The sequence below is a fragment of the Kribbella sp. NPDC003505 genome (assembly GCF_040610875.1).
GTDB lineage: Bacteria > Actinomycetota > Actinomycetes > Propionibacteriales > Kribbellaceae > Kribbella.
The window spans coordinates 276447-333082 of record NZ_JBEXNA010000005.1; the positions used below are offsets into that span (position 1 = coordinate 276447).

The 56636-nt window shown below is 69.7% G+C and carries 56 protein-coding genes (2 of these 56 cut by a window edge); 20 read left to right on the forward strand and 36 right to left on the reverse strand.

The window, feature by feature from the left end; all coding sequences use genetic code 11:
- From ABZX12_RS19255 to dacB, 16 genes are all read right to left on the reverse strand, one after another.
- Positions 1–319: the 5' end (the start) of an NAD(P)-binding domain-containing protein gene (locus ABZX12_RS19255; RefSeq protein ID WP_355694792.1), read on the reverse strand. The gene continues 377 nt to the left of window position 1, outside the view; the window shows 319 of its 696 coding nt (coding positions 1–319); its start codon is at positions 317–319; its stop codon lies off the left edge, out of view.
- A gap of 6 nt (positions 320–325) precedes the next feature.
- Complete coding sequence (locus ABZX12_RS19260) at positions 326–1111, reverse strand: inositol monophosphatase family protein (RefSeq protein ID WP_355694794.1); 786 nt, start codon at positions 1109–1111, stop codon at positions 326–328.
- A 9-nt stretch (positions 1112–1120) separates the two neighbouring features.
- A complete protein-coding gene (locus tag ABZX12_RS19265) occupies positions 1121–1564 on the reverse strand; it encodes a hypothetical protein (protein ID WP_355694796.1) in 444 nt (147 codons plus the stop codon).
- Positions 1565–1586: 22 nt separating this feature from the next.
- Entirely contained in the window at positions 1587–1943 is a 357-nt protein-coding gene (locus ABZX12_RS19270; RefSeq protein ID WP_355694798.1) for a hypothetical protein, read from the reverse strand.
- 95 nt (positions 1944–2038) lie between these two features.
- On the reverse strand, positions 2039–2557 hold the full coding sequence (locus tag ABZX12_RS19275) for a DUF3180 domain-containing protein (protein WP_355694800.1): 519 nt from the start codon (positions 2555–2557) through the stop codon (positions 2039–2041).
- Positions 2558–2559: 2 nt separating this feature from the next.
- Positions 2560–3117 (reverse strand): 2-amino-4-hydroxy-6-hydroxymethyldihydropteridine diphosphokinase, encoded by a 558-nt coding sequence (gene folK, locus ABZX12_RS19280; RefSeq protein ID WP_355694802.1) that lies wholly within the window; start codon positions 3115–3117, stop codon positions 2560–2562.
- The gene (folB, locus tag ABZX12_RS19285; protein WP_355694804.1) at positions 3114–3506 is read right to left on the reverse strand and encodes a dihydroneopterin aldolase; all 393 of its coding nucleotides are present in this window, start codon (positions 3504–3506) and stop codon (positions 3114–3116) included. Before folB ends, folK begins: the two co-directional genes overlap by 4 nt.
- Positions 3503–3976 (reverse strand): nuclear transport factor 2 family protein, encoded by a 474-nt coding sequence (locus ABZX12_RS19290; RefSeq protein WP_355694806.1) that lies wholly within the window; start codon positions 3974–3976, stop codon positions 3503–3505. Before ABZX12_RS19290 ends, folB begins: the two co-directional genes overlap by 4 nt.
- Complete coding sequence (gene folP, locus ABZX12_RS19295) at positions 3973–4770, reverse strand: dihydropteroate synthase (protein ID WP_355695444.1); 798 nt, start codon at positions 4768–4770, stop codon at positions 3973–3975. Before folP ends, ABZX12_RS19290 begins: the two co-directional genes overlap by 4 nt.
- 219 nt (positions 4771–4989) lie before the next feature.
- Complete coding sequence (locus ABZX12_RS19300; protein ID WP_355694808.1) at positions 4990–6123, reverse strand: S1 family peptidase; 1134 nt, start codon at positions 6121–6123, stop codon at positions 4990–4992.
- 135 nt (positions 6124–6258) lie between these two features.
- Positions 6259–6831 (reverse strand): GTP cyclohydrolase I FolE, encoded by a 573-nt coding sequence (folE, locus tag ABZX12_RS19305; protein WP_355694810.1) that lies wholly within the window; start codon positions 6829–6831, stop codon positions 6259–6261.
- Between the two features lie 79 nt (positions 6832–6910).
- Complete coding sequence (ftsH, locus tag ABZX12_RS19310; protein WP_355694812.1) at positions 6911–8947, reverse strand: ATP-dependent zinc metalloprotease FtsH; 2037 nt, start codon at positions 8945–8947, stop codon at positions 6911–6913.
- A gap of 208 nt (positions 8948–9155) precedes the next feature.
- Complete coding sequence (hpt, locus tag ABZX12_RS19315; protein WP_355481903.1) at positions 9156–9707, reverse strand: hypoxanthine phosphoribosyltransferase; 552 nt, start codon at positions 9705–9707, stop codon at positions 9156–9158.
- 4 nt (positions 9708–9711) lie between these two features.
- Positions 9712–10752, reverse strand: coding sequence for a tRNA lysidine(34) synthetase TilS (gene tilS / locus ABZX12_RS19320; RefSeq protein WP_355694814.1), 1041 nt, complete (start codon positions 10750–10752; stop codon positions 9712–9714).
- A complete protein-coding gene (locus tag ABZX12_RS19325) occupies positions 10724–11818 on the reverse strand; it encodes a zinc-dependent metalloprotease (RefSeq protein WP_355694816.1) in 1095 nt (364 codons plus the stop codon). Before ABZX12_RS19325 ends, tilS begins: the two co-directional genes overlap by 29 nt.
- A gap of 39 nt (positions 11819–11857) precedes the next feature.
- A complete protein-coding gene (dacB, locus tag ABZX12_RS19330) occupies positions 11858–13222 on the reverse strand; it encodes a D-alanyl-D-alanine carboxypeptidase/D-alanyl-D-alanine-endopeptidase (protein WP_355694818.1) in 1365 nt (454 codons plus the stop codon).
- A gap of 50 nt (positions 13223–13272) precedes the next feature.
- Here dacB and ABZX12_RS19335 point away from each other — a divergent pair, with 50 nt between their 5' ends.
- Positions 13273–13761 (forward strand): inorganic diphosphatase, encoded by a 489-nt coding sequence (locus ABZX12_RS19335; RefSeq protein WP_355694820.1) that lies wholly within the window; start codon positions 13273–13275, stop codon positions 13759–13761.
- 172 nt (positions 13762–13933) lie between these two features.
- Here the strand turns inward: ABZX12_RS19335 and ABZX12_RS19340 are convergent, their stop codons facing one another.
- The gene (locus ABZX12_RS19340; RefSeq protein ID WP_355694821.1) at positions 13934–14365 is read right to left on the reverse strand and encodes a MarR family winged helix-turn-helix transcriptional regulator; all 432 of its coding nucleotides are present in this window, start codon (positions 14363–14365) and stop codon (positions 13934–13936) included.
- Positions 14366–14453: 88 nt separating this feature from the next.
- Here ABZX12_RS19340 and ABZX12_RS19345 point away from each other — a divergent pair, with 88 nt between their 5' ends.
- From ABZX12_RS19345 to ABZX12_RS19355, 3 genes are read left to right on the forward strand one after another with little or no spacing between them, the layout of a single operon-like run.
- Complete coding sequence (locus ABZX12_RS19345) at positions 14454–15413, forward strand: zinc-binding dehydrogenase (protein WP_355694823.1); 960 nt, start codon at positions 14454–14456, stop codon at positions 15411–15413.
- A 13-nt stretch (positions 15414–15426) separates the two neighbouring features.
- Complete coding sequence (locus ABZX12_RS19350) at positions 15427–16317, forward strand: LysR substrate-binding domain-containing protein (RefSeq protein ID WP_355694824.1); 891 nt, start codon at positions 15427–15429, stop codon at positions 16315–16317.
- Positions 16318–16366: 49 nt separating this feature from the next.
- The gene (locus ABZX12_RS19355) at positions 16367–17074 is read left to right on the forward strand and encodes an SDR family oxidoreductase (RefSeq protein WP_355694826.1); all 708 of its coding nucleotides are present in this window, start codon (positions 16367–16369) and stop codon (positions 17072–17074) included.
- A 45-nt stretch (positions 17075–17119) separates the two neighbouring features.
- Here the strand turns inward: ABZX12_RS19355 and ABZX12_RS19360 are convergent, their stop codons facing one another.
- The 5 genes from ABZX12_RS19360 to ABZX12_RS19380 all read right to left on the reverse strand — a co-directional run bounded on the left by ABZX12_RS19360 (position 17120) and on the right by ABZX12_RS19380 (position 22951).
- Positions 17120–18553 (reverse strand): C40 family peptidase, encoded by a 1434-nt coding sequence (locus ABZX12_RS19360; protein ID WP_355694827.1) that lies wholly within the window; start codon positions 18551–18553, stop codon positions 17120–17122.
- Between the two features lie 248 nt (positions 18554–18801).
- On the reverse strand, positions 18802–19614 hold the full coding sequence (locus ABZX12_RS19365; RefSeq protein ID WP_355694828.1) for an endonuclease/exonuclease/phosphatase family protein: 813 nt from the start codon (positions 19612–19614) through the stop codon (positions 18802–18804).
- 63 nt (positions 19615–19677) lie between these two features.
- The gene (locus tag ABZX12_RS19370; RefSeq protein WP_355694830.1) at positions 19678–20748 is read right to left on the reverse strand and encodes an oxidoreductase; all 1071 of its coding nucleotides are present in this window, start codon (positions 20746–20748) and stop codon (positions 19678–19680) included.
- A 21-nt stretch (positions 20749–20769) separates the two neighbouring features.
- On the reverse strand, positions 20770–22041 hold the full coding sequence (locus tag ABZX12_RS19375) for a ThuA domain-containing protein (protein ID WP_355694832.1): 1272 nt from the start codon (positions 22039–22041) through the stop codon (positions 20770–20772).
- Positions 22042–22084: 43 nt separating this feature from the next.
- Positions 22085–22951, reverse strand: a complete 867-nt coding sequence (locus ABZX12_RS19380) for a helix-turn-helix transcriptional regulator (RefSeq protein ID WP_355694833.1) — start codon at positions 22949–22951, stop codon at positions 22085–22087.
- A 99-nt stretch (positions 22952–23050) separates the two neighbouring features.
- Between ABZX12_RS19380 and ABZX12_RS19385 the strand changes: the two genes are divergently transcribed.
- Complete coding sequence (locus tag ABZX12_RS19385) at positions 23051–23782, forward strand: SDR family oxidoreductase (RefSeq protein WP_355694835.1); 732 nt, start codon at positions 23051–23053, stop codon at positions 23780–23782.
- Here ABZX12_RS19385 and ABZX12_RS19390 read toward each other — a convergent pair.
- From ABZX12_RS19390 to ABZX12_RS19405, 4 genes are all read right to left on the reverse strand, one after another.
- A complete protein-coding gene (locus tag ABZX12_RS19390) occupies positions 23771–24070 on the reverse strand; it encodes a thiamine-binding protein (protein WP_355694836.1) in 300 nt (99 codons plus the stop codon). The two genes, ABZX12_RS19385 and ABZX12_RS19390, sit on opposite strands and share 12 nt — an antisense overlap.
- Positions 24067–25605 (reverse strand): MDR family MFS transporter, encoded by a 1539-nt coding sequence (locus ABZX12_RS19395; protein ID WP_355694837.1) that lies wholly within the window; start codon positions 25603–25605, stop codon positions 24067–24069. Before ABZX12_RS19395 ends, ABZX12_RS19390 begins: the two co-directional genes overlap by 4 nt.
- Before the next feature lie 29 nt (positions 25606–25634).
- A complete protein-coding gene (locus ABZX12_RS19400; protein WP_355695446.1) occupies positions 25635–26258 on the reverse strand; it encodes a TetR family transcriptional regulator in 624 nt (207 codons plus the stop codon).
- A gap of 82 nt (positions 26259–26340) precedes the next feature.
- Positions 26341–26799 carry an isoprenylcysteine carboxylmethyltransferase family protein gene (locus tag ABZX12_RS19405; protein ID WP_355694838.1) on the reverse strand — a complete coding sequence of 153 codons (459 nt, stop codon included), beginning with the start codon at positions 26797–26799 and terminating at the stop codon, positions 26341–26343.
- Between the two features lie 64 nt (positions 26800–26863).
- Between ABZX12_RS19405 and ABZX12_RS19410 the strand changes: the two genes are divergently transcribed.
- Complete coding sequence (locus ABZX12_RS19410; RefSeq protein WP_355694840.1) at positions 26864–27406, forward strand: hypothetical protein; 543 nt, start codon at positions 26864–26866, stop codon at positions 27404–27406.
- Positions 27407–27434: 28 nt separating this feature from the next.
- Here the strand turns inward: ABZX12_RS19410 and ABZX12_RS19415 are convergent, their stop codons facing one another.
- Positions 27435–28091, reverse strand: coding sequence for a response regulator transcription factor (locus ABZX12_RS19415; protein ID WP_355694842.1), 657 nt, complete (start codon positions 28089–28091; stop codon positions 27435–27437).
- A complete protein-coding gene (locus ABZX12_RS19420) occupies positions 28088–30025 on the reverse strand; it encodes a histidine kinase (RefSeq protein ID WP_355694843.1) in 1938 nt (645 codons plus the stop codon). Before ABZX12_RS19420 ends, ABZX12_RS19415 begins: the two co-directional genes overlap by 4 nt.
- A 136-nt stretch (positions 30026–30161) precedes the next feature.
- Between ABZX12_RS19420 and ABZX12_RS19425 the strand changes: the two genes are divergently transcribed.
- From ABZX12_RS19425 to ABZX12_RS19435, 3 genes are all read left to right on the forward strand, one after another.
- Positions 30162–30557 carry a hypothetical protein gene (locus ABZX12_RS19425; protein WP_355694845.1) on the forward strand — a complete coding sequence of 132 codons (396 nt, stop codon included), beginning with the start codon at positions 30162–30164 and terminating at the stop codon, positions 30555–30557.
- Positions 30558–30596: 39 nt separating this feature from the next.
- Positions 30597–33770, forward strand: a complete 3174-nt coding sequence (locus ABZX12_RS19430; RefSeq protein WP_355694847.1) for a BTAD domain-containing putative transcriptional regulator — start codon at positions 30597–30599, stop codon at positions 33768–33770.
- A gap of 106 nt (positions 33771–33876) precedes the next feature.
- Positions 33877–35283 carry an FAD-binding oxidoreductase gene (locus ABZX12_RS19435; protein WP_355694849.1) on the forward strand — a complete coding sequence of 469 codons (1407 nt, stop codon included), beginning with the start codon at positions 33877–33879 and terminating at the stop codon, positions 35281–35283.
- Here ABZX12_RS19435 and ABZX12_RS19440 read toward each other — a convergent pair.
- Positions 35280–35753: a helix-turn-helix transcriptional regulator gene (locus tag ABZX12_RS19440; RefSeq protein ID WP_355694850.1), complete on the reverse strand. Its 474-nt coding sequence runs from the start codon at positions 35751–35753 to the stop codon at positions 35280–35282. The genes ABZX12_RS19435 and ABZX12_RS19440 overlap by 4 nt on opposite strands.
- Positions 35750–35989: a hypothetical protein gene (locus ABZX12_RS19445; RefSeq protein ID WP_355694852.1), complete on the reverse strand. Its 240-nt coding sequence runs from the start codon at positions 35987–35989 to the stop codon at positions 35750–35752. The genes ABZX12_RS19440 and ABZX12_RS19445 overlap by 4 nt, the downstream gene beginning before the upstream one ends.
- Positions 35990–36413: 424 nt before the next feature.
- Here ABZX12_RS19445 and ABZX12_RS19450 point away from each other — a divergent pair, with 424 nt between their 5' ends.
- The 5 genes from ABZX12_RS19450 (at position 36414) to ABZX12_RS19470 (ending at position 39980) form a co-directional block, all read left to right on the forward strand.
- On the forward strand, positions 36414–37025 hold the full coding sequence (locus ABZX12_RS19450; RefSeq protein ID WP_355694854.1) for a hypothetical protein: 612 nt from the start codon (positions 36414–36416) through the stop codon (positions 37023–37025).
- A 105-nt stretch (positions 37026–37130) separates the two neighbouring features.
- Positions 37131–37577, forward strand: coding sequence for a MarR family transcriptional regulator (locus ABZX12_RS19455; protein WP_355694855.1), 447 nt, complete (start codon positions 37131–37133; stop codon positions 37575–37577).
- Positions 37574–38788: an MFS transporter gene (locus ABZX12_RS19460; RefSeq protein WP_355694857.1), complete on the forward strand. Its 1215-nt coding sequence runs from the start codon at positions 37574–37576 to the stop codon at positions 38786–38788. The genes ABZX12_RS19455 and ABZX12_RS19460 overlap by 4 nt, the downstream gene beginning before the upstream one ends.
- A 150-nt stretch (positions 38789–38938) precedes the next feature.
- Complete coding sequence (locus ABZX12_RS19465; RefSeq protein WP_355694859.1) at positions 38939–39472, forward strand: TetR/AcrR family transcriptional regulator; 534 nt, start codon at positions 38939–38941, stop codon at positions 39470–39472.
- A 10-nt stretch (positions 39473–39482) separates the two neighbouring features.
- Positions 39483–39980, forward strand: coding sequence for a DUF2867 domain-containing protein (locus tag ABZX12_RS19470; RefSeq protein ID WP_355694860.1), 498 nt, complete (start codon positions 39483–39485; stop codon positions 39978–39980).
- On the opposite strand, the gene ABZX12_RS19475 is transcribed toward ABZX12_RS19470, so the two are convergent.
- From ABZX12_RS19475 to ABZX12_RS19490, 4 genes are all read right to left on the reverse strand, one after another.
- Entirely contained in the window at positions 39937–41763 is a 1827-nt protein-coding gene (locus ABZX12_RS19475) for an ABC transporter permease (protein WP_355694861.1), read from the reverse strand. The genes ABZX12_RS19470 and ABZX12_RS19475 overlap by 44 nt on opposite strands.
- A gap of 69 nt (positions 41764–41832) precedes the next feature.
- Positions 41833–42228 carry a hypothetical protein gene (locus ABZX12_RS19480; RefSeq protein ID WP_355694863.1) on the reverse strand — a complete coding sequence of 132 codons (396 nt, stop codon included), beginning with the start codon at positions 42226–42228 and terminating at the stop codon, positions 41833–41835.
- Positions 42228–44534, reverse strand: coding sequence for a CehA/McbA family metallohydrolase (locus tag ABZX12_RS19485; RefSeq protein ID WP_355694865.1), 2307 nt, complete (start codon positions 44532–44534; stop codon positions 42228–42230). Before ABZX12_RS19485 ends, ABZX12_RS19480 begins: the two co-directional genes overlap by 1 nt.
- 50 nt (positions 44535–44584) lie before the next feature.
- On the reverse strand, positions 44585–45139 hold the full coding sequence (locus tag ABZX12_RS19490) for a TetR family transcriptional regulator (RefSeq protein ID WP_355694867.1): 555 nt from the start codon (positions 45137–45139) through the stop codon (positions 44585–44587).
- Between the two features lie 118 nt (positions 45140–45257).
- Between ABZX12_RS19490 and ABZX12_RS19495 the strand changes: the two genes are divergently transcribed.
- A complete protein-coding gene (locus ABZX12_RS19495; RefSeq protein WP_355695448.1) occupies positions 45258–47801 on the forward strand; it encodes a bifunctional FO biosynthesis protein CofGH in 2544 nt (847 codons plus the stop codon).
- A gap of 480 nt (positions 47802–48281) precedes the next feature.
- Here ABZX12_RS19495 and ABZX12_RS19500 read toward each other — a convergent pair whose 3' ends face one another.
- The gene (locus ABZX12_RS19500) at positions 48282–48908 is read right to left on the reverse strand and encodes a hypothetical protein (RefSeq protein ID WP_355694869.1); all 627 of its coding nucleotides are present in this window, start codon (positions 48906–48908) and stop codon (positions 48282–48284) included.
- The gene (locus ABZX12_RS19505; RefSeq protein WP_355694870.1) at positions 48901–50823 is read right to left on the reverse strand and encodes an acyl-CoA dehydrogenase; all 1923 of its coding nucleotides are present in this window, start codon (positions 50821–50823) and stop codon (positions 48901–48903) included. Before ABZX12_RS19505 ends, ABZX12_RS19500 begins: the two co-directional genes overlap by 8 nt.
- Before the next feature lie 100 nt (positions 50824–50923).
- Between ABZX12_RS19505 and ABZX12_RS19510 the strand changes: the two genes are divergently transcribed.
- From ABZX12_RS19510 to lanKC, 5 genes are all read left to right on the forward strand, one after another.
- Positions 50924–51319, forward strand: a complete 396-nt coding sequence (locus tag ABZX12_RS19510; protein WP_355694872.1) for a TOBE domain-containing protein — start codon at positions 50924–50926, stop codon at positions 51317–51319.
- A complete protein-coding gene (gene modA / locus ABZX12_RS19515) occupies positions 51319–52101 on the forward strand; it encodes a molybdate ABC transporter substrate-binding protein (protein ID WP_355694874.1) in 783 nt (260 codons plus the stop codon). The genes ABZX12_RS19510 and modA overlap by 1 nt, the downstream gene beginning before the upstream one ends.
- Positions 52098–52904, forward strand: coding sequence for a molybdate ABC transporter permease subunit (gene modB, locus ABZX12_RS19520; protein WP_355694876.1), 807 nt, complete (start codon positions 52098–52100; stop codon positions 52902–52904). The genes modA and modB overlap by 4 nt, the downstream gene beginning before the upstream one ends.
- Entirely contained in the window at positions 52901–53962 is a 1062-nt protein-coding gene (locus ABZX12_RS19525; RefSeq protein WP_355694878.1) for an ABC transporter ATP-binding protein, read from the forward strand. The genes modB and ABZX12_RS19525 overlap by 4 nt, the downstream gene beginning before the upstream one ends.
- A 234-nt stretch (positions 53963–54196) precedes the next feature.
- On the forward strand, positions 54197–56636 hold the 5' portion of the coding sequence (gene lanKC, locus ABZX12_RS19530; RefSeq protein ID WP_355694880.1) for a class III lanthionine synthetase LanKC. It continues 116 nt past the right edge of the window; the window shows 2440 of its 2556 coding nt (coding positions 1–2440); the start codon lies at positions 54197–54199; its stop codon lies beyond the right edge, outside the window.

The following is a 56636-nucleotide window of genomic DNA, read 5'->3' on the forward strand; positions in this document are numbered from 1 at the left end:
TCACCACCTCGCGGTCGAGCCGGTCGATCCGGCCGTCACGCCGCGGGTAGTAGTTCATCGTGTCCAGCACGACCTTGCCCGCGAACGGCGCCACCGGCAGCTCGGCGTACCGTCCGAGCGGGATGCTCACGAGCACCCAGTCCCCCGCCCGGGCGGCCTCGTCGACGGTCCCGGCCTGGACGCCGAGGGTGCGGGCCTTGTCCGCGAGGCTCTCGGGGCCTCGTGAGTTCGCGATCACCACGTCGAGGCCCGCGTCGACAGCGAGCCAGGCCACCACCGACCCGATGTTCCCGCTGCCGATGATCCCGAGCGTCGCCACGGCGCCTCACTGACCTCGCGGCGCGGCGAGCAGCTCCTGCAGCGGTTCGCGGATGCCGTCGGCGACCGCGAAGACGCCACGGGACTCGGGCGAGTGGCCGGTGCCGTCGAGATCCAGGACGGTGACACCGGCCTCGCGGCAGATCGCCACGCCGGCCATCGTGTCCCACGGCTTGTTGGAGAACATGATCAGCGCGTCGAAGTACCCGTTCGCCGTCCAGGTCAGCGCGGTGGCCGCCGTACCGATCATCCGGAGGCGCTGCACCCGCGGGTACAGCCGCTGGGTGAGGGCGATCCGGTCCGCGTTCACCTGGTCCGCGTTCGGCCCGACGGCATAGTCGCCGACGGCAACCAACGCGTCGGACAGGTCGGTGCACTCGCTGCCCCGGATCGGTTTCCGGTCGCGGGTCGCGCCCAGTCCCTCGGCGGCGGCGTACGTCGTACCGAGCACCGGGTGGTCGATCACGCCCGCGACGGCGCGGCCCTCGTGGATGAGGCCGAGCGAGATCGCCCACAGCGGTACGCCGTGGATGAAGTTCACCGTGCCGTCGACCGGGTCCAGCACCCAGCGCGTGCCGTCGGTGGCGCCGCCCTCCTCCTCGCCCAGCACGCCGATCTCCGGCGTCTCCCGCTCGAGGAAGGCCCGCACCTCCCGCTCGACCGCGAAATCCACCTCGGAGGCCATGTCCCGGTCCCCCTTGACCGTCAGCTCCCCCGGCGCCATCCGCGCGGTCACCTCCCGCCCACGCTCGACCGCAGCCTCGGCAACCTTCAACAACTTCGCAAGATCCACACCAGGAACCTACGTGCAAGCCCCCAGTCCGCGCCCCCAGCGGTCCACCAACCGAGCTCGGGCAAGGCCTAGTTCGCGGCGTCTGCGGCGCCAGGCAGCAGCTGCCGCGACGCTGCCGATTGCCAGTGCGCCGACCGCGGCTGCCTGGCCGATCTTGATCGGGCAGCCGCTGGCGCAGTCGGGGATGGGGTAGGGCTGGCCGGGGTTCAGCTCGTGGGTCTCGTCGGCGGAGACGTACGCCTCGTCGGCCGGGAACGGGAAGCCCTCGGGGTTCAGCAGGCGGTACCAGTACAAGTCGTCCCAGGCCTTGCGCCGGCACGTCACGTTCACCGACGGCGACTCGTACGGCGTCGGCCCCAGCTGGCCGATCGGCAGATGGTCCTCGTTGTAGACCGTGACGTGCCCGTTCGGGTCGTTCATCGTCACAGCGGGATAGCGTGCGTCCAGCCCCATACACCGCAGTATGGGGGCGGACTCAGGACGCGGCCAGGCCTCGGAGCTTGAGGTCCACGACGGTCGGCGCGTCGGCCTGCGAGTGCTTGTCGCCGGCGGCCACGACGGTCGCGACCTCCTGGTCGATCTTGTCCAGCCGCTGGTCGATCTTGTCCAGCCGGCGCTGCATCAGGTCGACGAACTCCGCGTTCTCGACCACGCGCGCGCTGGTGATCCGCGAGTACTCCTGCGCGACCTGTGCGCGCTCGTCGGAGTGGGCCAGCCGCTCGACCAGCAACTGGTGGCGGAACAGGAAGGCAGCAGCGATCGCGACCAGAGCTGCACCGACTGCGGCGGCCCGGAGGATCCAGGCATTCTGCGAGAAGAGCGCGATACTCACGCCCAGGCAGACAACGATCAGAGATGCGTTGGCAACGGTGAGAACTGTGGTCCTGGTTCGACGGCGGCTACCCCTTGACCCCATGGGTCGTCATGTTAAGGGGTCTCGTCGGGGTCCTCGGGAATCCGACACGCGCGTTCGAGCAACAATCCGGCCGTGACGACCAGCACCGAGATCACCGCCGCTGCTCCGGCCATGATCACCCGGTTACGGGGCCCCGAAGAGCCCATCGCTTGCAGGAAGCTTAACGCGAACCCTGCGTACACACCGGTGCACAACGCGCCGACGAACGCGCTTGCCTTGCCGATCATCAACAGGAAGACCGCCCGCGACGGTTCGATCCGCTCCCGGCGCACCTGGATCCGCTGATGCGTGTTGCGCGCGGCGGCGAACAGCAACGCGGCCAGGAACGCCCAGGCGATCAGCGTCAGCCACGACACCGCGGGCGCCACCCCGCCGCCGGACTCGATCGCCTTCACCAGCGTGACGCCGACCGCGACGCCGAGAACGGCGATCGCGACCAGCAGCCGCCGTGACGTCGGCCGCACCGAACCCGGAGGCGGGCCCTGACTGTCGTCCCGGGGCGCCCGGCCGGGCTCGGTACCGCCGGACACCACTACTGCAGCTCGATGTCGAGCTTGGTCACGCCGTCGGTTCCGACCTTGGCGAGCAACTCCGCGACCGGGCCGTGGCCCGGCAGGACGGCGTCCCGCTCGATGTCGAGCCAGGGCGCCAGCACGAACGCGCGCTCGTGCGCCCGCGGGTGCGGGATGGTCAGTTCCTCGGTCTCGATCGTCTTCTGCCCGTAGGTGATCAGGTCGACGTCGAGGGTCCGCGGCGCCCCCGGGACGCTGCGCTCCCGGCCGAACGCCTGCTCGACCGCGTGTGCGCGCTCCAGCAGCAGGTCGACGGCCAGCGTGGTGTCCGCGAGCAGGACGATGTTCAGGTACGGACCGGACTCGTCCGGGCCGCCCACGGGTTCGGTCTCGTACACCGGCGAGACCTCGACCACCACGACGTCCGGGGTGTCCCGCAGCGCGTCGACCGCGCCCTGCAGGTTCGCCTCACGGTCGCCGAGATTGCTGCCGAGCGACAGGATCACCTGGCGGATCGGCTTCAGGCCGCCGCTCAGGGTGTCCGCGTCGATGACGTGGGGACTAGGGGTCTCAGTCACGAGGATTCTCCGGCTCTGCGCTGCACGGTCAGGACAACGTCGTCGAACGGCACCGTGATCGGCGCCGAGGGTTTGTGGATGGTGACCGCCGCCGCTGTCACCCGCTCGTCGGCGAGACAGAGATCGGCGATCCGCTGGGCGAGGGTCTCGATCAGGTCCACCGGGTCGGTCTCGATCGCCTGGTGCACCTGCTCGGCCACCACCCCGTAGTTCACGGTGTCGGCCAGGTCGTCGGAAGCCGCCGCGGGCCGGGTGTCCAGCTCCAGCCGGACGTCCACGACGAACTCCTGTCCGTCGGCCCGCTCGTGGTCGAACACCCCGTGGCGCCCGAAACCGCGGATGCCCCGGATCTCGATCACGTCAGGGGACGGGGATACGGGACCGCTCATTCCGCCTCCTCCTGTGGGCCCCCAGACGACAGTACCGGTGAGGCATGGTGGATCCACAACCGCCAGCCGCTGGAAGTTCTGCGGAAAACGTTGGTCGAGAGCGCCTTCCCGCCCGCGAACCCGTCCTCCGGGGCGCCCTCGCCCGAGGACAGCACGTTCTCCGTGCACGTGACGTACGCCACGTCGCCGTCCACCCGCACCTGCACGTCGGTGAGGAAGAACTGGATGTACGGCGTGTTCGCGAAGATCATCGCCCAGGCCCGCATCATCTCGGCATACCCGGAAATGGCCGCGTTTCCGGGATGGATGCAGACCGGGTCCGGCTCCGGCAGCCAGACGGCCGCCATCAGGTCCAGGTCGCCGGCCTCGAACGCGTTGTAGAAGGCGGTGTTGGCCTGCAGCACGACGTCCTCCACCGTGGCGCCGGCCGGGCCCTTGGGCGCGCCGTCCTGCCGCGGTCCGTCCGTCATACCGTTCCCCATCTCTTCGCCACCCGGACCGCGTCCGCGTTCGGTGCCACCGCGTGGGCCCGGACACACCAGGCACCCGCGGCGGCGGCCAGGGCGGATACGGCCACGCTCGCGTCGTCTCGTCGTACGGCCGGTCTGGGTTCACCGGTGTGCTCGTCGGCGAGCAGCCTACCGAGGAACGTCTTCCGGGACGCACCGATCAGCAACGGTCTTTCCAGGACGGCGAATTCCCGCAACCGGCGAAGAATCTCCCAGTTGTGCTCCGCGTTCTTCGCGAAACCGAGGCCGGGGTCGAGGGCAACCCGGTTCAGGTCGATGCCCGCGCGGCTGATCACGTCGAGGCGTTCGCCCAGCTCGGCGATCACCTCCGCGACCACATCGGCGTACTCGGCCTTGTTCTGCATGTCGATCGAGTGCCCGCGCCAGTGCATGCACAGGTACGGCGTGCGGCGCTCGGCGACCAGCGGGAGCATGTCCGGATCGGCCTGGCCGCCGGACACGTCGTTGATCATCGTGGCGCCGGCGTCGAGGGCCAGCTCGGCGACGTGCGCCCGCATGGTGTCGACCGAGATGATCGCGCCTTCCGCGGCGAGGGTCTCCACGACCGGGATCACCCGGCGGATCTCCTCCTCCGGCGAGGGCCGGACGGCACCCGGGCGGGTGGACTCACCCCCCACGTCCAGCAGGTCGGCGCCCTCGGCCAGCAACTCCCGGCCGTGCTTGATCGCGGCACTCGGCTCGAACCACTCGCCGCCGTCCGAGAACGAGTCCGGTGTCACGTTCACCACACCCATGACGAGGCACCGGTCCAGGACCGGCAACCCGTCGACGTGACCCCACGGCTCAGTTCTCACCCACACACCGTAGTAGCCCCCGCCCCCAACCGGACAACCAGCCGCGTTTCCCCTCCCCGACCCATTTGGCTGGCTACCCAGCCACCTGGTGGGTTCTGCACCCTCATTCCGGGTGACAAACCCCCCATTTCGCTGGGTAGCCAGCGAAATGGGGGTGCGTCAGCCGGCGAGGACCAGGCGGGACTTCGTCGCTTGGAGGACCGGTGCGATGGGTTGTGCGTACGACTCGTTGGTCTGGCCGTACTTCTCCAGGCACTTTCCGTCGATCAGGGCCGCGCCACTGGTGATGCCCTGCGCGTAGTTCCCGGTCATGCTGGCGCCGCCGGAGTCGCCCGCCTCGACGCAGGCGGTGTGCTGGAACAGCCCGCGGACGACGCGGTTGTTGCCGTAGTTGACCGTCACGTTCCGCGCGACGATCCGCCCGCAGGTCCACCCGGTGCTCTTGCCCGACTTGCACAGCGTCGAGCCGACGGTGGCGTCCGCGATCCCCTTGACCGCGACGTTGCCGTTTCCCCAGCCCTCGACGTACCCCTGCTGGTCCCAGCCCTCGATCACGCCGACGGACCCGAAGTCGTGGCCCGGGAAGCTCGAGGTGGAGGTGTTGCCGAGGATGTACCCGTTGCGGGAGAACGACGGCCTGCCGGACGTGCAGTGCCCCGCGGTCAGGAAGATCCGGTTGCCCTTGCGGGTCTTGGCGTTGAACCCGAGCGAGCACACGTACCCGGTGTTCTTGTCGACCTGGACGCCGCCGCGCAGGCTGAAGTCGTCCGCGGTCGGCCGGACCGAGCCGGACACCCGGCGGACCGTGACCCGGTCGCCGTTCGACTCGGCGCGGGCGAGGAAGCGGTTGGTGATCGAGTCGTGCGCGGTCCGCGGCACCGACACCACCACGGTCCCGGAGACCGGATCGACGTACCAGGACCGGACCTTGCCGGCGCTGGACCCGGTGGCGAGCCGGTTCAGCTCGCCCTGGACGGCGTTCAGCTGGCGGGCCGTGTACTTCACCAGGCGCGGGATCGCGCCGATCTGCCGGACCAGCGCGGCCGTCGACAGGTCCGACACCGCGACGACCAGCTCGCCGCCCTCGTCGTAGTAGCTGCCCACGAAGCCCTCGTCGGAGCCGAGCTCGGACTGCAGGGTCTCGGCGACCAGCGGGTCCACGGTCGGCTTCGCGGCCTGATGACCGGCCTTGGCCCGCGTGTCCGCGGTGGCCCAGTTCGCCGCGACCAGTCCGCCTGCCGTCAGGACAGCGACCCCGGCCAATGCGGCGCCGACCCGGAAACGCCCCGACATCCTGTCCTCCTCACACCGGCACCTGGTCCCCGTTGGCCAAGACGCCACTACGGAAAGTAAACGTTCAGCGACAGAATGTCCATAGTGCCGGACTCTCAAACGTCAACGAGGTCACGGGTCCCGGGGCTACGGGCCTCAGCCGACGATCAGGCTCATCGCCTCGGCGCGGGTGACCGGGTTGCGGAGCTGGCCGCGGACGGCCGACGTGATCGTCTTCGCGCCCGGTTTCCGGACGCCGCGCATCGTCATGCACAGGTGCTCGCACTCGATCACCACGATCACGCCGCGCGGCTGCAGGATCTCGACCAGGGATTCGGCGATCTGCGTGGTCAGCCGTTCCTGGACCTGCGGCCGTTTCGCGTACACGTCGACCAGCCGGGCGAGCTTGGACAACCCGGTCACCCGGCCGTCCCGGCTCGGGATGTACCCGACGTGCGCGACGCCGGTGAACGGCACCAGGTGATGCTCGCACAGGCTCCAGACCTCGATGTCCTTCACCAGGATCATCTCGTCGTGCTCGAGCGCGAACGTGGTCGTCAGCACGTCCTCGGCGCCTTGCCCGAGGCCGGCCGTGATCTCGGCGTACGAGCGGGCCACCCGGGCCGGTGTGTCCTGCAGACCCTCGCGGTCCGGGTCCTCGCCGATCGCGATCAGCAGCTCGCGCACGGCCCGCTCCGCCCGCTGGTGGTCGAACTTCGGTGACGTCATCCCTGGAACGCTACCGGCACCCTTAACGGCGAACGCCGCCACCCGGACGGGTGGCGGCGTTCAGCTCACTGCTTGCTGGTCACTTGCTGGACGGCGGGGTCGGGCCGCTGCCGTACTCCGGCGGGCGGATCGCCTCGTCGGGGCCCACCGAACCGCCCGGCAGCACGTCGGACAGCGAACCGTTCTGCTCGGCGTGCGACCCGTTGACCGGCATCACCGGCGGCTGGTCGGACGGCACCCGGGTGGACGAGCCGGTCCAGGCCGGCCGCCGCTCCCGCTTGATCACCGGCTCGAACACGCGGGCGATCTGGTGCTTGTCCAGGGTCTCCTTCTCCAGCAGCTCCTCGACCAGGTGGTCCAGGACCGCCCGGTTCTCGACCAGGATGTCGAACGCCTCCTGGTGCGCGTTCAGGATCAGCTTGCCGACCTCCTCGTCGACCGCGGCCGCGATCTCCTCGGAGTAGTTCCGCTGGCTGCCCAGGTCACGGCCCAGGAACGGCTCGCTGCTGTCCTGGCCGAACTTGATCGCGCCGAGCCGCTCGGTCATGCCGTACTGCGTGACCATCGCCCGGGCCAGCGCGGTGGCCTTCTCGATGTCGTTGCTGGCGCCCGTGGTCGGGTCGTGGAAGACCATCTCCTCGGCCGCCCGGCCGCCGAGCATGTAGGCCAGCTTGTCGAGCATCTCGGAGCGGGTGGTCGAGTACTTGTCCTCGTCCGGCATCACCATCGTGTAGCCGAGCGCGCGGCCGCGCGGCAGGATCGTCACCTTCTGCACCGGGTCGGAGTGCGGCAGCGCCGCGGCGACCAGGGCGTGACCGCCCTCGTGGTACGCGGTGAGCACCTTCTCCTTGTCCGACATCAGGCGGGTCCGGCGCTGCGGGCCGGCGATCACGCGGTCGATGGCCTCGTCCAGCGCGCGGTTGTCGATCATCTGCGCGTTCGAGCGGGCGGTCAGCAGGGCCGCCTCGTTCAGCACGTTGGCCAGGTCGGCGCCGGTCATACCGGGCGTCCGGCGGGCGACCGCGGTGAGGTCGACGTCCTGCGCCATCGGCTTGCCGCGGGCGTGCACCTTGAGGATCTTCTGCCGGCCGGGCAGGTCCGGCGCGTCGACGGCGATCTGCCGGTCGAACCGGCCGGGCCGCAGCAGCGCCGGGTCGAGCACGTCGGGCCGGTTGGTGGCCGCGATCAGGATCACACCGCCGCGGACGTCGAAGCCGTCCATCTCGACCAGCAGCTGGTTCAGCGTCTGCTCGCGCTCGTCGTGACCGCCGCCGAGGCCCGCGCCGCGGTGCCGGCCGACGGCGTCGATCTCGTCGATGAACACGATCGCCGGCGCGTTCGTCTTGGCCTGCTCGAACAGGTCCCGGACCCGGGAGGCGCCGACACCGACGAACATCTCGACGAAGTCCGAACCGGAGATCGAGTAGAACGGCACCCCGGCCTCGCCCGCGACCGCACGGGCCAGCAGGGTCTTACCGGTACCGGGCTGGCCGTAGAGCAGCACGCCCTTCGGGATCTTGGCGCCGACGGCCTGGAACTTGCCCGGCTCCTGCAGGAACTCCTTGATCTCCTGGAGCTCCTCGATCGCCTCGTCGACGCCCGCGACGTCGGCGAACGTGGTCTTCGGGGTGTCCTTGGTGACCAGCTTGGCCTTCGACTTGGCGAAGCTCATCACCCGCGAGCCGCCGCCCTGCATCGAGTTCATCAAGAAGATGAACACGACCGCGATCAGCAGGAACGGGATCAGCGTGGAGAACACCTGGCCGATGAAGCTCGGCTTCGGGTTCTCGACGTCGTACCGCTCGATCTTGCCGTCCTGGAACAGCGTCTGCAGGTCGTTCCCGAGCGAGTTGCCCTGGCCGTCGACCCAGTGCGCCCGGAGCTTGGTGCCGTCGGTCTTCTCGACCCGGATCTCCTGGTCCGGGTCGATCAGCGTCACCGTCTTGATCGTCTTGTCGCTCGACGACTTGGCCTGCTGGATCAGCTGCACGACCTGGCCGGTCGGCTCGGTCTTGTACCCGGTCGAGCCGGTCAGGAGCTGCCCGATCACCAGCACGCCGAGGAAGGCGACGACGATCCAGAACAGGGGTCCGCGGAAGATGCGCTTCACGTCCATGATCGGGGCCCAGGCCCCGTCCCTCCTAGCTCGGCAGGCCCGGGTGTCGCGGGCTTGTGACGGTAATACCAGTCCAAGTGTCTCGTGCCGCACAAGACAACACAGCACGAGGGTCACCAATGGACAGTACGACCCGTTGTACAGGCCGTCACCAAGTCTGCCCGAAGCCTAGACCGGGGCGGTGGAGCGGGGAAGGTATCGGCGGAGCTCAGGAATAGACGTGCGGGGCGAGCGTGCCGACGCACCGCAGGTTCCGGTACTTCTCGGCGTAGTCCAGTCCGTACCCGACGACGAACTCGTCCGGCAACTCCAGGCCGACGTACTTCACCGGGACCCGCATCTTCGCCGCGTCCGGCTTCACGAACGCCGTGCACAGCTCCAGCGAGGCCGGCTTGCGTGACTCCAGGTTGCTGACCAGCCAGCTCAGCGTGAGACCGGTGTCGATGATGTCCTCGACGATCAGCACGTGCCGGTTGGTGATGTCGGTGTCCAGGTCCTTCTGGATCCGCACGACGCCCGACGACTTGGTCCCGGAGCCGTACGACGAGATGGCCATCCAGTCCATCTCCACGTGCCGGCTGAACGACCGGGCCAGGTCGGCCATCACCATCACCGCGCCGCGCAGGACGCCGACCAGCAGCAGGTCCTTACCCTCGTAGTCGGCCTCGATCCGAGCTGCCAGCTCGCGCAGCTTCGCGAGGATCTGCTCCTCGGTGTAATGGATCTTGGTCAGGTCCTTCTCGATGTCCGCCGCATCCACGCGGTCAGCCTGTCACATCCGGGCCGAGGATGATGAATCCGCCCTTGCGGATCGCCCGGACGCCCTGGGGCAGATCGATCCAGCGCTGGCCGCGCCAGTCGGTCACCAGCGCGTCGACCGACGCCACGTGGCCGGCGGTCAGGTCGGTGGCGCGGCAACCGGCTTCGAGCGCGGCCTGCCGCAGGACCCGCGTCCGGATCGCGGCGGGTTGGTCCTCGAGTACGCCGACGTCGCTGCGGACCTGTCCCTCGGCGCGGCTCAGCGCGGTCTCGGCCACGTCCGCGGCGAGCTGATCGAGCGCGTCCGCGTCCGCCCGGAGCAGTCCCGCCGTACGGGCCAGGGCCTCGACCACGCCGGGCCCCAGCGCCTCCTCCAGCACGGGCAGCACCTCGTGACGCACCCGGACCCGCGTGTACTGCGGGTCGTCGTTGTGCGGATCGTGCCACGGCCGCAGCCCCGACGCGATACACGCAGCCGCCGTAGTGGCCCGCGGCACCTCCAGGAACGGCCGCCGCAGCAACCCCATCGCCGGGGCCATCCCCGCCAGGGACCGCGCCCCTGACCCGCGGCCCAGCCCGAGCAGCACGGTCTCGGCCTGATCGTCACGCGTGTGGGCCAGCAGCACCACATCCGCGGCCAGCTCGTCCGCCACATCCCGCAGTGCGTCGTACCGAGCCGTGCGAGCAGCGCCCTCCGGGCCGCCCTCGGTACCCACCTCGACCTCACGGACGAGAACAGGGTCGAGCCCGAGCCCACGGCACTGCTCAGCGGCCGTCTCAGCGACATGCGACGAGTCCGGCTGCAGGCCGTGGTCCACGATGACCGCACCGGCCCGCAGACCGAGCTTGGGTGCCTCGAAGGCGGTAGCGGCCGCCAGAGCGAGCGAGTCCGTCCCACCGGAGCAGGCGACCAGGACCGTCGTGCCTTGCGGCAGCTCGGCCAGCGTGGCGCGGACGGCCTCCCTGGTACGGGCGACGGCCGGGTGCAGTTTCCCCCGCCGCTGCTCGACCAGGTGCTCAGCCGTGAAGTCGGGCGACCCAGGCATCGGGGTTCGCGATCTCGTTCTTGGTCGGCAACGTGTTCGGGCCGGTCCAGACCCGGTTGAAGCCCTCCATCCCGACCCGGTCGACCACCCGGCGGACGAACGCGGCGCCGTCCTTGTACTGCCGCAGCTTCGCGTCCAACCCGAGCAGCCGCTTCAGCAGCTGGTCCACCGGGTTGCCGCTCGCGCGCCGCGACGAGAACTTGGACCGGATGGTGTCCACGGTCGGAATGACCGACGGCCCCACCCCGTCCATCACGAAGTCGGCGTGGCCCTCGAGCAACGACATGACCGCGGTCAGCCGGTCGAGCACGGCGCGCTGCTCCGGCGACTGCATCAGGTCCACCAGGCTGAGCTCGGCCTCACCACGCACCGACCTGCCCAGGCGCTGCACCGCCTCCCGGAACATGGCGGCGTACGCCGAGGCGTCCAGCTCGGCCTGGTCCAGGAACAGGGCGATCTCCGAGCGCAGGTGGTCCCGCAGCCACGGCACTGCCGTGAACTGCACCCGGTGCGTCTCCTCGTGCAGACACACCCACAGCCGGAAGTCCCGCGGTACGACGCCTAGCTCGGACTCCACGTGCATCACGTTCGGCGCCACCAGCAGCAGCCGACCGGTCAGACCCGGACGGTCCGGGTCGGGCTGCGCCGGGTAGAAGGGATCGAACTGGCCGAGCACCCGCGACGACAGGAAGGCCAGCAGCGCGCCGGCCTCGATCCCCGTCACCCGGGAACCGACCGCGGACGACAGGCCGGGAGTCCGGTCCGCCTTCTCGCGCAACTTGTCCGCGAGCGGCTGCAGCACGGTCCGGAAACCGTCCGCATTCGCCTGCACCCAGCCGGGCCGGTCGACGATCATCACCGGGGCCGTGGCCGAGGTGGCCTGCAGCCCGGTGAACTCGCGGACGTGGCCCTCGGACTCGGTCGCGAACTGACGCAGCTCGGCGACCACCTGGTCCGCCTCCGCGCGGCTGACCGCCGGGCCTGGGCGCAGCAACTTCCGCGCCACGCCGGTCGCCAGCTGCCAGTCGACCATCTCGGCCGTGGTCCCGCCTTCCGCCGTACTCATACAAAGACCCTAGTGGTATGTCCCAACATGCGCCCCCGATCAGCAGCCGCAATTGGCCAGCGCGGCGGTTGCACGGTCCAGCGCGGCGCGCGCGTCCAGCGTCTTCGGGACCGGCACGCTGTCACTGGCGATCGCGAACACCAAGAGCGTGCCGGAGCGGTCACGGGCGTACCCAGCCAGACTGTGGACCCCGGTGAGCGTTCCTGTCTTCGCGCGGACCATACCGGTCCCAGTGCCCGTCCCTGCGGTGGTGAATCGCTCCCGGAGGCTCCCGTTGAAGCCGGCCACCGGCAGGCCGGACAGGAGGTGCCGCAGCTCCGGATGGTCCTTGGACACGGCTACCCGGACCGCACCGGCAAGCAGGTCGAGCGGGACCTTGTTGGCGCGCGTCAGCCCGCTGCCGTCGTAGATCCGGGCCTTACTGACGTCCAGACCGAGCTTGGTCAGCGTGGCGCGGAGGCCCTGGACACCGCCGGCGTACGAGCCGCCGTTGCCGGTCGCGATGCCGACCTGCCGTAGCAGGACCTCGGCGCCGTCGTTGTCGCTGTGGAGGTTCACGTACTCGACGATCTGGCCGAGCGTGGGCGACTTGACTTGTGCGAGCGGCTTGGCAGCGGTGGGCGCCTTCGTAGCCCTGATGGTCGCCGCGACCTTGATGCCGTACTGCTGCAGGAGCTTCTGGAACGACGTGGCGGCGGTCTGCGCCGGGGAGGTCGACCGCTTGGCCATGCCCGGCGACAGGCGTCCCTCGTTGACCCACAGCGCGGAGGTCGGGGCGGCGATGCCCTCGGGGACGTAGTTCGCCTCCCAGTTCGCGTTGATCGCCGGCCCGGAGAACAGCGACGCGTCGTACCCGAGAGTCACCGAGGCGACGCCCTGAGCCTTCAGGGCCTTGGCGGTGCTCGCGGCCAGTGCTTGGAGGGTGGCTCGGGCCGGGAAGCCGTCACTCGCGGAGGGCTTCGCCGCCAGCAGCGGGTCGCCGCCGCCGACCAGGACGATCGAGCCCTGGCCGGCGCTCACCACCTTGGTCGCGAAGGTGTGCTCCGGTCCGAGGTTCGCCAGCGCCGAGACCGTGGTCAGCAGCTTGAGCGTGGAGGCCGGTGTGTACGGCGTGGCGGCCCCGATCGAGAACACCGGCTTGGCGCGCGACGCGTCGTACACGTAGATGCCGTGGTGCGGGCCGAGCGACGGGTCCTTGAGGACCGCCGCGAGCGCCTTGCCGACGCCGGCCGCGGTCGGTGCGGCGCCTTCGGTGGTTGCCGGCGCCAGAACGGCCGGTGCCTGCGCTGCGGCCTGCCGCGTGGTCTGCGCTGATCCGGGGACGGCGCGCGCGCTGCTCACCAGGCCGGCGCAGAGCGCCGTGGCGAGGAGCGTGACGAATGCCGCACGGGCAGGTCGGGCCACCGGGCTGCTCCTGTCATTCGGTCGGTCGGAACCGTGACAGTATCTGCCGTATGGAGTTCGACGTCTTCATCGAGATCCCCAAGGGCACCCGCAACAAGTACGAGCTGGACCACAAGACGAACCGTCTGCGGCTGGACCGGACGCTGTTCACCGCGACCCAGTATCCGTCCGACTACGGGTTCATCGAGGACACCCTCGGCCAGGACGGCGACCCGCTCGACGCCCTCGTCCTGCTCCCCGAGCCGACCTTCCCGGGCTGCCTGATCCGCTCCCGCGCGATCGGCATGTTCCGGATGACCGACGAGAAGGGCCCGGACGACAAGGTCCTCTGCGTCCCGGCCGGCGACCCGCGCCAGGAGCACCTGCGCGACATCCACCACGTGCCGGAGTTCGACCGCCTGGAGATCCAGCACTTCTTCGAGGTCTACAAGGACCTCGAGCCCGGCAAGTCCGTCGAAGGCGCCACCTGGGTCGGCCGCGCCGACGCCGAGGCCGAGATCACCGCCTCCTTCGAGCGCCTGAAGACCCAAGGACACTAGGCTCTGTCTGGTAATTCAGCGCCGTCGCGAGGAGGTGCTCGGTGCGGTGCATCGGCGTGCGGGGGCGAAGGTCTCGATGCGGAGCATCGTGGCCTTTGCACCCGTGCGGCGAGGTGCCGTGCCGAGTGCCCCGCAGTAGGCGCTGGATTACCAGACAGGGCCTAGGCGTTTCTCAGTCGCCTGACACGCGGCGGAGCAGGCTGAGCAGCGTCCTGCGCTCCGCCGCGGTGAGCGGCTTCAGCAGGTCCGTCTCGGCGGCGTGGATGAGCTCGTCCATCGTGGTGAGCTGCCGCTCGCCCGCCGCGGTGATCGCGACGATCTTGCGTCGCCGGTCGGCGGGGTCGACCCGCCGCGCCAGGAACTCCAGCTCCTCGAGCTCGTCGAGCAGCGTGACCAGATCGCTGCGGTCCAGCCCGATCCGGTCCGCGAGCGTCGCCTGCGCGGCCTCCCCGTCGTCGGCCAGGCTCGCCAGCACGTGGTAGTGCTGCGTCCGGACGCCGGCCTCCGTCATGTGCTGCCGGACCAGCCGCTGCGCGTGCTGACTCGCCCGCCCCAACGCCCAGAGCGCGTGGTCGGACAGCCGGTGGTTCGGCGACTTCTTCACCGCACCAACTCTATTGGCACCGGCCGCCTGCGGCGTTATCGTGGGAATCTCCCATTATTTATAACTCCCACGATATGGAGTACCCACCATGCGCGCAGTGCGCTTCCACCGTCACGGCGGTCCCGACGTCCTGCAACTCGACGAGGTCGCCGTCCCCGAGCCCGCCGCGGGCCAGGTGCTGATCCAGGCCGAGGCGATCGGGGCGAACGCGATCGACACCGTGCTCCGCCGCGGCAACTCCCCCTGGGACCGCCCGCTCCCCGGCATGTTGACCGGCGATGTCGTCGGCCGCGTCGTCAAGCTCGGCCCCGGCACGCCGCCCGCCCTTCTCGGCCAACGGGTCAGCGCCTTGTCGGAGGACGCGTTCGGCGACTACGCGGCTGCCGACGCCGCGTTCCTCGCACCGATCCCCGACGACGCCGACGCGGGTGCGGCGACGATGATGTCGATGACCGCCCCGCTCGCCCTCCGGCTCCTCGAAGCGGGCCGCCTCCCGGCCGGAGGCAGTGTCCTGATCCATTCCGCCGCCGGCACCGTCGGCCACCTCGCCGTCCAGCTCGCCCGGTCGTTCGACCCCAAGACGATCATCGGTACGGCGTCGTCGCCCGCCCGCCTCGACTTCATCCGCGACTTCGGCGCCGAACCCGTCGACCTGACCGCCGACGACTGGCCGGACCGGGTCCGCGCGATCGCTCCTCAGGGCCTCGACACGGTCCTCGACGCGATCGGCGGCACCGTCTTCGCGCAGGGCCTCGACCTGGTCAAGCCGCTCGGCACGATGGTGTCGTACGGCGCGATCACCACCGAGGTCCCGATGATCCCGGCGCTCGGCCTGCGCTCGCGATCGGTGACCGGGGTCTCCTTGTACGGCTGGCAGCAGGCCCGCCCGGACACCGCGCGCGCCGACATCGCCGAGGTCACCCGGCGCTGGCAGTCGGGCGAGCTCCGCCCGGTCGTACACGCCACCCACCCGCTCGCGGAAGTCGCCCGCATCCACGAAATCCTCGACGCCCGGGCCAATCTCGGCCGGCTCGTCGCGACGCCCTGAATAGAATCGCCCGGTGGAGCTTCGGCAGTTGCGGTACTTCGTGGGCGTCGCCGAGGAGCTGCATTTCGGCCGGGCCGCCGAGCGGCTGTACATCTCCACCCCTACCCTCAGCCAGCAGATCAAGCAGCTCGAGCGCGAGGTCGGCACCAGCCTGCTGATCCGGCACAGCCGCGGCGTCGAGCTCACCTCGGCCGGGCAGGTCTTCCTCGCCCGCGCCCGGGAGACGATCCAGGCGGCCGGCCTGGCGCTGAAGGACACGCGCCGGGCCGCCGGCCTGGACGAACCGGTCCTCCGGCTCGGCCTGCTGAACGGCATCCCCGGCTGGCTCCCGGCCGCCCTCGAACAGCTCGCCGCCGAACGCTTCCCGGCCGGCACGGTCACGCTGGAGGCCGGCACCACCACCGACCAGCTGCGGATGCTCGGCGCCGGCGAGATCGACCTCGGCCTGGTCCGCACGCCGGTGACGTTGCCGCCGGCAATGACGTGCCAAGAGCTCGCCGACGAGGAGCTCGGCGTCCTGCTGACCGCGACGCATCCACTCGCCGCGGAGCCCGAGCTGACGCTCGACGACCTGACCGGCCTCGAACTGATCTGGATCCCGCGCGCGGCCGCGCCCGAGTTCTACGACGACGCGATCCGCCGGATCGGCACCGGCGTACGGCTGAGCGACATCAGCATGAGCCACTCGCAGCTGCGGTCGGCCCTGCTCGTCCGGCGCTCCGCGATCAGCCTCGGCTCCCGTCGCGCCGCCACGCCGGACATCGTCTGGCGACCGCTCGCGGGCCGGCCGCTGGTCGCCCGGTACGCCGCCGTGTGGCGCACCGACTCGGCCAATCCCGTGCTGCGGTCGATGACCGTTAGCCCCGGCCTAACGGTCGTTAGGCAACACGACGTGGTGGACTGATCCCCCCGGTGGTTGGCTCGAATCGTCAACCACCGAAGGAGAGACAAAGTTGCGGGAACACGTCGTGATCGTCGGCGGCAGCTCCGGTATGGGCCGCGCCCTCGCCGCCGAACTCGTTGCCCAGGGCAGCGAAGTCACCGTCGCCGGGCGATCACCGGACAAGCTCGACGACGTACGCCGGGAGCTCGGCGTCCGCACCGTCGCCATGGACGTCGGCGTCGAGCAGGACATCGAGCGGCTCTTCGCCGTCACCGGCAAGGTCAGCCACATCGTCACCACGGCCGCCGATGTCGGCGGCGCCTACCAGCCGATCGCGGCGTACGACGTCCGCGCGGCCCGCTCCGCGGTCGACTCCAAACTGCTCGGGCCGTTGCTGCTGGCCAAGCACGGCGCGCCGCTGCTCGAACCCGGCGGCTCGATCGTGTTCACGTCGGGCATCGCGGCGTACCGGCCGGGTCCCAGGGCCTCGTTGCTCGCGGCGCTCAACGGCGCACTCGCGTCGCTGGCGGCGGCGCTGGCGGTCGAACTCGCGCCGTTGCGCGTCAACGTGGTCTCACCCGGCTGGGTCGACACCCCGATCTGGCAGGACGTCGCCGGCGACGCGGCGCCGGCGACCCTGGCCGCGATGGCGGCCCGCCTCCCGGTCGGCCGGATCGGCCGGACCCAGGACATCGCGGCGGCGATCATCGCCCTGCTGCGCAACGGCTTCATCACCGGCACCGTTCTGCACGCCGACGGCGGACACCGGCTCGCCTAGGAATGGAGCGTCCCCGGCAATGCGCCGTTGCCGGGGACCACTGGATCAGGGGCGACCGAAGAAGTCCGGGGGCTCCCAGTAGTACACGCTGTCGATCTGCACCGGCTTGCCGGTCCGCGGCGCATGGATCATCCGCCCATTGCCGAGGTACATCGCGACGTGGTGGATGGTGCCCGGGTCGTCGGGGTCCAGCGACCAGAAGATCAGGTCGCCGGGCCGCAGCTCGTCCTCGTCGATGTGCTGGATCTGCTCGTACTGCGCGACGCTGTAGTGCGGCAGCTGGACGCCGGCCTGCTCCCACGCGCCCATCGTCAGCCCGGAGCAGTCCCATCGGCTCGGGCCGGTCGCACCCCACAGGTACATGTCGCCGAGCTGCCGCATCGCGAAGTCGATCGCGGCCTGCGCGCCCTTCCGGGTGCCGTCGTTGCCGCCGTCGTTGCCGCCGTCGTTGTCGCGCGGCGGGGTCGGCTTGTGGCGCTTCGGCGGGTTCTTCTTGCCGCTGTTCTGCTTCTGCTTCTGGTCCTCCTCGCGCTGCTCGCGCGCCTTCTCGGCGGCTTCGCGCGCCGCCTCGGCCGCCTCCCTGCGCCGCTCGGCGGCCTCCCGGGCGGCGATCCGGCGCTTCAGCTCGGCGGCCTTGCGCGCGGCCAGCTCGGCGGCGCGCTGCCGGGCGAGCTCCTCGAGCCCGCGCTGCCGCTGGGCGGCGACCTGGACCGAGATGTTCTGCAGGGTGGCGAGCTGCGTGATCGACTGCTTGCGCTGGACGCCGATCGCGGTCACGGCGGCCGACTGCGCGGCCTCCGCGGCCTCGGCCGCCTTCTTCGCCTTGGCCGCCTCGTCGGTCGCCTTCTTGACCTTCACGACGGCCTGGTCGGCCTGCACCTTGAACAGGTTCGTCATCACCTCGGTGGCCGTGAACCGCAGGTACGAGCCCTGCATCGCCGACGACACCGAGTGGGCGGTCCCGGCCGAGTCGAGGAGCTCCTGCGGGCCCTCCGCGGTGAACAGCGGAGCGAGCTTCGCCACGTCACCGCCGCCCTGGTACGACGCGGCGGCGAAGCGACCGATCTGCTGCCGCTGGGCGGCAAGCGTCTTCTGGGCCTCGGCGGCGCGGGCCGCGGCGGCGGCCGCCTCGGCCTTGGCCTGCTGCAGCCGGTAGACGGCGCCGTTGTAGGCCTCGTCCGCAACACCGGACTGGACGCCGAGCTGCTCCAGCCGCGCGGCGGCGGCAGCGAGCTGACGCTCGATCGCGGCGACCTGGGCGGCCTTGGAGGCGGCGGCCTGCTTGGCCCGCTCGACGGCGGCCTTGGACGGAATCACCGGCGGCTTCGGCTTGGCGGCCTCGGCCGGGAGGGTAGGCACGGCCATGGCACCGGCCAAGCAGATCGCGAGCACCCCGGAGAGCAGCACCTTGCCTGCTCTGCCGGTCTTCCCAGCACTCGTGACCCGCCCGCCGGACGTGGCCCTGAGGGGCGTCCGCATCGGGATGGTTCCTTCCGCCGGTCACGAACCCCTTCCCCAGGGTTCGTGAACTTTTGGTCCTCCTGGACCACATACGTGACACTAGTTGCCTGCAGCCCCATTGGGAACAGTTTTCACAGAAGTATCTTTGTTTCACCCGTGTGTCGACTTGACAAACTACAAGCTTGTAATTCCGTGAGTCCGCAGGTGGGCGCACGAAAACGCCCCTCCGGCCGGCGCCGGAGGGGCGTTTCTGCGAGCTGCTCGGTTCAGCTCAGGACGAACGAGGCGACCACCGGCAGGTGGTCCGAGGCCGGCGTCACGGGGACGGCGGCCTTGGTCGGGCGCAGGCCCGCGCTGTGCAGCTGGAAGTCGATCCGCTTGGTCGGGTTGTCCGCCTCGATCGTGTAGCCGGGGCCGCTGCCGACCTCGTCCCAGGTGTCGGCGTACACCGCGGTCAGTGTCTTGATCTCGGGCTTCTCGGGCGTCGCATTCAGGTCGCCGACGAGCAGCGTCGGGGTCTTGGAGCCGCTGAGCAACTCGACCACCTTCTGCGCCTGCTCGAGCCGCTCGGCGTTGTTGTTGCTGGTCAGGTGCGTGTTCGCGAACCGCAGCTTGGCGCCGCGCACCGTGATGTCCGCCACGGCCAGACCGCGCTGCTCGCCGGTCGGATAGAGCGGCAGGAGGGTGTTCTCGAAGTCCTGGATCGGGTACTTCGACAGGATCGCGGTGCCGTACTGACGCCGCGGCTCGCCCGGGTTCAGCGGCGGCAGGTCGAGGTTGGCGGCGTACGCGTAGTGCATCTTCAGCCGCTGCGCGAACCAGGCCGGCTGGTCGACCCAGTTGCTCCGCTCGGCCCAGTGCCGGTCGACCTCCTGCAGCCCGATCACGTCGGCCCCGGACTGCTCGATCAGGGCGGCGATCCGCTCGAGGTCGAGGACGCCGTCGATCCCGGCGCCGTGGTGGATGTTGTACGTCATGACGGTCAGCGGCCGGCCCGGACGACCCGCGTCGGGCTGAGCCGCGGCAACGGTGGGGACCACCATCAGCAGTCCGGCGAGAACGGTCAGCAATTTACGCATGACCATATCCTTCCGGAAAACCGGCGACACCCGCGCGACGAGCGGGTGTCGCCGGTTTTAACGTCAGTGCACGAGGCGGCCGACGGCGCCGTTCGCGCCGGAGGCCCAGCAGCCGGCGTTGATTCCGTGCCCGGCGCATTCGACGCTGTCGAAGCTGCCGTCGTAGAACTGCTTCCAGCTGCGGCCGCCGTCGAAGCTGACGTCGCTCCCGGACGGGCCGACCGCGAGCACGGTCGTCGGCGACCACGGGACGAAGTGCGACCCGCTCCGGTACCCCTTCGGCGCCTTGTCCGCCGGCACCAGCTGCCAGGTCCGGCCGCCGTCGGAGGTGACGGACGCGGCCTTCACGGCCTCGGTCGGCTTCAGGAAGTCACCACCGACCGCGACGCCGAACAAGCTGTTCCGGAACGCGAGGCTGAAGATGCCGGCCGCTGCGCCGCTGGCCATCGGCGAGTCCGCGACCGTCCAGTGCCGGCCGCCGTCGACGGTCCGGAACACCCGCGGCCGGTCGCCGCCGCCGCTCGCGAACCACGCCGTCCGGCCGTGCCCGGCGACCAGGCAGGTGCCGCTGGCCGCGAACGCGAACTCACCGGGGAGCGCGGCCGGCATTCCACCGCCCGGCTGCACCGTCCAGGACTTCCCGCCGTCGGACGTTGCGGCGATCCGGAACTTTCCGTCGACCGGATCGCTCAGCGCCAGGCCGTGCTTGTCGTCGTTGAACGCGATGCAGTCGTAGAACGCGTTCGCGTCCGTGTTCCGGAACGTTTCCGTCCAGGTCTTTCCGCCGTCAACCGTGCGGTACACCCGGGAGTCCTCGCCGGTCCCGATCGTCAGTGCGACCGCGCGCCGCGCGTCGAACGCCTCGACATCGCGGAACTGCAGCGCTTCGGCGCCGGCCGGGCTGACGTTCTGCCAGTGCTTCCCCCCGTCGACCGTCCGCAGCACGGTCCCGCCCGACCCGCCCACCCAGGCGACGTCCTTGCTGACCGCCGCGAGTCCACGGAACTGCGCCGTGGTCCCGGTCGGTGTCAGCTCCCAGCGGTACGACGATCCGCCGTGAGCCTGGGCGGGCACGACCTGACCCATCAACAACAGACCTCCTGCCGCCAAAGCGGCCACACGCAGGATTCTCATGCGCCGCAATCTAACGGGCGGTCAGGCTGTCGTCAGCTGGAAAGACTGTGTCGTTCCTCCGTTGCAGGTGAGTTGGACGAGTTGGGTGCTGTCGACGACCGAGCCGTTGGGGACGGTCAGGCATTTGCTGCTGAGCCGGCTGACGAAGTGGAAATAGCCGCCGGCTTCGGAAACGGCCTGCCACTGCTGGTTGTTTCCGCCGCCGTACGTCCACAACTGCAGGCCTGTGTTGTCCGCCGCGGAAACGCCGGTCACGTCGATCACCTTGGTGGCGTCGTTGCGGTTGTTGACCCGCGTGAAACCGCTGGACGTCGGCTGGAACTGGAACTGCTGCGCCTGCGTGCCGTTGCAGCTGTACTGCTGGATCACGGTGCCGTTGGCGGTCCCGGCCGCGCGGGCGTCGACGCATTTGCCGTTGGCCTTGTTCGCGATCGAGTACCACGAGGTCGGCGACGGCTGGTCGGCCGGCGGCGTCGTACCGGCGCCGCCCAGCCACTTCAGCGCGTCCATCATGAACTGGTTCTGCGCCGGGCTGTCGAAGGTCGACGAGAGCCGGGTGTTGGTCTCGTAGTTCATCGCGTTGTGGCCGAAGTTCGCGTAGATCATCTTGTAGTTCTTGTTGGTCCAGATGATCGGGTAGTAGCCGCTGTACCAGGACTGGTTCGGGTCGGTGCCGACCGGGAAGCTGGAGGCGTCGATCGAGGCCAGGATCTGGATGTCCGGGTTGTTCCGCAGGTCGTTCTGCCAGCTGTACCACTCACTCACCGAGGAGCGGAACGTCGCGCCGGTGTTCGCCAGGGACGGATGCGAGCGGTTCTCGGTCCGCAACGTGACCGCGGTCGGGCCCCAGGTGTTGGACTGGAATCGGCCGGTGCCGAGCAGCGTGTTGTTGAACCACGGCCAGCCGCCGCTCGCATCGTTGTACGCCGCGACATGGAAGCCGAAGAACGCGCCGCCGTTGTCCAGGTAGTTCTTGAACCCGTTGCGCTGGGCGTCGGTGTGCGGCGAGTCGTCGAGGAACATCACCACCTGGTACTGCGAGGCGGTCAGGTTGTTGAGCTGGTCCCAGTTGTTCGTCGCGGTGTAGGTGAAGCCGTTCTGCGCTCCGAACTCGGGAAAACGCTGGTTGGCCTCTTTCTCGAAGTCGATGTGGGCGGCGTCCCAGGTCCCGCTGTAGAAGGCGAGCACCTTGAACGTCGCCTGGACTCCGGCGACCGCGGTCGAGGTCAGGCCGCTGATCAGCAGCACCAGGGCGAGGACGAATGCGGGCAGGCGAAATCGATCGGAAAGCATGGGGGCGGACCTTTCCGTAAGAACGCTCTGTAAATTTCAGGACTTAAATTAACTCCCGATCAAAGCCCTGTCCAGAGCTCATCGCCTGACTGCCCAGAACGCTCAGCAACCGCAACTTCTCGGCGCTCTCGCTGCCCGGCTCCGCGGTGAACACGATCAGCGTCTGCTGCTGGTCCCGGTTGTCGATCAGCTCGCAGTACAGCTCCAGTTCGCCGACGACCGGATGCCGGAACCGCTTGGTCCGGCTGTGCGCGACGACCACCTCGTGCGCGTCCCAGATCTCGGAGAACTCCGGGCTGCTCTTGCGCAGCGCGCGGACGATCGAGGCGGCGTACGATTTCGGGCCGTCGATCGTCGCGACCGTGCGGAGCATGGAGACCAGCAGACGGCTGTGCGTCGACAGCTCGGGTTCGGCGTACAGCGCCCGCGTCTCGGGATGCACGAACCAGCGGTAGACCTCGCTGCGCTCCATCCCGTCGAAGTTGGTCAGCTCGCCGGCGAACGCGACGTGCGCCGGCGTCTGCGCGACGACCTCGCCGCACCGGTTCAGCAACAGCGCAGGTGTGTCGTGCAGGCGGTCCAGGATTCGCAGCATGCCGGGGTCGACGTGGCAGGCCCGCGTCGCGCGCGGCGGCGTACCGTGGCCGGCCAGCAGGAACAGGTGGTCGCGCTCTTCCAGCGTCAGGCGCAGCGCCCGCGCGATCGCGCCGAGCATCTCGACCGACGGCTGCGGGCCGCGTCCGCCCTCGAGCCGGCTGTAGTAGTCGGCCGACATCGACGCCAGTGCCGCGACCTCCTCGCGGCGCAACCCCGGCGTACGGCGGCGCCGCCCGCGGGGCATGCCGACGTCTTCGGGCTGCAGGGCCTCGCGGCGTTTGCGCAGAAAATCGGACAGGTCGGCGTACTCCATGCCTCCAGTGTCCACGGGCCCCGGCGGTTAACCACTGCTTGCCGAGCAGTGGCTGAGCACAGCCTGGTTGCTCACGGCATCCGACTCCACGCTGAAGGCATGAGAACAACAGGCAACACGATCTTCCTGACCGGCGGGACCTCGGGTATCGGTCTCGAACTCGCCCGCCGGTTCCGCGACCTCGGCAACACCGTGATCATCAGCGGCCGCCGCAAGGACCTGCTCGACAAGATCACCGCCGAGGACGGCATCGAGGGCATCGAACTCGATGTCGCGGACCCGGCGTCGATCACCGCGGCCTACGAGACCGTCACGACCGAGCACCCGAACCTGAACGTGCTGATCACCATGGCCGGCATCATGCAGGTCGAGGACCTCCGCGACCACGACCTGGCAACGGCCGAGCAGACGATCACCACCAACCTGCTGGGCACCATCCGCACGGTCACGGCCTTCACGCCGCACCTGCTTCAGCAACAGGACGCGGTGATCATGACGGTCTCATCAGGTCTGGCCTTCGTGCCGCTGGCGATGACCCCGACGTACAGCGCCACCAAGGCGGCCGTCCACAGCTACACGCAGAGCCTCCGCCACCAGCTGCCGCTCCAGGTAATCGAGCTGGTCCCGCCCGCCGTACAGACAGCCCTGCTCAACCAGGAGAACGACGAGCGCGCGATGCCGCTGGCCGAGTACGCCGACGAAACGATCCAGCTGCTCCAGGACCACCCGGACGCCGAGGAGATCCTCGTCAACCGCGTCCACTTCCTCCGCGACGCCGAGCGGGAGAACCGCCACGACCAGGTCTTCGCGGCCCTGAACTCAGTCGCCTAACGCCTGCTCGATCCGCTCGACCTTCGCGGTGAGCTGGCCGGTGTAGCCGGGGCGGATGTCGGCCTTCAGGACGAGGCTGACCCGAGGGGAGACGGCCGCGACCACGTCCACGGCCTGCTTCACGACCGCCATGACCTCGTCCCACTCGCCTTCGATGTTCGTGAACATCGCGTTGGTCTCGTTGGGAAGACCGGAGGCGCGAACGACGCGGACGGCCTCGGCCACCGCTTCGCTCACGCCTCCGGTCTCGTCACCTGCTGACGGGCTGATGCTGAATGCGACGATCATGCATCCAGGATGTCAGGCTCCTCCTGCGCGCGGCGCTCGGCTCCGGAGGTGGTGAGGAGCGCCTTCTCCTTGATGAAGAGGACGGCGATCAGGGCGAGCACCGCGAACGGCACCGACATCATGAACAGGTCCGCGGTCGCCGCGCCGTACGCGTTCTCGACGATCGTCCGGATCTCCGGCGGCAGCTCGGCGATGTTCGGCACCGCGCTGCCGGCGCCGGACGACGCGCCGCCCGGGTTCAGCGTCTCGGTGACCTTGTTCGCCAGGATCGCGCCGAGGACGCTGACGCCGATCGTGCCGCCCATGCTCCGGAAGAAGCTGACCGCGGACGTCGCCGCGCCCAGCTCCCGCGCCGGTACGTCGTTCTGCGCGGCGAGGACCAGGTTCTGCATCACCAGGCCGATGCCGACGCCGAGGACCAGCATGAAGCTCCACAGCATGTACTTCGAGGTGTGCGCGTCGATCGTGCCGAACAGCGCGAGCCCGATCGGCAGCAGCACACTGCCGACGACCAGGTAGATCTTCCAGCGGCCGTACTTCGTGATCAGCGCGCCGGCGATCGTGGACGCGACCATCATGCCGAGGATCAGCGGCAGGCTCATCAGACCGGCCTTGGTCGGCGTGTAGCCCTGGGCGATCTGGAAGTACTGCGCCAGGAACACCGAGCCGCCGAACATCGCGACGCCGACCAGCGCGCTGGCGACGATGGCCAGCGTCACCGTGCGGTTGCGGAACAGGTCCATCGGGATGATCGGCTCCGGGTGTCGGCGCTCGACCAGGACGGCCGCCACGAGCGCGACGAGCGCGACCGCGACCAGCCCGAAGCTCCACCCGGAGACCCAGTCGAACTTGTTGCCGGCGAACGAGGACCAGACCAGCAGCGTGCTCACGCCGCCCATGATCAGCACCGCGCCCCACCAGTCGATCTTTACGTCCCGGCGGACGGTCGGCAGCTTCAGCGTGCGCTGCAGCAGTACGATCGCGGCGAGCACGAACGGCACGCCGACCAGGAAGCAGGCCCGCCAGCCGAGCGGCGAGTCGACCAGGAAACCGCCGAGCAGCGGCCCGCCGACGGTCGCCGACGCGAAGATCGCGCCGAAGATGCCGGAGTACCGGCCGAGCTCGCGCGGCGGGATGATCGCTGCCATCACGATCTGCACCAGCGCGGTCAGACCGCCGGCGCCGAGGCCCTGGAGGACGCGGCTGCCGAGCAGCACCTCGATGTTCGGCGCGAAGCCGGCCACCAGGGAGCCGATCACGAAGAAGCCCAGCGACAGCTGGACGAGCAGCTTGTTGTTGTAGAGGTCGGCGAGCTTGCCCCACAACGGCACCGTGGCCGTCATCGTCAGCAGCTCGAGCGTGACGACCCAGGTGTACGACGACTGACTCGCCACCAGGTCGTGAATGATCCGCGGCAATGCGGTCGACACCACGGTGCCGGCCAGGATCGCCACGAACATGCCCATCATCAGGCCGGAGATGGCCTGGATGGTCTGCCGCGGCGTGAGTGTCGTTGCGGTGCTGACCTCAGCCACGGGTTCCGGTGTGGATGACGAGGTCGTCGTCATGAGTGACCTTTCTGGTGGTGATCCGGCCCGAAGTCGGGATCGGTGCCTCGGGCAAGTAGTTGGAAGCCTTCGTCGAGCAGGTCGCGGATCGGCCGGTCGGGTGCGGTCTTGTGCAGCTCCACCGCGACCCGGCAGGCGGTGCCGGCGGCGCTGACGATCAGCGCCGGCCGGATCGACCCGGGCGGTTCGCCCATCCGCTCGCGGAGCGCGGCGGTCAGCTGCCGCTCGTCGTCGATACTCGACAGCATCAGCTGGTACAGCAGGCTCGGGGAGCTCATGATCAGCTCGCCGCGGCGCGACAGTTGGCCGTCGCTCTCCAGGTCCCGCAGGACCTCGTGGACGATGAACCACATCGTGGTCAGCGGCGACTCGCCGGCCGGGGCCGTCCGCAGCCGCTCCAGCGCCGCCTCGAGGTGCTCGGGGTTGCGCGCGAGGATCGCGTGCTCCTTGTGCGGGAAGTAGTTGAAGAAGGTCCGCACCGAGACGTCGGCCGCCTCGGCGATCTCCTCGACCGTCACCTGGTCGGGCCCCTTCTCCAGCGCCAGCCGCAGCGCGGCCTCGGCCAGAGCCGACCGCGTCTGCTGCTTCTTGCGCTCCCGCAACCCACCTTCGACGTGCATCACGCCGTCCAGGCTACGGACAAACTTGCAGTCACTGCAAACAATTATTCCCTGCAACTTTGCAGCGGTGCAGATTACCCCGCTAGCGGCGCCGCGGAATCCACGCCGGGACGGTCCGGCAGTACTCCTCGTACCGGTGGCCGTACCGCGCCCGCAGCGCCGGCTCCTCGTACCACCGGACGAACGACGCCATCACGGCCCAGGCGAGGACGCCGTACGCCAGCACCCGCCAGTCGAGGAACACGAGTGCCTGCCCGAGGATCGCCGCGACCACGCCGACGTACATCGGGTTCCGCACGAACCGGTAGTCGCCGCCGACCACGAGCTCCTCGGTCGGCGCGACCGGGGCCGGCGTACCCCGCCCTTCGCGGACGAAGCGCACGAACGCCCGCAGGACGACGAACGCACCCGCGGCCACGATCACGAACCCCGGCCAGAACCGCGGCGCGGCCCAGCCGCTGACCCACCACGGCAACACTCCCGCGACGACACAGGGGGCGGCGAAGAAGAACACTGTGCTGCCGAGGATCGCTCTGACCATGGGAGTCCCTTAGAATGTATGCAGAGCCTCCGACACGGATTCCCGTGTGCGGAGGCTTTCGTGTATGACGACTCTTCTCTACAAAGCCGCGGGTGACATCCGCGGTGACGACATCCTGCCGCTCAACCAGCTACGGGTGCACTACCCCGACATCTATACGCGCGAGCTCGCGAAGTACGCCGCCCGGCCGGAGACCCTGAACAACCGGGTCTACCCGCTCGACTGCTGCTGGGCCGACGTCGTGTTCCTCTCCCCCGTCCACCCGGCCCCGATCTTCGCCGCGCTCCGGCAGTCCGGCCGGATCGGCCCGGTCACCGTCGACTACTGGACGCTCGACGCCACGCTGCTCGACCCCGCGAACACCTGCATCCTGCTGAAACGCCACGACCCCGAACTCCGCCCGCAACCACCCGAGGACTTCGTGCCGTACACCCCCGAGGCCGCGGCCGCCCTCTCGACACCGTCCGACCGGGCCCTCGACCGTCTCCGCAACCTCAACCCCACGGAGCCCCTCTACCCCTGGGCCGACATCCCCCACATCCTCCACCGCGGCCCGATCCCCCTGACCCGCTTCCGAACCTCAGACGGCAGCCCAGTCGAACGCTGACCTCGGTGGCGACCCGGGTACGGCGCGATCAGCCGAACCCCTGGCCTCCGAGGCCCGCGTCGCGGGCGCGGGCCAGGGCCTCGGCGCGGCCGGCGACGTGGAGTTTGGCGAAGATGTTGGAGACGTGGTTGCGGACCGTCTTGTCACTGACGACCAATTGGCGCGCGATCGCGGCGTTCGTCAGGCCTCGGGCGACCAGGTCGAGGATCTCACGCTCGCGATCCGTCAGCTCGGGGAACGGCGCGACTTCCGGCCCCGGCCGGCCGGCGGCGAAGTACGCCAGCACCCGACCGGCGATCGCCGACGAGAACACCGCCTCGCCGTGCGCCACCGCGTCCAGCGCCCGCCCGATCTGGGCCCGGTCTGCTCCCTTCAGCAGATATCCACGCGCACCGGCCCGGACGGCGGCGAAGACCGACTCGTCGTTCTCCAGCATCGTCAGCACGAGTACGGCGATGTCCGGATGCCGCTGCGTCACCTGCCGGGTCGCCTCCACGCCGTTCAGCACCGGCATGTGCAGATCCATCACCACGACGTCCGGTTCCAGCTCCTCGGCAAGCCGGACCGCCTGCTCACCGTCCGCCGCCTCACCGACCACGTCCTTTCCCGGCATGGTCGAGATCGCGGTGACAAGGCCCTCGCGATACAACGGGTGGTCGTCGACCACCAGCACTCGCACCGTCATACCGTCCCCTTCGGCAGCAGCGCGGTCACTGTTGTACCGAACGGGCCGGACTCGATCTGCAGCTGACCGCCGAGTTCCTCGGCCCGCTCGCGCATGGACGCCGTACCGACGCCCGCTCGCGGTCGATCGGGCAGCCCGCGACCGTCGTCGGCGACCTCGATCCGCACGCACTCGTCCGCGTCGCACACCCGGACGGCGACGGTCCCGGCACCAGCGTGCCGGACCGCGTTGCCGGTCGCCTCGCCGGCGATGTGGTACGCCGCGACCTCAACAGCGGCAGGCAGTCCCGGGATCTCGTCCGCGGTCACCCTCACCTTGGTCGTACCTGTGGACAACCGGTTCCCCAACGCGCGCACCGCGGCCGCCAGCCCGAGCTCGTCCAGCATCGGCGGCCGGAGCTCGTGCACCAACGCCCGGACGTCTGCGACCGCCGCGTTGAGCCGCGGCACCAGGCGATCGAGCAGCTGCCGGGCGGCTGCCGGATCGTCCGCCGCGAGGTCGCGCGCGGTCTCCAGGTGCAGAGCGAGAGCGGCGAGCGACGGCCCCACGCCGTCGTGGAGGTCGCGGCGGAGCCGTCGCCGTTCCTCCTCCCGCGCGACCACGACGGCCTCGCGTGCACGCTGCGCCTCGCGGGCCAGTAGGACGGTATGCGCCGCGACAGCGGCCTGCACGGCGAGTTCGTCGAGAGCGCGCAGCTCGTGCCGGTCGAACTCCGACGACCGCGCGACCGTGAGCTCACCGAGCGACTCACCGGCGTACATCAGCTCGACGGTCGTGCCCCCACTCGAGGAGTCGCCGTACGACGTCACCGAACCGTCCCGCAACTCGAGCGTGGCACGGGCTGCCCGCAGCGACCGCGCCACCCGCTCGACCACCGACGGCAGGACCCGTTCGGTCAGGTCGTCGGGTGTGGTGGCCGCCGCCAGTCGCCGGCCCAGTCGCGTGAGTACGGCGTAGGGCTCCTCGACATCGCCGTGCACCAGGCGATTGACGTGCCGCTGAAGCCAGGAATGCAGGGGCAATGCGGCCAACGCGACCACGGTTGTCGCGAGGATCGGCGTACCGGTCGTGGCGCCGAGTCCGTCGCCGACCAGCCACACGGTGCCGACGTACAGGGCGATCACGAGCGACGACAGACCGCCGTACACCAGGGCTCGCGAGATGACGACGTCCACCTCCCACAAGCCGTGGCGCAGCACCGCAATCCCGATCGCGATCGGCAGTGGGAGCATCGCGAGCGCCGCGACCGGACCGGTCGCGGCGGCCGGGAGCAACCTCGCGATCCCGAACAGGACGAGCGTGCAGGCATACCCGACAAGAACCCATTTGAGCTGCTGTCGCTCGAGATCCGCGGCCGCTCGCCATCTGACGACCAATGAGACGAGGCCGATCAGGACCGCGACGAGAAGCAGCAAGCCGGTGGTCGCACCGGCGATCGGACTGCCGACGGCCGCGACGGCAAGTGGGTTCGTCGCACCGCGGAGGGCCTCGGGGAAGTCCTGGGAGTCGTACGGTGTGAGCGCCCAGACGAGCGTGATCGCGGCAACTGCGGCGACGTTCACAAGGAGCGCGGACCGGGACCGCGCGTGGCCGTCCGGCAGCAGCAGCGGGAGCAGTACGGCGATCGCGACGTACCCGGGCGCCCAGAGCCAGGCACCCAGCCAGGTCGCCCAGTTGTCGCTGGTGAGCGCCCCGAGCTCGCTGCCGAGCAGTGCGAGACCTTGGGTGAGCGCAATCGCTCCCAGCACGAACTGGATCCGGCGGGCACCGGCAGAGCGCAGGAGCAGGGCCGCGAGCCCGTACGCGACCGCCGCCGCGAGCTCCATCAACCAGAACGACGGCCCCATCGCGCGGCCCGCGGCGGCGTTGACCGCGTGGACGCCGGCGCCGAACAGTCCGGCGAGAATCGCGAGTACTCCGGCAACTACCCCCATGAAGGCATCATCGCCGCCGAGGTGTCCCGGCGTCACGGGACAAGAAGTCCCGAGCCGGAACGTGATGCCCGCCCCTGCCCGCCGGGACGCCCCGGCCGGGACCGTGGAGCGCATCAACTGCTACCAAGGAGACACCGTGACAACCTCACCCGGCACCACCACCGGAATCACCACCGGAATCACCACCGGCCGCCGGCGGCGTCCCGCGACGGTCATCGCGTCGGTACTGGTCGCCCTGATCGCGGCGGTCGGCGGATACGGGGCGATCTACTTCACCGGCCTGGAGGGCTGGGACGGGATCGGGGTGAGCTTCGTGGTTGCGTACGAGTTCCTCAGCCTCATCGGCCTGCTGGCAGCCATCGCTCACCTCCGCGGTCACCGCCTCGGGCGCCCGGCCGTCATCCTCTACGCCACCTGGATCATCTACTTCACCCTCTACAAACTGATCGCCTTCCAGGAGCTCCAGGCCATCCCCTTCGGCGTCCTGGCGGCGATCGCTCTCGCCTGCGTGATCCGCCCGCCGGCCCGCTGACCCTCGTCCGGGGATCTACCCTCGTCGAGGGAGGGCGTTGTGTGGATTCGGTTGCTCGGGGGATTCGGCGTGGAGCGCGCGGGCGTGCCCCTGGACAGCGGGGGCTGGCGGTTGCGGAAGGCCCGCACGCTCGTGAAGATCCTGGCGCTCGCCCGCGAGCAGCGGTTGCACCGGGACGCACTGGTCGAGGCGCTGTGGCCGGATCGGCCCCCGGAGTCCGCGGTGAACAATCTGCACCAGGCACTGCACGTCGCTCGGCGGGTGCTTGCCGGTGAGGAGTCGAGCACCGGTTGGCTGGTGTTGCGGGACGACGTCGTCGCGCTGCGATCGGACGGACTGGTCGAGGTCGATGTGCGGACTTTCGAACGACTGGCGGCCGCGGGCCGAACCAGTGGCGACCTCGCCGAGCTTCGGGCGGCAGTTGCCGCCTACACCGGCGATCTGCTGCCCGAGGACCGGTTCGAGGACTGGGCCGCGCGGCCGCGGGAAGAACTGCGGGAGGCCTTCTGCGATCTGCTCGTCGACTTCGCGGACGCGGCCGCGGCGAGCGGTTCCGAGGTGGAGGCGCTCGATGCGCTGCAGCGCGCACTCGCCATCGATCCGCTGCACGAGCACGGCGTTCGAAGCCTGATGCGGCGGCATGCGGCCATGGGCCGGTTGTCGGAGGCGCTGGCGCGGTACGAACGGCTCCGCGGTGACCTGCGCACGACGTACGGCTCCGACCCTGATCCGGAGACGCAGCGGCTGTACCGCGATCTGCTTGCCGGGAGCACGGAGGAGCCTGTCACGACGCCCCGGCACAACCTCGCGCCGGGGTTGACGAGCTTCGTCGGCCGCGAGCGCGAGATCGCGGATGTCCATCGCCTGCTCGAGCGCGGCAGGCTGGTCACGCTCACCGGCGTCGGCGGCGCCGGCAAGACGCGGCTGGCGGAGGAGGCCGCGCGCAGACTGCTCGACTCGTACGCGGACGGGATCTGGATCGCGGACCTGGTACCGGTGGCGGATCCGCACCTAGTCGCTGACACCGTTGCGGCCGCACTGGGGCTGGATCCGGCGGCCGGCTCGGACTCCCTGCGGACCTTGCTCACCCGCCTCGCCCCTCGCAATCTGCTGCTGGTGCTCGACAACTGCGAACATCTGCTCGCCGCCTGCTCAGGACTCGCGGGCGCTCTGCTGCGCGGTTGCCCCGGAGTCAGCGTGCTGGCGACAAGCCGGGAACCTCTGCACGCCGAGGGCGAAGTGACCTTCCGGGTGCCCTCACTCGAACTGCCCGAGGCCGGCGACGCCGCGGACCTGGACCGGCTCGGGACGTTGCCTTCGGCGCGACTGTTCGTCGAGCGGGCCCAGGCCGTCCGTCCCGGCTTCGTCCTCGACGCGGACAACGCCACGGCCGTGGTGGAGATCTGCCGCTGCCTCGACGGAATCCCGCTCGCGCTCGAGCTGGCGGCTGCTCGTGCCTCGCACCTGGAGCCGGCGGAGATCGCGGAGCGCTTGAGTGACGCGCTGGCGCTGCTCGGCCGGCCGGGTGAGCTCACTCGGCACGCGACGTTGCGAGCCGCGCTCGAGTGGAGTCATGCCTTGCTGTCGATCGACGAGCAGGTACTGCTGCGCCGGCTCGCGGTCTTCGCCGGCAGCTTCGCGCTCCCTTCGGCGGAGCGAGTGTGCGCGGACGAGCGTCTTCCGGCCAAGGACGTGCTGGACTGCCTCGGCCGCCTGGTCGACAAGTCCCTGCTGCTGGTCGATCATGACGGTCCTCGCTCGCGCTATCGCCTCCTGGAAACCATTCAGCAGTTCGCCCGGGAGCGGCTCGTCGCCGCCCGGGAGGTCGAGCAACTGGAGACCGCACACTGCCGGCACTTCCTGGAACTGACCCTGAACCAGGACCCGGAACGCGCCGGCGTCGTCGTCGAACGTCCACAGCTGCTCGATGTCGATCACGACAACCTGCGTGCCGCGCTCGGATGGGCGCTCCGCAACGATCGCGAGCGGGCCTTGCTACTCGGCGTGAACCTGGCTCAGTACTGGCTGGCGCGGGGACACTTCGCCGAGGGAGCGGGCTGGCTCGAACGCATTCTCGCGGTGGCCGTCGAACCGTCCCGGGAACGGGCGCGGGCGATCTTCGCACTCGCGGTCCTCGACGCCCGGAGCGGTTTGAGCGACAGATTGCCGGGCCTCGGAGACCAAGCCGTTGCGGTCGCCGAACAGTCCGGCGATCCCGCTGACCTCGTGTACGCCGGGGTACTGCGCGGCACGCTGCTGCTGGGTAGCGGCGACCTCGACGAGATCGAACAGACCGCCGCGCAGGCGCTTGCACAGGCCGACGCCCTCGGATCCGCACCAGTCGCCGCCACCGCCCAAGGGCTGGCCGCGATGGTCGCGTTGTTCCGTGAGGACGTCGAACCCGCGCACCAGCGATTCGCCGAATGCCTGCGGCGACTGGAGCTGATCGATCCGACGGCTGCGCCCTTCTTCCCGGCGGTGACGCTGTGTCTGCCCCTCGCGCCGGTCGGCGGGTCGATGGTCCCGGTGTTCGAGGAGACGTTCCTGCTCGGCCGCCGGGTCGGTGCCGTGCGGGCCCGCGGCTACGCCCTGTCCGCGTACGCCGACGCGCATCGGCTGGCGGGCGACCTGGACGGCGCGCTCGACGCCGTACGACGCGCGGTCGACACGTTCGCCGGAATCGGCGACGGATCCGGGCTCGGCCATGCGCTCAACCACCAGGGCTGCATCGAACGCGACCGGGGACTGTTCGATCCGGCCGAGAAGCATCTTCGTGACGCGTTGCGGATTCGTGAGCAGCTCGGCGACCGGCGTGGCGAGAATCTGACGCTGGCCAACCTCGGACTGCTGGCCGCGGCGGCCGGTGACCCCGGAGCCGGACGACGTCTCGCGCGCATCGCCCTCGACCGCGGCGACGCGGTCGACGACCGGCCGGCGGCCGCGGGCGCGTTGCTGAACCTGGTCGTCGTCGAGCTCTTCGCCGGCGAACGTCGCGCCGCTCGAGTGCTGTCCGAACAGGCCGTCGAGGCCTTTCGGCCGCAGGGCTACTTGCGACTCGAGGCCTGGGGCCGGCTGGTCGCCGCCGAGCTGGCCGCGGGCGACGGTGACGCTCAGGCAGCCGACGCACACATCCGAGTGGCATCCGAGCTCTTCGGGAAGCTGGGTTGCCGTATCGGCGCCGCCCGCGTCGCGGCCCTGTTGCAGCACGGCTGAGGGGCTGTCGCTGATAGCGGGCTAAGTCACGCTAAGTCGTTGCGAAGGCGCTCTTCCTAGCGTCGTTTCCGTCCAGGAGAACCTGGACGGACAACTAGGAGTGGAAATGACAACAACGCAAGCGCGGCAGGACGCACTCGGGGAGGCCACGCTCGGTGAGTTCGCCGAGGGACTTCGTGGCGAGCTGATCCGGCCGACCGATCCGTCGTACGACGAGGCGCGGTCGATCTGGAACGCCGCGCACGACAAGTTGCCCGCGCTGATCGTGCGCTGCCGCGGCGTGGCCGACGTCATCCGGGCCGTGGAGTTCGCACGGAGCGAGGGCTTGGCACTGGCCGTGCGGGGCGGCGGGCACAGCATCCCCGGCTTCTCCACGACCGACGGCGGCCTGGTGATCGACCTGTCGCCGATGAACGCCGTGCGGATCGACCCGGACCGGCGCCGGATCGTTGCGCAGGGCGGGTGCGTGTGGGGAGATGTCGACGCGGAGGCGCAGGCCTTCGGGCTCGCGGTCACGGGCGGTCTGGTGTCGACGACAGGGGTCGCCGGCTTCACGCTGGGCGGTGGGATCGGCTGGCTGGTCCGCCGCGCCGGACTCGCGTGCGACAACCTCGTCGGGGCCGATGTCGTCACGGCGGACGGCCGGTACCTGCACACGAGTACGGACGAGAATCCGGAACTGCTCTGGGCGCTGCGGGGTGGCGGCGGCAACTTCGGAGTGGTCACCTCGTTCGAGTTCAAGGCCCACGAGGTCGGTCCGACGGTTCACGCCGGCCTGGTCTTCTACCCGGGCGACCAGGTGGCCGAGGTACTGCGCGGCTTCGGTGCGGCGGCGGGATCCGCACCGGACGAGTTGTCGCTGGCACTCAACCTGACCACCGCGCCACCGCTGCCGTTCCTGCCGGAGGAGGTGCACGGCAGGCCGATCGTCGCCGTACTCGGCATGTATTCGGGGCGCACCGAGGACGGGGACGCGGCGACCAGGCCCTTCCGTGAGCTGGCGCCGGTGGTGGCCGACCTGTTCGGACCGATGCCGTACACCGCGATGCAGACGCTGCTCGATCCGCTGTTCCCGCGCGGCATGCGGAACTACTTCCGCTCGGCGTTCTTCCACGATCTCGGGCCGACGACCGTCGACGCGCTCGTCACGGCGCACGCCCAGGTGCCGAACGGCGTCTCCGAGCTGCACATCCACCATCTCGGTGGCGCGATGGGCCGGGTTCCGGCCGACGCCACCGCGTTCGGCACGCGGGACCGCGAGTACATCCTCAACGTCGTCGCCAGGACGCCGGACGCGAACGGCTACGACGAGGCGGTCCGGTGGGCGCGCTCGTCCGCGGCAGCGCTCGGCCCGGACGCGGCGTCGTACGTGAACTTCACCGGCGAGACGAACGAGGAGATCGTCCGAGCGTCCTACCCGACGGCAACCTACGACCGGCTCGTCGCCGTGAAGAACACCTACGACCCCACGAACCTGTTCCACCTGAACCAGAACATCCCCCCGAGTGGCTAGCCAGGTGTGCGGAGGTCCCGCCGGGAGCTGACGCCGCGCTTGGCGAAGATGTTGCGCAGGTGGTACTCGACCGTCTTCGGCGTCACGTGCAGCCGGTCGGCGATCTCGCGGTTGGTGAGACTCCGATTGACCAGGTCGACGACCTCCTGCTCCCGCTCGGTCAGTCCGGTCGCGCCGCTCCCGGTCAGCCCGGTCAGCCCGGCAAGGTCGGTCGCCGCCCGGAGACGGTAGGGCGAGGCGCTCAGCACTGTGAAGCAGGCCTCGGCCGCCGTCAGCCAGTGGGTGGCCGAGGTGGTCTTTCCGAGTGAGAGCAACTGGAGGCCGTGGGTATGGAAGAGCCGGCCGTCGGCCAGTCGCGGGCGTGTCTCGACGAGGGTCGCCAGGTAGTCGTCTGTGCGTTCGACAGCCTCGAAAACCTTGCCCTCGGCCTCCAACTGGCGAGCGGACAGCCGGGCGACCGTGCTGCTCATGATGTCCATCCCCCGAGCTCTGGTCCGCAGACTCGACCGCCGATGCGCTGCGCGGCCTTTGCGGCCTGGCGTACCAGATCTTCGGCGATCTGCCAGTGGCCGCGGGCCGAGGGAACCAGCGAAGTAGCCAGGTAGCGCAGTACCTCGTTCATCAACGGCTCGTCGACAGCGGCGAGCAGCGAGGCGCCCCGCATGGTCTGCACGCTCTCGTCCCAGTCGCCGCACTGATACTGCACCGCGGCGAGATAGCAGGGGCGGCCGAACCCCGGACAGCATCGGTCAGCTGGCGCCTGGCCACCTCGGCAAGATCCGCGCGTGCCTCGTCGGCCAATCCCAGCTGGGCGTGCGCCACAGGCACCCCTCCCCGCAGATGTAGCCGTAGATCGCTCCGTCGGGCATCGTCACGGCGCTCACGTTCGAAACGGGCCTTCGGACCACCACTTCCGTTGTCGGTACTGGATGTTCTTCACGGTCCGCGATCGCGCCGTCACCCGCCCTGGGGTGTGTCCCTGGGGCTGTCCCCAGGTCTCTGACCGAGTGCGCTGCGGGGTCGCCAGTGACAGGCCGTCGCGCGCCGGCCGCGGGCGTACCGTGGTGGGGGTGGGTGGTCTTGGGGGTGGGGATTCGGGACCTGTTCGGGGGGAGCCACGGTGGCCGAGTGTGGCTGCCGTGGTGCTGGCGATGGCGTTGACGTTGGTTCGGCCTGCGGACTTGCGGCTGCTGCCGGCATGGGTGCTGCCGCTGGTCGAGATCGTGCTGCTGACGGTCCTGATCGTGAGGGATCCGGGGCGGATCGACAGACGCTCGTCGTTCTTGCGTGGAGCGTCGATCACGGTCGTGACGCTGCTGGTGCTGGACGCGCTGGTGGCGACCGTACGGCTGATCGCAGCGCTCATCCATGGCGGGTCGATGACCAACTCACCGACCAAGCTGCTCGCCGCCGGTGCCGTCGTGTGGTTGTCGAACCTGCTCTCGTTCGCGCTGCTGTACTGGGAACTCGACGCCGGCGGCGCCGCGAACCGCGCCCATCGGATGCCGCAGTACCTCGACCTCGCCTTCACGCAGCAGGTCAACCCGGAACTCGCCCGGCCGAACTGGCGCCCGGGCTTCGGCGACTACCTCTACCTGGCGCTGACCACCTCCATCGCCTTCAGCCCCACCGACGTTATGCCCCTCGCCCTGTGGGCCAAGCTGGCCATGGGCCTGCAGTCGATGATCGCGCTGGCCGTCGTGGGCCTCGTGGTGGCCCGAGCCGTCAACGTCTTCACCTGAGCGGCGGCAGGGCGGCCGAAGCTGAGATCTTGCGGATCTCGAGAACCGGCGTGATCTCGTTCACTTCCCTCGAGATGCATAGCATTGCTATGTATATTTGCAGGTGTGACAGCACGAGATCTGACCGGCCTCGGGGAAGACATGGTGGTGGCGTCGACGCGGCTGTCGCGGCTCGCCACCCGGAACGTGAACACGCTGCCGCACGCCGCGATGCGGGTGCTCGGGCGGCTCGACGAGCTCGGGCGGGCGCGGATCAGTGAGCTGGCCAAGGCCGACCGGTGTTCGCAGCCGACCATGTCCAACCTGGTGCAGCGGCTCGAGGACCAGGGGTGGGTGCGGCGCGCCCAGGACCCTGCCGATTCGCGCGCCAGCCTGATCAGCCTCACCGACGCCGGTCTCGCCGAGCTGCGCAGTGCGCGGCGGCAGGCCGGAGCCGCGCTGGCCGCACACCTGCGTCAACTCCCCGCCGACGACCTCACCACCCTGGAGGCCGCCGTCGCCATCGTCCACAAGCTCCTCACCCTCGAACCTTTGGAGGCCACGCCCCGGTGAGCACGTCGTCGTTCCTGAAGCAGCCCAAGTCCGTCTGGGCGGTCGCGTTCGCCTGCGTGATCGCGTTCATGGGCATCGGCCTGGTGGATCCGATCCTCAAGCCGATCGCCGAGCAGCTGCACGCGAGCCCGTCCCAGGTCTCGCTGCTGTTCACCAGCTACATGGCGGTCATCGGTGTCGCGATGCTGATCACCGGCGCGGTCTCCAGCCGGATCGGCGCCAAGCGCACCCTGCTCATCGGCCTGGCGATCATCGTCGTCTTCAGCGCACTGGCCGGTTTGTCGAACAGCATCGGCATGATCGTCGCGTTTCGCGCCGGGTGGGGTCTGGGCAACGCGTTGTTCATCGCGACCGCGCTCGCCACGATCGTGAACTCCGCCGCCGGATCGGTCGCCCAGGCGATCATCCTGTACGAGGCCGCGCTCGGCGTCGGCATCGCGGCCGGCCCGCTGGTCGGCGGCGAACTGGGCACGATCTCCTGGCGCGGCCCGTTCTTCGGCGTCGCGGTCCTGATGACGATCGCGCTCGCCGCGACCGCGTTCCTGCTGCCCGCATCGCCGCCGGAGGCACGGCGTACGTCGGTCGTCGAGCCGTTGAAGGCACTGCGGCACAGGTCGCTGGCGACCGTCGCGGTCACCGCGTTGCTGTACAACTTCGGGTTCTTCACCCTGCTCGCCTTCACCCCGTTCCCGCTGGCGATGTCGGCGCGGGAGATCGGGCTGATCTTCTTCGGCTGGGGTATCTGCCTGGCGTTCACGTCGGTGTTCGTCGCGCCGCGGCTGCAGCGCCGGTTCGGCACCCTTCCGGTGGCGATGACCGTGCTGCTGCTGTTCGGCGCCGATCTCGCGGTGATGGGCGTGTACGCGCACCACAAGCCGGTGCTCGCGGCCGGCGTCATCGTGGCGGGCCTGTTCCTGGGCATCAACAACACGCTGATCACCGAGGCCGTGATGGCCGCCGCCCCGGTCGAGCGCGGTACGGCGTCCGCGGCGTACTCCTTCGTCCGCTTCTCCGGCGGCGCCGTCGCTCCCTGGCTGGCCGGCAAGCTCGGCGAGGAGTTCAACATCCAACTCCCGTTCTACGTAGGCGCCGTCGCCGTCCTGCTCGCCGTCGCCGTTCTCGCGACCGGCTGGAAGCCCCTCGCCCACCTCCGCGTCCCCACCACCCATTCGGAGTCGGAAGCCGAAGCCCTCACCGCCGCCGACGCCTGACCCCCTCAACACGACCCCGCCGGAGTGCCCTTCCGGCGGGGTCGTCACGTCGAACCCGGATGCTTGGCGCCGCAGTGATGCCGTCGCCCGCTACCCGATGGCTGCCCGAGCGTCGCCAGAACATACCAAACCGTATGGTATGGTTCTCGGGTGTTGAGTCGTACCGAGTGGTTGGATGCCGGGCTCGAGTTGCTGGCTGGTGAGGGGGCGCCGGCCGTGACCATCGAGCGGTTGACCAGGGCGCTCGGGGTGACGAAGGGGTCGTACTACCACCACTTCAAAGGGGCCGCCGGATACAAGGCGGCCTTGCTGGAGTACTTCGAGGCGCGGTACACGACGCGGCTGATCGACACGGTCGAAGGCGCCGGCGACAACACGGCGGACGTGAAGCTGCAGCACCTGTTGCGGCTGGTGCTTGCGGATCCGGACAGCGCCGGGCTGGAGATCGCGGTGCGGGCGTGGGCGCTGCAGGATCCGGACGTGCGGGCCGCGCAGGAGCGGGTGGATTCGGCGCGTACGGCGTACCTGAAGAAGCTGTGCCGCGGCCTGAAGACCGAGGTGGATCCGGACCGGTTCGCGCAGCTGCTGTACCTGATCCTGATCGGCGCCGAGCAGGTGCTGCCGCCGATCCACAAGCCGGACGTGCGGGAGATCTACGACCTGGTCCTCCGCCTCATCGACTAGAGGAGTGCACATGCCGACCACCCTGCACGAGCTCGACGACCTGGTGCCGGTCGTGGACGAGATCGACGTGAAGACGGCGCGCGGCGACGTCACGCTGCGGGAGTTCGTCGCGGGTGCGCTGGGGCACAGTCCGTTGTGGATCAAGGGGTTGTTCGCCGTCCGGATGGCCGTCGCGGCAGCGCTTCGCCTCGAGACGACCGGGATCCCGGACACGCGGCAGCTGCGGCCCGAGACCGTGAGCTTCACGCCGGGCGAGAAGGACGCGTTCTTCACCGTCGTGCGCGGCGAGGAAGACCACCACCTGCTGCTGAAGGTCACCGACAACCACCTGATCGGGTATCTCGCGTTCATCACCGACAACGAGCGGCCGGCGACGATCAAGGTCGTCACCCTGGTGCAGTTCCTGCGGCCCGCCGGGCGGTTCTACTACAACCTGATCCGGCCGTTCCACCACGTCGTCCTGCTCAGTATGTGCCGAGCCGGCGCGACGTGGCGCGATAGGCAGTGAGTGCCGCGGCCACCCCGACGACCACCAATGCCGAGGCGAAGATCAGTCCGAGCAACCGCCACGGGATCGCCAACGCTGCCAGGCCGTAAGGCCCCGCCGCGATCCCGGCCAGCGCCGCCGCGGCGACCAACGATCCCAGCAGTACGCCGACCACGACCACCGTCCCCGACTCCACCAGGGCGACCGTCACGACCTGCCCTCGTGTCAGCCCGGCCAGCCGCGACAGTCTGAACTCCTGGCGCCGGTCGGCGGTCGACATCACCACCGCGTTGACGACCGCGACCGCAGTGAAGATCCCGGCCAGCCCCATGAGCGCGGCGAACAGGCCGGAGTTGCTCCGCTGCTGCGCTTCACCCCGCGCCTGCGCCCACTGCTCGACCGTCTGACCGTCCAGCGTGGCCCCGGGCGCGAGCTTCACCAGGGTCTCGGTCCTGCCGCCGGCCGGCAGCAAACTCCTCGGAATGAAGAAGTTCTCGCTCACGTCGAGCGTCTCCGGCATGATCGCGACCACCTTGACCGCGACCGATCTGTTGCCCAGCGCAACCTTGAGCGTCGATCCCAGCTGGTAGCCCTCGGCTGCCATGCCTGGTCCGATCGCGATCGTCGGCCCGGTCAGCCGGTCCAGCGATCCCTTGCGCGGCCGCAGCCTGTGCGTCTGCTGGTAGGCCGCCGGATCGATCCCGATCGCCTCGGAGTACACCGTTTTCCGAAAACGTGTGACGGCGATCGGTACGGCGGTCTGCACCGAGGCGGCCGTGATCCCCGGTCCCGGCGGCACCGCGTGATCCGCGACGACATCGGCTGTGATCAACCGTTGCTGCTCGACCCCGACCGCCTTCGCCAGCGACCCGAACGTTCCCCACAGCCCGACGACCAGCCCGACGAGCACGATCAGCGGCGCCGCGGTCGCCGCGCTCCGCCGTACGGCGTGCAGCACACCGGCCCGCGCGAGATCGGCGATCACGTTGCCGCGGACAACCATCGCGGGCAACCGGCCGACCAGCGGGACCACGACCGGGCTCAGCTGGCTCAGCGCCACGGCTCCGCTGATCATCACCACCAGCCCGATCATCAACCCGGCGACGAGGTCCCGCGCGGCCTGCGCCGCGATCACCAGCAACACCGTGCCGGATGCGGCCGTCAACCCCCAGAACCATCGCCACCGCGTCATCACCCGCCGCGCGGCCTGTCCCTCGACGACCACCTCGAGCGCGTTGACCCGCGACGCCCGCCAGGCCGCGGCGAGTACGCCCGCCAGCGCGGTGCCGACGCCGACGATCATCGCCGCCCACATCGCGCCCTGATCCCACGGCGCCACGAACCACTGCGGCAACATCCCCAGCCGGACGAGCAACCACGACTGCGCCCAGGTCGCCAACACACCAACCGGCACCCCGGCGAGGCTGCCGACGACCCCGAGCAGGCCGGCCTCGGTCACGACCATGAGACAGAGGTATCCGCGCTGCGCCCCGACCAGCCGCAACAACCCGAACTCGCGCCGCCGTTGCACGGTCATGAACCCGAACGTCGTGCTCACGATGAAAACGCTCAGGAAAACGGCCAGCATCACCGACATTCCGAGCAGCGTCGCGGCCCCGACGTACCCTTCGCGGACCTTCGCCCGCTCGAACGCCGACAACCCCGCGGGCAGCACCGGCCGATCCGTCGCCGCCAGCAGTTGCAGCCCGGACAGCACCAAGCCGACCCCGAGCGCGACAGCCACCACCGCACCGGCGAACAGCTGCCACCTGGTCCGCAACGCCCCGACAGACAACCTCAGCATGCGCCCAGCCAACCGCCCCGGACGCCGTCGCGCCCGGGCTCCAGCACCCGGCCTCGGGTAGCTCGGGCGCTACCTGGCCGACAGCAGCAGATCGACCGTGCTGTGGTTGGCTAGGCCGCCGAGCGCGCCGAGAGCGCGGAAAGTCAATGTCACGTCGACCACGGTGGGCGCGTCGAGCCGAACGCGGAACACGGTTTCTTGTCGATGCTCCCCGGTCAGCTCGTGGGCCGGCACCTCGAGCTGGAGCCCGTTGACCGGTTCGGACTCGACGACCAACGGACCGGTGACGAAGCCGTCGTTGACGACCGTCACGGCGATCGGGTGCCACTCCCCCGGCGTCAAGGTGCCGATGGGCGCGCCGCTGCGGGCAACGTTCACCCGCGCCTCCGGATTGATCGTCACCGCGATCGGCGCGTCGGTCTCCACCGGTCCGCAGCACCCGATTGCCGGTGCGTGGTGAGTCATCAGTCGACCTCGCATTCCTCGAGCCGCGACAGGTAGACGGCCTGCGCCTCGTCGTACGCCTGCCGCGCCGCGTCCCGCTCGTTCTCGCGGATGAACCCTGACTTCGCTTTCCACAGCTGGTCGACGCAGTCGTGCAGCCACTGCGCGCTGCGGCGCGACGCCCGGACGGGCTGCCCGCCGACCTCGACGAAGACCGGCTGGGTGTGCACGCTGCGCAGGATCCGCAACGCCAGCCAGGATGAGCGTTCCACCGTCACGTCGAAGGCGATCTCCTGCTCGATGCCGTCGGCAACCACTTCCTGGGACGCCACGGCGAAGCCGTTCACCACCAGCTCGACGACGACCGCGCGCGACGTGCCGATCCGGGCGCGCTCGAGATGCCAGCCGACCGGCGCACTGTACGCCGGACGCCCGGCCGGCGGTGGCGGCGGCTGCTCGGGCAGCCAGACGGCCACCGTCGCGCTGACCCGCACCTGCCCGGGCGCGTCCAGCGGATGCTCACGACCGACGTCACCGTCGACCGCCAGGTCGAACACGTGACTGCGGCCGTCACCGAAGTACGACGCTTTCTCGCGGAGTCCGGCGATCCAGGCCTCGATCGCCTGCGGGCCCGACGGCGGATCGGTCAGTCGCACATACGTGCGCCCGACGCCGGGGCCCTCGTCGTAGATGCACGGATAGTCGGTCTCGCCGAGCATCAGCGTGCGGTAGCCGACGCTGAGCAGGTGGTACCAGATGTTCAGTTCGGACGCGGGCGCGAACTCCGCGCCGCACTGGAAGTCGGCGGCACCGAGCGGCACGTCGACGACGATCTCGTTCGAGCCGATGCTCTGGAACGACGGCACGACATAGTTGGGCAGCTCCTCGGTGCCGACCGCCAGACCGAGCCCGCAGTGCGCGTACCCGACCAGCGCGTTCTGTGCCTTGCCCCAACGCATCACCGGCAGGTTCCACGACGGCCAGTCCTCGATCACGGACGTGCCCGGGAAGTCCTGGTCGGAGAGCCCGAGCAGAATCACATGGCCGGAATGGCTGGACGGAAAACCGGAAACCTCGACGTCGTACCGCAGGGCGCTCTCGCCGTCGAGGTCCGTCGGTCTGGGTGCCCACGTCATGCCCTGAGCGGCCTGCATCGCGGGGTACTCGAGGTCGGCCGGCGGGCTGATCGACTCACCGCTGAAGAACTGTTTCTGGTGGTAGTAGCACGGCGCCCAGGTGAGCACGCTGCCGAGCCACAGGCCCTCACCGCGGACGTGCCGGATCATCGTCTCGGGCGTGACGCCTTCGCTGGCGACGTTGTAGTGCGAGCATCCGCCGGCATGGATGTGCGGGTCGCCGGAGTAGTACCCGTGGCTCGCCGGATCGACCCAGCGGTCGAGCGTGATCGGAATGCTGTCCGTTTCCGCGCCGACCTCGGCGTCCAGCAGCACCGACCGGTACTCCGGACCGCGGATCGCGGAAACCCGGTACTTTCCTTCGGGCAGCCGGACCACCTCGCCGGTCGCTCGGTAAACGTGTTCGTGGAAGAACATGTCCGGCGCCAGCCGCATCGCCTTGGACGGGTACGAGCGACCTTGCCCGTCCTGGATGGTGATCGCGGCCATACAACTGCGGCCGTCGGGCTCGCGGATGTCGAGTTGGATCTCGCGCGCCGGGGCGCAGTCGAACTCGAACGAAGCGCCGTACTCACGCAGCTCGAAGCCCGTCCGCTGACCGGCGATCCGCAGCGGCGATCGACTCAGACTCCTGTGGTTGTGCTCGTCTGCCGCGAGCAGCATCACGCCACCCGACCGAACACCGTCGTCGCGGGCGTAAAGGCTGATGACCTTGTACTCGACCTCGAGGCCGGACAGTTCGCCCGGCGCCGCGAGCTTCGCGTTCAGCCATGCGTTCTTGATCCGCGGAACGACGGTCAGCGTGTCGTGCAAGGCGATCCGCGCGGAGTGGCTCTGGTAGTCGATCAGTCCGTACGTGCCGCCGTCCCACGTCGCCAGCTCGGCCTCGATGCGGTGCGGATTCGCCACCCGTACGAGGAAACTCCGCCAGCCGTGCTGGACCAGGCATGGCGGCGCGGCACCGGGCGCGCTCCGCGCCATGCCCTGCTCGTCGATCAACACGTCCACCAGGACGAACGGCCGCAGCAGGGTCTCGAGCTGGCTCCGGCGCTCGGCCTCGCTCAGCGAACTGCTCTCGAGCTTGGACAGTTGGGTGACAGCGTCGGCCGGTAGCGGATCGCCGAGTTCCTGCAGTTTCCGGACGGCGCGGACCGCGGACGCGAACAAGGGCTGCACTGGCGGCTCTGACACCGAGGGACCTCCCTGATGGCGAGTTCCTTCGCGACCCTACTCGGCACCGGCTACCTCAGCACCTCCAATAACGCGGCGACGTCCGCCTGGTCCAGGTCGCGGGCACCGATCAGGGCCTGCATCAACAGACCGTCGAGCGCAGCCACCAGGAGTCTCGCCTTCTGCGGATCCGCCGTGAAGGCGCGGGCGATTTCCGTCAGCGGCTCCAACCACGCCCCGGCCGTCTCCCGCAGATCCGGCCGCCGGGCCGCGAACAGGTACAGCTCGTACAGCGCCAGAGTCCGCCCACGTCGCCGTACGACGCTGTGCTCGATCAGCCTGGCCAGCTCGTCGGCCGGCCGCGCGCCCAGCTCGCTCCCGCGGCCGTGCAGCTCGGCGGCGAGGTCCTCGGCGGCCGCCTGCAGCGCGGCGACCAGCAGGTCGTCCAGTGTCGGAAAGTGATAGGTGATCGACGCAATCGACACGTCGGCCACGGCGGCCACCGCGCGATGACTCACACCTGCGACTCCGTCGCGTTCGATCACGGTCAGCGTCGCCGCGAGCAGCTCGCCGCGGCGCTGCTCACCGCGTGCCCGGCGCCCGTCGACACCCCGCCTGACCTGCACGAACAGCAAACTATCAGGACGTTCGTACGGATTGATTTTGCTGTCCGGAATCGCGGGATCCAGCGTTTTCCGCGACTTAGGCTCGGATCTCGTGGCCCCCTCAGAACTGACGACAGCGATGCGGCGCGCGCTGAGGCGCGCGGACGACGGCAAGACCCTCGACCCGGCGGAGGTGGAGGTGCTGCTCGGCGCGAGCGGTGACGCACTGACCGCGCTGATGGCGACCGCGGCCCGGGTCCGCGACCAGGGCCTGGCCGACGCCGGCCGGCCCGGGATCATCACGTTCTCGAAGAAGGTCTTCATCCCGCTGACCCGGCTGTGCCGGGACCGGTGCCACTACTGCACGTTCGCGACCACACCCGGCCGGGTGCACGCGCCTTACCTGTCTCCTGACGAGGTGCTGGAGATCGCGCGACAGGGTGCGGCACTGGGCTGCAAGGAAGCGCTGTTCACGCTCGGCGACGCCCCCGAGGAGCGGTGGGACGCGGCGCGGACGTGGCTCGACGAGGCCGGGTACGACAGCACGCTCGACTACGTCCGGGCGATGGCGATCCGGGTCCTCGAGGGGACCGGCCTGCTGCCGCACCTGAACCCGGGCGTGATGTCGTGGCAGGACCTGCAGCGGCTGAAGCCGGTCGCGCCGAGCATGGGGATGATGCTGGAGACCACGTCGCGGCGGCTGTTCGAGGAAAAGGGCCAGCCGCACTTCGGGTCGCCGGACAAGGACCCGGCGGTCCGGCTCCGGGTGCTCGAGGACGCCGGGCGTTCGAACGTGCCGTTCACGACCGGGCTGCTGATCGGCATCGGGGAAACGCTGACGGAACGTTCCGACTCGATTTTCGCGCTGCGGAAAATCGCCCGGCAGTACAACGGCATCCAGGAAGTGATCATCCAGGGGTTCCGGGTGAAGCCGGACACCGCGATGCGCAACGACGCCGACGTGCCGCTGGACGAGTGGCTGGCCGCGATCGCCGCCACGCGGATCGTGCTCGGGCCGCGGGTTCGTGTCCAGGCGCCGCCGAACCTGGTCGACCTGGCCGAGTGCCGCGCGCTGCTGGACGCGGGTGTTGACGACTTCGGCGGGGTTTCGCCGCTGACGCCCGACCACGTGAACCCGGAGCGGCCGTGGCCGCAGATCGACGACCTCGCGAAGGTGACCGCCGATGCCGGGTTCGTGCTGCGCGAGCGGCTCACCGCGCATCCGGAGTACCTGCGGGAGCCCTGGCTCGATCCGCGGCTGATCTCGCACGTGGAGGCGCTCGTCGACCCGGCCACCGGCCTGGCGAACGAGAACGCGAAGCCGGCCGGTCTCCCGTGGCAGGAGCCCGACGGCGGCTGGGACAGCGTCGGCCGCACCGACCTGCACACCGCGATCGACACCGAGGGCCGGCGCACGGAGACCCGCTCCGACTTCGACGCCGCCTACGGCGACTGGGACGTCCTCCGCGAACAGGTCGCCGAACGCCGCGCCACCGAAGCGCCGGCAACCACGCCAGGCATCGGCGAGGCACCTGGCTCGACCGCACCCGAGCGGATCGACGCCGATGTGAAGGCGGCCTTGGCCGCCGCTGAGCGTGACCCGGCGGGGCTGTCGGACGCGCAGGCGTTGACGTTGATGACTGTGACCGGGCCGGCGCTGGACCAGCTCGCGCGGATCGCCGACGACTTGCGGAAGGCAACGGTCGGCGACGACGTGACCTACGTGGTGAACCGGAACATCAACTTCACCAACGTCTGCTACACCGGCTGCCGGTTCTGCGCGTTCGCGCAGCGCCGTACCGACGCCGACGCCTACTCGCTGTCGATGGACGAGGTCGGCCAGCGCGCCGAGGAGGCCTGGGTGATCGGCGCGACCGAGGTCTGCATGCAGGGCGGCATCCACCCGGACCTGCCGGGTACGGCGTACGCCGATCTGGTCCGCGCGGTCAAGGACCGGGTACCGGACATGCACGTCCACGCCTACTCGCCGATGGAGATCGTGAACGGCTCGGTTCGGACCGGCCTGTCCATCGAGGAGTTCCTGATCTCGGTGAAGGAGGCCGGGCTGGACAGCATCCCCGGCACCGCGGCCGAGATCCTCGACGACGACGTCCGCTGGATCCTCACCAAGGGAAAGTTGCCGACGGCAAGCTGGATCGAGGTGATCAGCACCGCGCACAAGGTCGGCCTGCCGTCCAGCTCGACGATGATGTACGGCCACGTCGACGCGCCGCACCACTGGGTCCAGCACCTGCGAACGATCGCCGCGGTCCAGGACGAGACCGGCGGCTTCACCGAGTTCGTCCTGCTGCCGTTCATCCACCAGAACTCGCCGATCTACCTGGCCGGCGTGGCGCGGCCCGGCCCGACGTACGACGAGAACCGGGCGGTGCACGCGATGGCGCGGATCATGCTGCACGGCCGGATCGACAACATCCAGTGCTCGTGGGTGAAGCTCGGCGTCGACGGCTGCGTCGCCGTCCTGAACGGCGGCGTCAACGACATCGGCGGCACGCTGATGGAGGAGACCATCAGCCGGATGGCCGGCTCCAAGCACGGCAGCCGCAAGTCGATCGCCGAACTGACCGCGATGGCGACCGCCGCCGGCCGTCCGGCCCGCCAGCGCACCACGACGTACGGTGACGTCCCCGCGCGCCCGGCCACGGAGCTCGAACTCGCCTGACGAGTCACCGGACCGGCGGCGCGTCCCGCCCCAGCAGGGAGTCTTGACAACTGGTTAGTTGTTGCGGCAGGCAACATCTGCACGGAAAGTGAAGGAAGTTTTACTGAGCGTTGCTTACTTCAAAGGCAATGCAAATGTTTGAACCGGAGGATTCCCGGTACGCCGGGCGCCGTGACAACGTTCAGTTGTCGGCGACGGACGGGTCGCCGGCACAAGGTCCAGGTGGTTCCCGCAGCACTCCCGTCCGCGACCGGACTGTACCTCCCCTGCCGGTCACGGAATGAGACGCGGGTCCGCCCTCCTTCGGGCCACTGCCCTCTCGGGGCAACAGCAGGACGCCGGCCGTGTCGGTGGGGTGTTGGTCGCCAGTGAGGTGGCGACCAACACCCGGCACGGTCGGCGTTTCTTTCTGGAGGCTGCCTTGCTGTACCGGTGCTGCTGGGGACCGGTACAGCGGGCAGCTTTCTGTCCTGCTAGGGCCTAGTACGGGTACGTGTCGTCGCGACGCGTCGGGTCCAGGTCCCACAGGGAGAACTGGACGACCTTGTGCGACTCCTCGCCGCCGCCCGGGACCAGCCCGAACGACTCGTACTCCTTCGAGCCCAGCCCGTCGAGGTAGCAGAGCAGCTCGAAGGCCGACTGCGCGTCCTCGATGTCGTCGATGACCTCGTCGTTCTGCGCCTCGTCCGCGCGGCTGCGCACGTACTGCACGAAGGCGTCAGGGTCCGTCACCACGTAGTCGTAGCGCGCCTGGTAGCTGAGCCGCACGCCGTTCTCCGGGACCAGCGGCTCCTCGAGCTCCTCGAGGTCGTCCAGCGGGCTGCCCTCGACGATCTCCCGGTAGTCCGCGGGGTCGTCGAAGTCGTCCGGTCCCAGCGGCAGGTCGTCCAGCTCGTCAGGGTCGTACGAGTCGATCCCGAGGAAGATGTCGCCCCAGCCTCGTTCGTGGACGGCGTCCGCGAGCGCCCGGGCCTGGACCCTGACGTTCTCGATCGCGCCGGTGGCCCGCAGGTCGTGCAGATCCAGAGCGTCAGCCTGCTCCAGGAGCACCCGGGCGAGTTCACGGGCGGCCTCGGCGGCCGAGGCGGGTTCGATCGGCTCACTCATGCTGTGACGGTACAACCATGGGCACCTCCACTGCCGAGCCCGGTACTCCGAACGCGTCGACGAGGTCCACCGCCGCCGGCCGGACGGCCGCGCACAGCTCGTTGACCAGCGCGGTGATCGCCTTCGACCGGCCGGGCGACAGCCGCCCGTGCTCGAGATACCACGCGCGCTCGGTCTCGATCGTGGCCAGCGCGTGCAGGTCGTACAGCTCCTGCAGCCGCGGCCGGATCTCGTCCGGCGCGTTCCGCACCGCGGACTGGAACGCTTCGAGCACGACCCGGTCCACATGGGCGCGACCGGCTGCGATCACGTGGTCCTGGCACCGGTTGAAGACGTCGAACGGCTCGTCGCCCGCATCGATCCCCGCCTTCAACCGCCGTGCCACGCCGGACAGCATGTGCTCCTCCCGGAACCGCAGCAGGCCCGAGTGGTACGCGTCGTCGCGCAGCCCCGCGTCGGGGTCGGCGGCGTCGCTGCGATTCGGTACGGCGTCGCGCAGCCGCTCGATCAACGGTCGCAGCGCTGCCTTCTCCACTGCGATCTCCACGGCCTGCGCGGCGACGAACCGCGCCGTGCCCAACGGGTCCAGCTTGCCGAACGACTCGCGGTAGTCCGTCAGCAGGCCCTTCGCGACCAGCTGCAGCAGGACCGTGTTGTCACCCTCGAAAGTGGTGAACACCTCGGTGTCCGCTTTCAGCGTCGCCAACCGGTTCTCGGCCAGGTAACCCGCGCCGCCGCAGGCCTCCCGGCACATCTGGATCGTCTCGGTCGCATGCCAGGTCCCGAGCGCCTTCGTCCCGGCCGCCTGCGCTTCCAGCGCGCGCCGGTCGTGCTCGTCCCGGTCGTCGCTGAACACCCGGACGAACTCCTCCACCAGCTCGGCCTGCGCGAAGTGCAGCGCAAACGTCCGCGCGAGCAGCGGCAGCAGTCTGCGCTGATGCATCCGGTAGTCGAGCAGGAGCGCCTCCTCGTCGCTCCCCGGTGCGCCGAACTGGCGCCGCTGCGCGGCATACCTGATCGCGATCGTCAGGGCGACCTTGCTCGCGTTGATCGCGGCACCGCCGACCGAGACCCGGCCCTGCACCAACGTGCCGAGCATGGTGAAGAACCGGCGGTCCGGATTCTCGATCGCACTGGTGTAGTTGCCGTCAGCATCGACCTGGGCGTAGCGGTCGAGCAGGGCGTCCCGCGGGACGCGGACCTGGTCGAAGACGATCCGCCCGTTGTCGACGCCGTTCAGCCCGAGCTTCGGACCGCAGTCCGACAACGTCACGCCCGGCAGCGCCGAGCCGTCCGCGCCCCGGATCGGCACCAGCAGGCAGTGCACCCCGTGACTCTGCCCGCCGACGACCAACTGCGCGAACACGGCCGCCATCCGCCCATGGCGCGCCGCGTTGCCGATGTAGTCCTTGCGCGCCGCCGCGGTCGGCGTGTGCACGACGAACTCCTCGGTCGCCTCGTCGTACGTCGCCGTCGTCCCGAGGGCCTGCACGTTCGACCCGTGACCGGTCTCGGTCATCGCGAAGCAGCCGAGCAGCCGCCCGCTGATCGCGTCCGCGAGACAGCGCTCGTGATGCGGCTTCGTCCCGAGGTGCAGGATCGCGCCGGCGAACAGGCCGAACTGCACACCGGCCTTGACCATCAGCGACAGGTCGCCGAAGGCCAGCGTCTCGAAGGCCGCGATGAACCCGCCCAGGTCCGCCTCACCGCCGTACTCCTTCGGGTAGCCGCGCCCGGGCAGCCCGTCCGCGGCCGACTCCAGCAACAGGTCCAGGATCCGGTCCCGGTACTCGTCGCGCGGCAGCCGCACGGCCAGATCACCCAGGTCGGCGTGCGCGGCCAGGCCGGCCCGCACGACGTCCCGCGCCGCTTTGTGCGGCCCGTCCAAGTAGTCCCGCATCGCCGATGTGCTCATGTCCTCTAACTTACGAGGAATCGCCGCTACTTTCCGTCACCGTTCTCCGACTGTGGAAAAGCTGGCATCAATCCGCATCTACGGCGGTACGCTTTCTCTCGTGCCGAATTTGCGGATCAGTGAGGCAGCCGCGCTCTTGGGCGTCAGCGACGACACGGTGCGACGCTGGATCGAGCAGGGCCGGTTGGCGTCGAAACAGGTGAACGGGCGGATGGCCGTCGACGGGCAGGCGCTGGCCGCGTTCGCCCAGCAGCTGGCCGACTCCCCGGAGCCGGGTCACACGGCCGCGGCCTCGGCGCGGAACCGGATGCGGGGCATCGTCACCCGGGTCCTCAAGGACGGCGTGATGGCCCAGGTCGAGATGCAGGCCGGGCCCTTCCGCGTCGTCTCGCTGATGAGTCGTGAGGCCGCCGACGAGCTCGGCCTGGAGCCCGGCGTGGTGGCCGTCGCCTCGATCAAGTCCACCCATGTCGTCGTCGAGATCCCGGAGGCCTGATGGTCGGCCGTACCGCGTTCGCAGTCCTCGCCGCGATCGCCGCGCTCACCCTGGCCGGGTGCGGCGACGACAGCCCCGCCGCGTCGTCATCGTCGGGCAGCTCGGGGAGGCCGACGGTGTCCGGGACCGTCGAGGTGTTCGCCGCCGCTTCACTGACCGGGACGTTCACCCAGCTCGGCAAGGACTTCGAGGCCGCGCACCCCGGCGTGAAGGTGCACTTCAACTTCGCCGGCAGCTCGGCGCTCGCGAAGCAGATCAACGAGGGCGCACCCGCGGACGTCTTCGCTTCGGCGGCGCCGAAGAACATGGACGACGTGAAGGACAAGGGCACGCCGACCACCTTCGTGAAGAACACGCTGGAGATCGCCGTGCCGAAGGGCAACCCGGGCAGGATCACCGGGATCAAGGACTTCGCCGACAAGGACAAGAAGATCGCGATCTGCGCCGCGCAGGTCCCGTGCGGAGCGGCTGCCGAGAAGGTGTTCGAGGCCGTCGGGATCACCGCACAGCCCGACAGCCTCGAGCAGGACGTGAAGGCGGCGCTCACCAAGGTCGGTCTCGGCGAGGTCGACGCGGCACTCGTCTACAAGACTGACGTCTTGTCCGCCAAGGACAAGGTCGAGGGCATCGAGTTCCCGGAGTCGGCCAAAGCCGTCAACGAGTACCCCATCGCCACGTTGTCCGAGGCTCCGAACCCGGACGGAGCCAAGGCGTTCGTGGAGTACGTGCTGTCCGACAAAGGCGAGGCGGTGCTGACCGCGGCGGGCTTCGACGCGCCATGAGTCGTCGGAGCAGGAGTACGAGCGGGCGCGTCCCTCTCGTGCTGTTGCTGCCTGCACTGCTCGGGTTGGCGTTCCTGGTCGTTCCGTTGATCGGGCTGCTCGCCAAAGCCCCCTGGTCGACGCTGCCGGGGCAGCTGTTCAGCGCTGAGGTGTGGCAGGCGCTGAGGCTGTCGTTGGTCTGCGCGACTGCCGCAACTGTTGTGTGCTTGCTGCTGGGCGTCCCGCTCGCATGGCTGCTTGCTCGTGGCGGACTGCCCGGCCGCAGCGTGATCCGGGCGTTCGTGACGGTTCCACTGGTGCTGCCGCCGGTTGTCGGCGGTATTGCGCTGCTGCTGGTGCTCGGGCGACGCGGTCTGATCGGCCAGCACCTCGATGCCTGGTTCGGTATCTCGTTGCCGTTCACGACCGCCGGTGTGGTCGTCGCCGAGGCATTCGTGGCCATGCCGTTCCTGGTGATCTCCGTCGAAGGCGCCCTGCGTGCCGCCGACCCGCGATACGAGGAGGCAGCCGCAACACTCGGTGCTGGACGGTGGACCACCTTCAGGCGCGTCACGCTTCCTTCGATCGCACCAGGGATCGTTGCCGGCACGGTTCTGTGCTGGGCGCGCGCACTGGGCGAGTTCGGCGCGACCATCACGTTCGCGGGCAACTTCCCCGGCCGTACGACCACCATGCCGCTGGCCGTGTACCTGGCGCTGGAGACAGACCCTGACGTGGCCGTCGTACTGAGTCTCGTGCTCCTGCTCGTTTCTGTCGTCGTACTGGCTTCTCTTCGCGAGCGCTGGATCGGTGGGCTCCGGTGACCCTGTACGCCGACCTAAGGGTGAGCCGCGGCTCCTTCGGTCTCGCACTGGACCTGACGGTCGAGCCGGGCGAGGTCGTCGCCCTGCTCGGGCCCAACGGCGCCGGCAAGACCACAGCACTGCGTGCGATCGCCGGACTGCTCGCGCTGGACAGCGGACGTATCGCCCTGGACTTCACAGTGTGGGACGAGCCGCCGAGCACCTTTCGTACGCCGGACCGCCGGCCGATCGGCGTCGTGTTCCAGGACTACCTGCTCTTCAACCATCTCAGCTGCTTGGAGAACGTGGCCTTCGGGCTGCGCGCCCGCGGTGTCGAGAAACAGACCGCCCGAGTGGAGGCTGCGCGTTGGCTCGAGACGGTCGGCCTGTCGCAGTACGCCCGTACTCGTCCCCGCGCGCTGTCCGGCGGGCAGGCCCAGCGGGTCGCCCTGGCGCGAGCACTGGCCACGGACCCCGAACTCCTTCTGCTCGACGAACCACTCGCCGCGCTGGACGCCAGCACGACGCTGCACGTCCGAGCCGAGCTCGGTCAGCATCTGAGGCGCTTCGAAGGGCGCACGCTGCTCGTGACGCACGACCCGCTGGACGCCATGGTCCTGGCCGACCGCCTGATCATCATCGAGAACGGTCAGGTCGTCCAGGAAGGCAAACCCACCGAGGTCGCCCATCGGCCGCGCACCGACTACGTAGCTCAACTGGTCGGCCTCAACCTCTACCGCGGCAACGCATCCGGCACCACAGTCACCCTCACCGAGGGCGGCACCATCACCCTCGCCGAACCAGCCACCGGTCCGGTGCACGTGGCCTTCCCGCCCGCAGCCGTCAGCCTCTACCCCGAGCCCCCGTCCGGCAGCCCCCGCAACACCTGGCCCGCCGTCGTCACCGGCATCGAGCAGCACGCCCACACCGTCCGCGTCCGCCTGAACGCAGCCCCCGCCGGCCCCGCCGACCTCCTCGCCGACATCACCACAGCCGCCGTCGCCGACCTCCACCTAACCCCCGGCCAACTCCTCCACACCACCCTCAAAGCCACCGAGGTCCACACCTACCCGGTGTGAGCACGAGGCATCAGGCTGGAAGTTACGGGCCGTGACGGGGTTGTCGTGGATTGACATGGTGTTACGGGGCGATTCACGCTCACGGCGCGCGGTACTGTAACGAAGAGTGTTTACTTACTCACTCGTAGTGTGTGGGTTCTTCACACGAGAGTGATGACATCGTGCACTACGCCGACCCTGCTCCGGGCGCCCAAGATGTGGCGGGCACCAACGGAAAGGGGGGGTCGGACAGTCATGCACGAGAGCTACGAGTTCTACTGCCTTGCGGATCGGCGGTTCTACGAGACGCCGGCCAACCGTGGTGCCCAGCATCCGGATTTCGCGATCACGCAGCGGCCGGAGCCAGGCGGGTGGCGGCACGTGCCGGGCGAGCAGTGGATGCACTACGCGCCGGAGCATCTCCAGCTGCCCCCGCAGGGCTGGAAGGTTCACGTGTCGGCGCGGCTCCAGGACGTCGAGCGGACGCTCGACGCCGTGTGGGAGTACTGCGTCCCGCACGGCATCGCGTTCAAGTACCTGCGCAACGAGGCCGTCCTGGTGATGGTCAACTCCAAGGCCGCCCCCCGCGGGTCGAGCGGCAAGCTGGTGACGATCTACCCGACCGACGAGGCCCAGCTCGAGCTCGTGCTGAAGGAGCTGAACGAGGTCCTCCAGGGCGTCGAAGGGCCTTACATCCTGAGCGATCTGCGCTACGCCGACGGCCCGCTGTTCGTGCGGTACGGCGCCTTCGTCAGCAGGCACTGCCTGTCGCCGACCGGCGAGCGCGTGCTCGCGATCGAGGACGCCAACGGCACCCTCGTGCCGGACCACCGCGGCCCGACCTTCGTCACGCCGCCCTGGGTCCAGCTGCCGGACTTCCTGCAGCCGCATCTCGACGCGCGCAACGCGGTCACCACCAACGACCTCGCATACACGATCGACGGCGTGATCCAGTTCTCCAACGGCGGCGGCGTGTATCTCGGCCACCACAACGAGACCGGCGACCGCGTCGTCCTCAAGGAGGGCCGTCCGCACGCCGGGCTCGACATGTCCGGGCGGGACGCGGTCGCGCGGATCGCCCACGAGCGCGACATCCTCGAGCAGCTCGCCGGCCTGGACGCCGTGCCGAGGACGCACGACTACCTCCAGCTCGGCGACCATCACTTCCTCGTGCAGGAGCACATCGACTCGGTGTCACTGCAACGCGAGCTGGTCCGGCGGTATCCGCTGACGCACCCGGACGCGACCGAGGCCGACAAGGCCGGGTACGCCGAATGGGCGACCGCGATGATCGCGAAGGTCGGCGAGGCCGTGGGGCAGCTGCACGAGCGCGGTGTCGTGTTCTGCGACCTGCACCCGGACAACCTGCTGCTCGACGTGAACGGCAAGCTCACGCTGATCGACTTCGAGGTCGCGACCAGGGCCGAGGACCGCGCCCGCTCGACGCTCGCCCATCCCGGGTACGCCGCTCCGCAGGACCGGCAAGGCGTCGACGTCGACCGGTATGCCTTGGCCTGTATCGCGCTCGGCGTCTTCGCGCCGCAGGCGACGATCCTGCTGAATCTCCATCCTGGTAAGGCGTTCCAGCTCGCGGACATGATCGCCGAGACATTCCCCGTGGCGCGCGACACGCTCGACGACGCGGTGCGTACGATCGTCGGCGCCCACGCGACCGACGAGCTCGACGGCATCGCACTGCCCGGCCGGGCAGGCTGGACCGGCGTACGTCAGGCGCTCACCAAGGCGATCGTCGCGAGCGCGACACCGGAGCGCACCGACCGGCTGTTCCCCGGCGACATCGCGCAGTTCCGCGACGGCGGCGGCATCGACCTCGCGACCGGCGCGGCCGGCGTCCTGTATGCGCTGGCCAAGACCGGAGCCGGCCGTTTCCCGGAGTACGACGACTGGCTGCGCAAGCAAGCCGTCAGCACCGCGACGGGGCCCGGTCTGTACGACGGTCTGCACGGCGTCGCCCATGTCCTCGACGAGCTCGGCTACCGGCAGGACGCGCTGGACCTGGTCGACCGCACTCTCGCCGACGACTGGAGTTCCCGCGAGCTCGGGCTGCACTCCGGCCTCGCCGGCATCGGCCTGAACCTGCTGCACTTCGACACCGAGCCGGCGCTCCGGGCGAAGGCGGTCCGGGTCCTCGATCTGGTTGCCGACCGGCTGGACACTGACGTACCGGAGATCAGCGGTGGGCAGCACGCACGTGCCGGGCTGATGTACGGATCGTCCGGCCCGGCGCTGCTGTTCCTGAATGCTTTCGAGCAACTCGGCGACACCGGTCTGCTCGACCTCGCGGAGATTGCGATCCGGCAGGACCTGAAGCGCACCGTGCTCACCGAGGACGGGATGCGCCAGGTGAACCAGGGCTGGCGGACCCTGCCCTACCTGGAAGAGGGATCCGTCGGCATCGCGCTCGTCCTCGAGCGCTACCTGCGCCACCGTCCATCCGACGAGCTGGGCGCGCAACTGCAGGAGCTCAAGCGGGTCACGCACTGCGACTACTACGTCCAGCCAGGGCTGTTCATGGGCCGCGCCGGCATTCTCCTCGCCGCCGCTGCCCTGGGCGACCAGGTCGACGACCTGGCGCACGGTCTCGGCTGGCACGCGATGCCGTTCGAGGGCGGTCTCGCGTTCCCGGGCAACCAGTTGCTCCGTCTCTCGATGGACCTGGCGACCGGATCGGCCG

Coding starts and splice junctions, on each gene's coding strand:
- ABZX12_RS19265 (WP_355694796.1), bottom strand. CDS start 1,564: ATGGGGCTGGACGCACGCTATCCCGCTGTGACGATGAACGACCCGAAC.
- folB (WP_355694804.1), bottom strand. CDS start 3,506: ATGAGCGGTCCCGTATCCCCGTCCCCTGACGTGATCGAGATCCGGGGC.
- ABZX12_RS19290 (WP_355694806.1), bottom strand. CDS start 3,976: ATGACGGACGGACCGCGGCAGGACGGCGCGCCCAAGGGCCCGGCCGGC.
- folP (WP_355695444.1), bottom strand. CDS start 4,770: ATGGGTGTGGTGAACGTGACACCGGACTCGTTCTCGGACGGCGGCGAG.
- ABZX12_RS19300 (WP_355694808.1), bottom strand. CDS start 6,123: ATGTCGGGGCGTTTCCGGGTCGGCGCCGCATTGGCCGGGGTCGCTGTC.
- folE (WP_355694810.1), bottom strand. CDS start 6,831: ATGACGTCACCGAAGTTCGACCACCAGCGGGCGGAGCGGGCCGTGCGC.
- ftsH (WP_355694812.1), bottom strand. CDS start 8,947: ATGGACGTGAAGCGCATCTTCCGCGGACCCCTGTTCTGGATCGTCGTC.
- tilS (WP_355694814.1), bottom strand. CDS start 10,752: ATGCCTGGGTCGCCCGACTTCACGGCTGAGCACCTGGTCGAGCAGCGG.
- ABZX12_RS19325 (WP_355694816.1), bottom strand. CDS start 11,818: ATGAGTACGGCGGAAGGCGGGACCACGGCCGAGATGGTCGACTGGCAG.
- ABZX12_RS19335 (WP_355694820.1), top strand. CDS start 13,273: ATGGAGTTCGACGTCTTCATCGAGATCCCCAAGGGCACCCGCAACAAG.
- ABZX12_RS19345 (WP_355694823.1), top strand. CDS start 14,454: ATGCGCGCAGTGCGCTTCCACCGTCACGGCGGTCCCGACGTCCTGCAA.
- ABZX12_RS19360 (WP_355694827.1), bottom strand. CDS start 18,553: ATGCGGACGCCCCTCAGGGCCACGTCCGGCGGGCGGGTCACGAGTGCT.
- ABZX12_RS19365 (WP_355694828.1), bottom strand. CDS start 19,614: ATGCGTAAATTGCTGACCGTTCTCGCCGGACTGCTGATGGTGGTCCCC.
- ABZX12_RS19370 (WP_355694830.1), bottom strand. CDS start 20,748: ATGAGAATCCTGCGTGTGGCCGCTTTGGCGGCAGGAGGTCTGTTGTTG.
- ABZX12_RS19375 (WP_355694832.1), bottom strand. CDS start 22,041: ATGCTTTCCGATCGATTTCGCCTGCCCGCATTCGTCCTCGCCCTGGTG.
- ABZX12_RS19380 (WP_355694833.1), bottom strand. CDS start 22,951: ATGGAGTACGCCGACCTGTCCGATTTTCTGCGCAAACGCCGCGAGGCC.
- ABZX12_RS19385 (WP_355694835.1), top strand. CDS start 23,051: ATGAGAACAACAGGCAACACGATCTTCCTGACCGGCGGGACCTCGGGT.
- ABZX12_RS19390 (WP_355694836.1), bottom strand. CDS start 24,070: ATGATCGTCGCATTCAGCATCAGCCCGTCAGCAGGTGACGAGACCGGA.
- ABZX12_RS19400 (WP_355695446.1), bottom strand. CDS start 26,258: ATGCACGTCGAAGGTGGGTTGCGGGAGCGCAAGAAGCAGCAGACGCGG.
- ABZX12_RS19405 (WP_355694838.1), bottom strand. CDS start 26,799: ATGGTCAGAGCGATCCTCGGCAGCACAGTGTTCTTCTTCGCCGCCCCC.
- ABZX12_RS19410 (WP_355694840.1), top strand. CDS start 26,864: ATGACGACTCTTCTCTACAAAGCCGCGGGTGACATCCGCGGTGACGAC.
- ABZX12_RS19415 (WP_355694842.1), bottom strand. CDS start 28,091: ATGACGGTGCGAGTGCTGGTGGTCGACGACCACCCGTTGTATCGCGAG.
- ABZX12_RS19420 (WP_355694843.1), bottom strand. CDS start 30,025: ATGGGGGTAGTTGCCGGAGTACTCGCGATTCTCGCCGGACTGTTCGGC.
- ABZX12_RS19435 (WP_355694849.1), top strand. CDS start 33,877: ATGACAACAACGCAAGCGCGGCAGGACGCACTCGGGGAGGCCACGCTC.
- ABZX12_RS19440 (WP_355694850.1), bottom strand. CDS start 35,753: ATGAGCAGCACGGTCGCCCGGCTGTCCGCTCGCCAGTTGGAGGCCGAG.
- ABZX12_RS19470 (WP_355694860.1), top strand. CDS start 39,483: ATGCCGACCACCCTGCACGAGCTCGACGACCTGGTGCCGGTCGTGGAC.
- ABZX12_RS19475 (WP_355694861.1), bottom strand. CDS start 41,763: ATGCTGAGGTTGTCTGTCGGGGCGTTGCGGACCAGGTGGCAGCTGTTC.
- ABZX12_RS19480 (WP_355694863.1), bottom strand. CDS start 42,228: ATGACTCACCACGCACCGGCAATCGGGTGCTGCGGACCGGTGGAGACC.
- ABZX12_RS19495 (WP_355695448.1), top strand. CDS start 45,258: ATGCGGCGCGCGCTGAGGCGCGCGGACGACGGCAAGACCCTCGACCCG.
- ABZX12_RS19500 (WP_355694869.1), bottom strand. CDS start 48,908: ATGAGTGAGCCGATCGAACCCGCCTCGGCCGCCGAGGCCGCCCGTGAA.
- ABZX12_RS19505 (WP_355694870.1), bottom strand. CDS start 50,823: ATGAGCACATCGGCGATGCGGGACTACTTGGACGGGCCGCACAAAGCG.
- modA (WP_355694874.1), top strand. CDS start 51,319: ATGGTCGGCCGTACCGCGTTCGCAGTCCTCGCCGCGATCGCCGCGCTC.
- modB (WP_355694876.1), top strand. CDS start 52,098: ATGAGTCGTCGGAGCAGGAGTACGAGCGGGCGCGTCCCTCTCGTGCTG.